General features: G+C 53.2%; 37 protein-coding genes and 2 pseudogenes (2 of these 39 running past the window's edge). 29 read left to right on the top strand and 10 right to left on the bottom strand.

Annotated features, from left to right (window positions below; all coding sequences use genetic code 11):
• From ACTRXD_RS22320 to ACTRXD_RS22305, 4 genes are all read left to right on the top strand, one after another.
• Window positions 1–1,159 carry the 3' portion of a GmrSD restriction endonuclease domain-containing protein gene (locus ACTRXD_RS22320; protein WP_442433972.1) on the top strand. Its footprint begins 971 nt before the window's first position, so only the last 1,159 of its 2,130 coding nucleotides appear in the window; the start codon falls outside the window, past its left edge; it ends in the stop codon at window positions 1,157–1,159.
• Window positions 1,160–1,302: 143 nt separating this feature from the next.
• The gene (rhuM, locus tag ACTRXD_RS22315) at window positions 1,303–2,307 is read left to right on the top strand and encodes a RhuM family protein (protein ID WP_442433971.1); all 1,005 of its coding nucleotides are present in this window, start codon (window positions 1,303–1,305) and stop codon (window positions 2,305–2,307) included.
• Entirely contained in the window at window positions 2,304–5,507 is a 3,204-nt protein-coding gene (locus ACTRXD_RS22310; RefSeq protein WP_442433970.1) for a type I restriction endonuclease subunit R, read from the top strand. Before rhuM ends, ACTRXD_RS22310 begins: the two co-directional genes overlap by 4 nt.
• Before the next feature lie 95 nt (window positions 5,508–5,602).
• Window positions 5,603–6,052 (top strand): HNH endonuclease, encoded by a 450-nt coding sequence (locus ACTRXD_RS22305; protein ID WP_442433969.1) that lies wholly within the window; start codon window positions 5,603–5,605, stop codon window positions 6,050–6,052.
• Window positions 6,053–6,090: 38 nt separating this feature from the next.
• On the opposite strand, the gene ACTRXD_RS22300 is transcribed toward ACTRXD_RS22305, so the two are convergent.
• From ACTRXD_RS22300 to ACTRXD_RS22285, 4 genes are all read right to left on the bottom strand, one after another.
• Complete coding sequence (locus tag ACTRXD_RS22300) at window positions 6,091–6,840, bottom strand: TSUP family transporter (protein ID WP_442433968.1); 750 nt, start codon at window positions 6,838–6,840, stop codon at window positions 6,091–6,093.
• Window positions 6,841–7,980: 1,140 nt separating this feature from the next.
• Window positions 7,981–8,154 carry a hypothetical protein gene (locus tag ACTRXD_RS22295; RefSeq protein ID WP_442433967.1) on the bottom strand — a complete coding sequence of 58 codons (174 nt, stop codon included), beginning with the start codon at window positions 8,152–8,154 and terminating at the stop codon, window positions 7,981–7,983.
• A 102-nt stretch (window positions 8,155–8,256) separates the two neighbouring features.
• Window positions 8,257–8,889 (bottom strand): DUF3015 family protein, encoded by a 633-nt coding sequence (locus ACTRXD_RS22290; protein WP_442433966.1) that lies wholly within the window; start codon window positions 8,887–8,889, stop codon window positions 8,257–8,259.
• A 528-nt stretch (window positions 8,890–9,417) separates the two neighbouring features.
• Window positions 9,418–9,870 carry a DUF1499 domain-containing protein gene (locus ACTRXD_RS22285; protein ID WP_442433965.1) on the bottom strand — a complete coding sequence of 151 codons (453 nt, stop codon included), beginning with the start codon at window positions 9,868–9,870 and terminating at the stop codon, window positions 9,418–9,420.
• A gap of 585 nt (window positions 9,871–10,455) precedes the next feature.
• Between ACTRXD_RS22285 and ACTRXD_RS22280 the strand changes: the two genes are divergently transcribed.
• The 8 genes and pseudogenes from ACTRXD_RS22280 (at window position 10,456) to zwf (ending at window position 24,877) form a co-directional block, all read left to right on the top strand.
• Entirely contained in the window at window positions 10,456–11,004 is a 549-nt protein-coding gene (locus tag ACTRXD_RS22280; protein WP_442433964.1) for a DUF4398 domain-containing protein, read from the top strand.
• A gap of 272 nt (window positions 11,005–11,276) precedes the next feature.
• A complete protein-coding gene (locus tag ACTRXD_RS22275; RefSeq protein ID WP_442433963.1) occupies window positions 11,277–12,140 on the top strand; it encodes a mechanosensitive ion channel domain-containing protein in 864 nt (287 codons plus the stop codon).
• Between the two features lie 184 nt (window positions 12,141–12,324).
• Window positions 12,325–15,657, top strand: a complete 3,333-nt coding sequence (gene treS, locus ACTRXD_RS22270) for a maltose alpha-D-glucosyltransferase (protein ID WP_442433962.1) — start codon at window positions 12,325–12,327, stop codon at window positions 15,655–15,657.
• Between the two features lie 138 nt (window positions 15,658–15,795).
• Window positions 15,796–17,784: an alpha-1,4-glucan--maltose-1-phosphate maltosyltransferase gene (locus ACTRXD_RS22265; RefSeq protein ID WP_442433961.1), complete on the top strand. Its 1,989-nt coding sequence runs from the start codon at window positions 15,796–15,798 to the stop codon at window positions 17,782–17,784.
• Window positions 17,785–18,169: 385 nt separating this feature from the next.
• A complete protein-coding gene (locus tag ACTRXD_RS22260) occupies window positions 18,170–19,468 on the top strand; it encodes a TrkH family potassium uptake protein (protein ID WP_442433960.1) in 1,299 nt (432 codons plus the stop codon).
• Window positions 19,469–20,692: 1,224 nt separating this feature from the next.
• A complete protein-coding gene (tkt, locus tag ACTRXD_RS22255; RefSeq protein ID WP_442433959.1) occupies window positions 20,693–22,774 on the top strand; it encodes a transketolase in 2,082 nt (693 codons plus the stop codon).
• 51 nt (window positions 22,775–22,825) lie between these two features.
• Window positions 22,826–23,469 (top strand): annotated as a pseudogene (locus ACTRXD_RS22250) (phosphogluconate dehydrogenase (NAD(+)-dependent, decarboxylating)); the annotation flags it as partial.
• A gap of 1 nt (window position 23,470) precedes the next feature.
• The gene (gene zwf / locus ACTRXD_RS22245; protein WP_442433958.1) at window positions 23,471–24,877 is read left to right on the top strand and encodes a glucose-6-phosphate dehydrogenase; all 1,407 of its coding nucleotides are present in this window, start codon (window positions 23,471–23,473) and stop codon (window positions 24,875–24,877) included.
• 84 nt (window positions 24,878–24,961) lie between these two features.
• Here the strand turns inward: zwf and modA are convergent, their stop codons facing one another.
• On the bottom strand, window positions 24,962–25,765 hold the full coding sequence (gene modA, locus ACTRXD_RS22240) for a molybdate ABC transporter substrate-binding protein (protein WP_442433957.1): 804 nt from the start codon (window positions 25,763–25,765) through the stop codon (window positions 24,962–24,964).
• An 804-nt stretch (window positions 25,766–26,569) separates the two neighbouring features.
• Here modA and ACTRXD_RS22235 point away from each other — a divergent pair.
• The 6 genes and pseudogenes from ACTRXD_RS22235 (at window position 26,570) to ACTRXD_RS22210 (ending at window position 40,021) form a co-directional block, all read left to right on the top strand.
• Window positions 26,570–29,765, top strand: a pseudogene (locus tag ACTRXD_RS22235) (efflux RND transporter permease subunit).
• Window positions 29,758–31,014 (top strand): efflux RND transporter periplasmic adaptor subunit, encoded by a 1,257-nt coding sequence (locus ACTRXD_RS22230; RefSeq protein WP_442433956.1) that lies wholly within the window; start codon window positions 29,758–29,760, stop codon window positions 31,012–31,014. The pseudogene ACTRXD_RS22235 and the gene ACTRXD_RS22230 overlap by 8 nt, the downstream one beginning before the upstream one ends.
• Before the next feature lie 14 nt (window positions 31,015–31,028).
• Window positions 31,029–32,645 carry an efflux transporter outer membrane subunit gene (locus ACTRXD_RS22225; RefSeq protein WP_442433955.1) on the top strand — a complete coding sequence of 539 codons (1,617 nt, stop codon included), beginning with the start codon at window positions 31,029–31,031 and terminating at the stop codon, window positions 32,643–32,645.
• Window positions 32,646–33,962: 1,317 nt separating this feature from the next.
• Window positions 33,963–37,142, top strand: a complete 3,180-nt coding sequence (locus ACTRXD_RS22220; protein ID WP_442433954.1) for an efflux RND transporter permease subunit — start codon at window positions 33,963–33,965, stop codon at window positions 37,140–37,142.
• A 1-nt stretch (window position 37,143) separates the two neighbouring features.
• Window positions 37,144–38,397: an efflux RND transporter periplasmic adaptor subunit gene (locus tag ACTRXD_RS22215; protein WP_442433953.1), complete on the top strand. Its 1,254-nt coding sequence runs from the start codon at window positions 37,144–37,146 to the stop codon at window positions 38,395–38,397.
• Window positions 38,398–38,452: 55 nt separating this feature from the next.
• Window positions 38,453–40,021: an efflux transporter outer membrane subunit gene (locus tag ACTRXD_RS22210; protein WP_442433952.1), complete on the top strand. Its 1,569-nt coding sequence runs from the start codon at window positions 38,453–38,455 to the stop codon at window positions 40,019–40,021.
• Window positions 40,022–40,028: 7 nt separating this feature from the next.
• Here ACTRXD_RS22210 and ACTRXD_RS22205 read toward each other — a convergent pair whose 3' ends face one another.
• Window positions 40,029–40,235, bottom strand: coding sequence for a hypothetical protein (locus ACTRXD_RS22205; RefSeq protein WP_442433951.1), 207 nt, complete (start codon window positions 40,233–40,235; stop codon window positions 40,029–40,031).
• 288 nt (window positions 40,236–40,523) lie between these two features.
• On the opposite strand from ACTRXD_RS22205, the gene ACTRXD_RS22200 reads away from it, so the two are divergent.
• The 8 genes from ACTRXD_RS22200 (at window position 40,524) to ACTRXD_RS22165 (ending at window position 50,384) form a co-directional block, all read left to right on the top strand.
• Window positions 40,524–41,057, top strand: coding sequence for a hypothetical protein (locus ACTRXD_RS22200; protein WP_442433950.1), 534 nt, complete (start codon window positions 40,524–40,526; stop codon window positions 41,055–41,057).
• 282 nt (window positions 41,058–41,339) lie between these two features.
• Window positions 41,340–42,746 carry a Si-specific NAD(P)(+) transhydrogenase gene (gene sthA, locus ACTRXD_RS22195; protein ID WP_442433949.1) on the top strand — a complete coding sequence of 469 codons (1,407 nt, stop codon included), beginning with the start codon at window positions 41,340–41,342 and terminating at the stop codon, window positions 42,744–42,746.
• Between the two features lie 406 nt (window positions 42,747–43,152).
• Window positions 43,153–44,496 carry a cytochrome ubiquinol oxidase subunit I gene (locus ACTRXD_RS22190; RefSeq protein ID WP_442433948.1) on the top strand — a complete coding sequence of 448 codons (1,344 nt, stop codon included), beginning with the start codon at window positions 43,153–43,155 and terminating at the stop codon, window positions 44,494–44,496.
• Window positions 44,497–44,507: 11 nt separating this feature from the next.
• The gene (gene cydB / locus ACTRXD_RS22185) at window positions 44,508–45,542 is read left to right on the top strand and encodes a cytochrome d ubiquinol oxidase subunit II (protein WP_442433947.1); all 1,035 of its coding nucleotides are present in this window, start codon (window positions 44,508–44,510) and stop codon (window positions 45,540–45,542) included.
• A gap of 142 nt (window positions 45,543–45,684) precedes the next feature.
• Window positions 45,685–46,368 (top strand): HAD family hydrolase, encoded by a 684-nt coding sequence (locus ACTRXD_RS22180; RefSeq protein WP_442433946.1) that lies wholly within the window; start codon window positions 45,685–45,687, stop codon window positions 46,366–46,368.
• Window positions 46,369–46,743: 375 nt separating this feature from the next.
• A complete protein-coding gene (locus ACTRXD_RS22175; RefSeq protein ID WP_442433945.1) occupies window positions 46,744–46,881 on the top strand; it encodes a hypothetical protein in 138 nt (45 codons plus the stop codon).
• Window positions 46,878–48,542 carry a glucose-6-phosphate isomerase gene (gene pgi, locus ACTRXD_RS22170; RefSeq protein ID WP_442433944.1) on the top strand — a complete coding sequence of 555 codons (1,665 nt, stop codon included), beginning with the start codon at window positions 46,878–46,880 and terminating at the stop codon, window positions 48,540–48,542. The genes ACTRXD_RS22175 and pgi overlap by 4 nt, the downstream gene beginning before the upstream one ends.
• A 198-nt stretch (window positions 48,543–48,740) precedes the next feature.
• A complete protein-coding gene (locus tag ACTRXD_RS22165) occupies window positions 48,741–50,384 on the top strand; it encodes an acetolactate synthase large subunit (RefSeq protein ID WP_442433943.1) in 1,644 nt (547 codons plus the stop codon).
• A 398-nt stretch (window positions 50,385–50,782) separates the two neighbouring features.
• On the opposite strand, the gene ACTRXD_RS22160 is transcribed toward ACTRXD_RS22165, so the two are convergent.
• Complete coding sequence (locus ACTRXD_RS22160; RefSeq protein ID WP_442433942.1) at window positions 50,783–52,330, bottom strand: DegQ family serine endoprotease; 1,548 nt, start codon at window positions 52,328–52,330, stop codon at window positions 50,783–50,785.
• Between the two features lie 604 nt (window positions 52,331–52,934).
• Between ACTRXD_RS22160 and ACTRXD_RS22155 the strand changes: the two genes are divergently transcribed.
• From ACTRXD_RS22155 to ACTRXD_RS22145, 3 genes are all read left to right on the top strand, one after another.
• Window positions 52,935–53,258, top strand: a complete 324-nt coding sequence (locus ACTRXD_RS22155) for a hypothetical protein (protein ID WP_442433941.1) — start codon at window positions 52,935–52,937, stop codon at window positions 53,256–53,258.
• Window positions 53,255–53,695: a hypothetical protein gene (locus ACTRXD_RS22150; protein WP_442433940.1), complete on the top strand. Its 441-nt coding sequence runs from the start codon at window positions 53,255–53,257 to the stop codon at window positions 53,693–53,695. Before ACTRXD_RS22155 ends, ACTRXD_RS22150 begins: the two co-directional genes overlap by 4 nt.
• 120 nt (window positions 53,696–53,815) lie before the next feature.
• A complete protein-coding gene (locus tag ACTRXD_RS22145; RefSeq protein WP_442433939.1) occupies window positions 53,816–54,415 on the top strand; it encodes a hypothetical protein in 600 nt (199 codons plus the stop codon).
• Window positions 54,416–54,567: 152 nt separating this feature from the next.
• Here ACTRXD_RS22145 and ACTRXD_RS22140 read toward each other — a convergent pair whose 3' ends face one another.
• From ACTRXD_RS22140 to mgtE, 3 genes are all read right to left on the bottom strand, one after another.
• Complete coding sequence (locus ACTRXD_RS22140) at window positions 54,568–56,037, bottom strand: Do family serine endopeptidase (RefSeq protein ID WP_442433938.1); 1,470 nt, start codon at window positions 56,035–56,037, stop codon at window positions 54,568–54,570.
• 307 nt (window positions 56,038–56,344) lie between these two features.
• The gene (locus ACTRXD_RS22135; protein ID WP_442433937.1) at window positions 56,345–57,112 is read right to left on the bottom strand and encodes a CBS domain-containing protein; all 768 of its coding nucleotides are present in this window, start codon (window positions 57,110–57,112) and stop codon (window positions 56,345–56,347) included.
• 173 nt (window positions 57,113–57,285) lie between these two features.
• On the bottom strand, window positions 57,286–57,671 hold the final stretch of the coding sequence (mgtE, locus tag ACTRXD_RS22130; protein WP_442433936.1) for a magnesium transporter. Its footprint extends 922 nt past the window's final position; 386 of the gene's 1,308 nt are visible here — the last part of the coding sequence; the start codon falls outside the window, past its right edge; its stop codon occupies window positions 57,286–57,288.

Raw genomic sequence — 57,671 nt, 5'->3', positions numbered from 1 at the left:
GGGCAAGTCCCTGACCGACACAGAAATTCGGAAAATGGTCAAGTGGTTTTACTACTCGCAGATTCGGGCTCGTTATGTCAGTCAGCTTCCGCAGAAACTGGATTTCGACCTTCGAATCATTGCTGAGTCGGCCCAACCATTTGATGAGCTCTTAAATGTGATCAAGGAAGAACGCCGACTGGAGATTACCCCTGAGGAATTTGAAGGGCGATCAATCTCCCATCCCTTGTTTGGGCTGATGCGCTGGTTCCTCAAAAGTCGTGGCGCCATTTGTTTAACCACAGGGGTTGGGCTTCGCATGAATATGGGGGAAAAGTATCAACTAGAAAAAGATCACATTTTCCCCTACTCGCGCCTCAAGGAAGTGGGATATGGCAAAGGCAACCGGCTTAAATACGCATTGGCTCAGGAACTAACGAATCGTGCCATTCTTACCCAGGTTGCTAACCGGTCGAAATCTGCCACGACGGCAGCCGACTACCTTGCGGAGGTTAAACAGCGCTTTCCCAAAGCTTTAGCTTTGCAATGCATTCCTGAAAATGAAGACCTGTGGCAGAGAGACCGGTTTGAGGATTTTTTGAAGGAGCGACGACAATTACTCGCGGAAGCCCTGAACAAATTCATTGAAGGCATTACCGTTACCCTGGAAGTGGCCGCGCCCGCGCAGATTGAAGAGGTCATTTCCGAAGGCGAGAGCGATGGGTTGGAGTTCAAATCCTCCCTCCGCTGGGATTATCAACAGGGCTGCGTCAACAAGAAGCTGGAAGATGTCATTATGAAATCCGTGGCAGCCTTTGCGAATGCTGATGGCGGCACGTTGCTGATAGGCGTTGATGATTCTGGAGCAGTACTTGGTCTAGAGAACGATTATGCCTCCCTGAATGCTGATAAAGATAAATTTGAGTTACATTTGCGCAATCTCCTCAATCAGCAGCTGGGGGTCGCATTCGTGGCCAAGAAACTCGCCATCACTTTTCCTGCCTTGGAGGGTAAAGATATTTGCCAGATTGAAATCAACCAAGCCAGTGAGCCGGTGATCATTAAGCTGAAGGATAATACCGGTCAAACCGTTGAGAAATTCTTCGTACGTAGCGGGAATTCGTCACAAGAAATCCCCTTGAGCCAAATAAAGAGTTATTTGCAGGAGCGCTTCAAATAAAGGAAATCCGATAGTGCGCTTCACTGAATCCGTCGTTGAGGATGCCGCCCTGGCCTGGCTGGAAGCGTTGGGCTACGCCGTCCTGAAAGTTCTGTTGCGAGAAGCCATTGGCCCCCTTTACCAGATCTAACGGAGTACGTCCGATGCCGTCCAACGAGCCATCTGCTTCTACTCCACCCGGCGGTGAGGTTCTCCTTTACGAAGCCCCCGATGGCCAGGTGCGGGTAGACGTGCGGCTCGAACGGGAGACGGTCTGGCTGTCACTGACCCAGATGGCCGAGCTGTTCGGACGCGATAAGTCCGTGATTTCGCGGCATTTACGGACTGTGTTCGCTTCTGGGGAACTGGAGCGGGAGGCAGTTGTTGCAAAAAATGCAACAACTGCGGCAGACGGTAAGACCTACCAAGTCGAGTTCTTCAACCTCGACGCCATCCTGTCGGTCGGCTATCGGGTGAATTCCAAGCGCGGTACCCAGTTTCGCATTTGGGCCACCCGGACCCTGCGGGACCACTTGGTTCGGGGGTACACGTTTAACGAGCATCGGTTGGCCGAACGGGGCCTGTTAGAAGCCCGCCAGACTCTGGACCTTCTGGCCCGCACCCTACAAAACCAGTCGCTCGTGGACGAAACCGGTCGCGCGGTGCTGGACCTGATCGTCAGCTACGCGGACACCTGGCGGCTTCTTTTGGAATATGACGAAGATCGCCTTCCCCTGCCTCCTGGGGTTCGCCCCTCTTCTGGGGTGCTGGGTTACGACCAGGCCAGCCGTGCGATTGCTGATTTTAAAAGGGAATTGTTGGTTCGGAATGAAGCCACGCCGTTATTCGGGAACCCGCGCGGAGAAGCCTTGGATGGCATCCTCGCCAGTCTTGAGCAGACGATGTTCGGCGATGCGTTGTACCGCTCACGCGAAGAGAAGGCGGCCCATCTGCTCTACTTTATCGTCAAAGATCATCCCTTCACCGATGGCAACAAACGCATCGGCTCTTTTTTATTTCTGCTCTACCTCCGGCAAGAAGGGGTGACGCACCGGCTTACCCCAGAAGGTTTAACGGCACTCACCCTGCTTCTCGCGGAAAGCGCGTCATCAAACAAAGATTTGATGATCCGGCTGATTATCAATCTGCTGGTGGAACCAGCAACATGAAATCCTTCACCGAATCGGTTGTCGAAGACGCCGCCCTGGCCTGGCTGGAAGCGTTGGGCTATACCATCCTGCACGGCCCTGATATTGCCGCCGGAGAGCCTGCCGCCGAACGTAGCGATCCGAATTATCGCGACGTTGTTCTAGAAGACCGACTGCGGCAAGCGCTTTTGCGTTTGAATCCCGACCTGCCACACGAGGGAATTGAGGATGCCTTTCGCAAGTTGACCCGGACTGATGCTCCATCGCTGGTTGAACGCAACCGTGCCGTGCATCACATACTCGTAAACGGCGTCACGGTGGAATACCGTCGACCGGATGGATCGATTGCCGGCGCACAAGCGCAAGTCCTGGACTTTTCGGACCACCAAAACAATGACTGGCTGGCGGTGAATCAGTTCACGGTCGGCGAAGGTCAATATGTACGTCGGCCCGATGTGGTTTTGTTTGTAAATGGGCTTCCCCTCGCCGTAATCGAACTTAAAAACTCGGCTGATGAGAACGCCACCGTGTGGAAAGCATATCACCAACTTCAGACGTATCAGGCTCAGATTCCCTCGCTCTTTGCCACAAACGCAGTCCTTATTGCCTCCGACGGGATGGAGGCCCGCATTGGTTCACTGGGGGCAGGGAAGGAATGGTTTAAACCCTGGCGCACGATTTCGGGTCGGGAAGATGCCCCAGGGACATTGACACAGCTTGAGGTGCTCCTGAAGGGGGTATTCGATAAGCGCCGATTTCTCAATCTGGTGCGGCACTTTATCGTGTTCGAGGACGGGGGCGGCGGAAAACTCATCAAAAAGATGGCGGGGTACCACCAATTCCACGCAGTGAACGTGGCTGTGGAAGAAACCTTGCGGGCAGCCCGCCGCGCGGCGGCTACCAAGGAGCAGTCGGAAGAGTCCATGGGACATTATGCGGCGGGGCATCAAGCAGGCGGAGCACCGGGGGACCAACGGGTTGGTGTGGTGTGGCATACACAAGGCTCAGGCAAGAGTTTGACCATGGCGTTTTATGCGGGTCGGGTTATTCTCCACCCGGCGATGGCCAACCCGACCATTGTGGTCCTCACCGATCGCAACGACCTGGACGACCAGCTTTTCGGTACCTTCGCCCGCTGCCATGCGTTATTACGGCAGCCACCAGTGCAAGCAGAAGATCGTGCGGACCTGCGGGAGAAGCTGAAGGTCGCATCCGGGGGTGTGGTCTTTACCACCATTCAGAAGTTCTTTCCCGAAGAAAAGGGCGACCGGCATCCCGTTCTTTCAGACCGCCGCAATATCGTGGTGATTGCGGACGAGGCGCACCGCAGTCAGTATGATTTTATCGACGGCTTCGCCCGGCACATGCGCGATGCGCTGCCGAATGCCTCGTTTATTGGCTTCACCGGAACACCTATTGAGCAGACCGACGCCAACACCAGGGCCGTCTTCGGCGACTACATCAGCATCTACGACATTCAACGGGCGGTCATCGACGGCGCCACCGTCCCCATCTACTACGAGAGCCGGCTTGCTAAGTTGGTCCTCAAAGACTCCGAGCGCCCTAAGATTGACTCTGAATTCGAAGAAGCCACCGAAGGGGAAGAAGTCGACCGCAAGGAAAAACTCAAGACGAAGTGGGCGCAGCTCGAAGCCGTGGTGGGATCGGAAAACCGGATTAAGTTGATTGCGCGAGATCTCGTAGAGCATTTTGAGACACGGCTTGAGGCCATGGCGGGGAAGGCCATGGTGGTCTGCATGAGCCGCCGGATCTGTGTTGAGCTATACCGCGAAATTTCCGCATTACGCCCTTCGTGGCATGGGGACGATGCAGGAGGAAGTGCAGGTGTCGCGGGAGGCACGATGCCGGGAGCGATCGCCGATGAAAAGGGAATCATGAAAGTCATTATGACCGGGTCGGCCTCCGATCCGCTGGAATGGCAAGGCCATATCCGCAATAAAAAACGCCGCGAGGACATGGCGCTCCGGTTTCGAAATCCGAAGGACCCTTTTCAAATTGTGATCGTGCGGGATATGTGGCTAACGGGCTTCGATGCGCCCAGTCTGCACACGATGTTCGTGGACAAGCCCATGCGCGGCCACGGACTGATGCAGGCTATCGCGCGGGTCAACCGCGTGTTCAAAGAAAAGCCCGGTGGGCTCGTGGTGGATTACCTCGGCCTGGCCGATGAGCTAAAAAAGGCCCTTGCGACGTACACGGAAAGCGGCGGCACCGGAAAAACGGCTCTGGATCAAACCGAGGCTGTAGCGGCGTTGGTCAAGCACTATGAGATTTGTTGTGGTCTCTTCCACGGCTTCGACTGGTCGGCCTGGACCAACGGGAAACCACAGGCTCGCCTGTCCGTGTTGCCTCAGGCGCAGGAGCATATTCTGGCCCAGGATGACGGGAAGGCCAGGCTCCTTCGGGTGGTGACAGACCTCTCTCAAGCCTTCGCGCTCGCCGTCCCGCACGAGGAGGCCCTGCGTCTTCGCGACGACGTGAGTTTCTTTCAGACCGTGCGCGCAGTATTGGCCAAGAACACCCCTAGCGAACACAAGACGGATGAAGATCTTGACCACGCCATCCGGCAAATTATTTCGAAGTCCGTGATGTCCGATGAAGTCATCGACATTTTTTCTGCGGCCGGACTCAAGAAACCTGACATATCGATTCTTTCCGACGAGTTCCTGGCTGAGATGCGTGGGATGCCGCAGCGGAATCTGGCGGTCGAATTACTCCAGAAACTCCTAAAGGGAGAGATTAAGACCCGCTCGCGTCGCAACGTCGTTCAGGCCCGCTCGTTCGCCGAACTGCTGGAGCAGTCGGTACGGAAATATCAGAACCGGGCGATTGCGACGGCGCAGGTGATTGAAGAACTCATCGCGCTAGCAAAAAAAATCCGCGCCGCCAGTGCGCGTGGGGAAAAGCTCGGGCTTTCCGAGGATGAGGTAGCTTTTTACGATGCGCTGGGAACCAACGATAGCGCCGTCCAGGTTCTGGGCGATGACACGCTTCGCATGATTGCCCGCGAGTTGGTCGCCACGGTGAAGAAAAACGTCACGATCGACTGGACCCTTCGCGAAAATGTCCAGGCACAACTGCGCGTGCTGGTGAAACGTATTCTACGCAAATACGGCTACCCTCCCGATAAGCAGGAGCAAGCCACAAAAACGGTACTCGAACAAGCCGAGGTGTTATGCCCGGAGTGGGCGACGGCATAACGGCTGCTATGCCTTCTGTAGAGATTCCCAAAAGTAAAAAGAAAAAATTTTCACTAAACCATTTTTTATGTGAAAGGACGTGAAAGGGGAACTGAATGCCTGCGAGCCATGCCTTGTTTCAAAGTGCAAAAGAGTTTGCGACCCATCTCCACCTCCTACGACAAGAGCGCCGCAAACGAAAGTTTGAACTCCGCGCTCAGGGCTTGAAGCGAAGAGCTTTAACTCCGAAAGAACGCCAAATAGTATTGAGTAAAACAGGGGGCCGATGTCACATCTGTGGTGGCCATATTGTTGATAATTGGGCTACCGACCATGTCTTTGCCCATTCACAGGGCGGAGAACATTCCGTCGACAACTATCTCCCGGCCCACGGTATCTGTAATAACTATAGATGGTTTTACAGCACAGAGGAATTTCAGTGGATTCTCAAGCTCGGGGTGTGGTTCAGGACAAAGATCGAAAATGAGCACCCGTTGGCCGTACGGTTGGCTGAAAAATTTGTGCGATATGAGGCGCAGCGGGATTCCCGGCGACGTCAGCCTTAGGGCTCAGAAAGAACGGGGTCACCCATGAGCAGGCTGTCTTAGGCCGGATTGTTCATTAATCCCAATCCGCTGATGAGAACGAGCATTCCTCCTATGACCTGCTTGAACCACTGATCGTTTTTCAAAATCGCATCATGAAATTTGAGTCCGATCACATGGCCGATGGCTGCAATGGGGAGGAGCGTAAGGGCGGTGAGCAGATGCAGCTCGACTCCGAGTATCACGAAGGTACTCATTTTAATCGTGACGATGGTAAACCAGAGAACGTACAACGTGTTACGAAGTTGATGGGTCGCGACATTTTTCATGGTGACCGCAACCATCAGTGGTCCACCGGTCAGTGACGTTCCCGCCACATATCCACCAAGCGCAAGCAACAGCACGTCGCTCCAGCTCTTGTTGCTATTGATGGCAAGGTTCAAAAGCCACATCACTCCATACGCGAGGGAGATGGAATAAATAAAGATGAGCAGCCACTCAGTCGGCAACGTAATCAGGCCGAACACACCAATCAAGGTCGTGGGGATGACAAACAGCGTGGCGTGCCGCAAATAGGGCCAATCGACATCGTGAATACCGGTACGTAAGGTCAGCGCCGAAAAAAACAGGAGATGCGATCCGATGACCGGCAACCAAAAGAGTGGTTGGTCATAGAGAAACAGCATGAGTGGGAGTCCGAGCGCAGCACCACCGAACCCAAGCCCGCTGCGTACAAACCCTGTCCAGATAAACAGGACTCCCACGAGGAGTAGCTGAGTGATCGGGAAGTCAAAAAGGATGTTCGTCATGGATCGGGTCAGTTCTTCTGTACACTTAACCTAATACATGCGTCGTTCGAATGTGTTGTGGATACGGGTCTAGTCTGTTGTTGTCAGTTTTATCATGCAACACATCACGAATTTTCGCAGCAAAACTTCTTAAGGTACCATTTCCCTCAAAGTCACGTCTGTTTTAAAGAATTATCTATCCTCTACTGGCGAAAATGGTCACATGTTTTTCAAATTTTATAGGTCTGAGGCTGGGGACAGGTCTTGCATTCACACATTCTCCCAGGTCCTTTTCACCTACCGAATGCCTTCCTTTTCTCTGTGGGTTTTTGTGGCACTTGTCTTTTAGAGGCCGGGGATTCGCCCCCGAACGACGAGGTCCTTTTGTTTCGGCAAAAGGACCCAAAACCATTGACGCCCCGTCTGGCCTTATTGAAGAGGAGGGACGCGAACATTTTGAAGAGCGGACCAACTCGCAGGGCTCACACAAGGCCCGCTAGATGCGAAGAGCGTCCCTCCCTGGAGCCAGCCGGCAGGCGTCGGACTACAGACGAAACGTTCATGCTTGAGGTCCGGCCTTTTATTCACACATACTCCCGGCCACCTTCCCACATTCCGACTTGTTTAGAATGATTCACTGTTATCTGCGGGTTCTTGTGGAGATTCACAGAAAAGATGGGTCCCCGATGACTTCCGCCGGGATGACGAAGTGGGAGAAGGAATCAGAATGAGGAGTCCGGGGCAGGTTGAGGGGGCCATCGCTTGGCGAGATCCTTCGTTCCACTCAGGATGACAACGTGGAGAGATGGATGCGAGATGAAAAATGGCGGGCATGACGGAGTAAGAGGAGGAACCAGGGTAAAGAGTCTGGGGCTGGATTGAGGATGTCACGCCCTGGCTAGATCCTTCGCCACTTGCTCAGGATGACAACTTCTTTCAGGACGTGCTCCATGTAATCCCCTGCGGGATCCATAGGGCATCACAAAAAAATGATGGAGGTCTGGTCTGGGTAGCCGCCATGACGGAGCAGAGGAATATTATTTTTCCCGCTTCTTAAATAATTTTTTTCTTTGCATGGTACGCTATGATGGGCATACGCAGTCTCCCCTCGCCCTTCCCGGAAGGGCTTCAGCGAGGTGACATTGGAACCGTCGTGCCGGTTCACCAAGGGGCAAAGGTTACGAGGTAGAATTTACGACCCTGGATAGCGAGATCGTTGCGGTCGTCGCGCTGTAGGTTTTTTAAGTCCACCAGACTCACAAGCATGAGATCCTCCATGCGCAAATCCTGGCAGGTTCGATACCCTAATTTTGTTCCCCCCTTCCCTTTTGTCATGGGTTTTTGAACAGTCCATCACGGGTTCATCGTGCTTTCACACGATCGCCAATCCACATTAAATACCTTTGAAAACGGTCGTCTGATGAGACCCTTTCTTCCCTACGAGTAGGATGACGTCACGCGTAACGTTTTGATCAGGCGTCTAAACGATTCCGGACGGGATTGGCTCTCATCAAAAATATAGGCATGTTGGCGTTGCGCGGATTGTAAGAAACTGTCGCGCGAATTTGGTGGGACACCCATGAGCTTAGAAAGAGAAACCAGATATTCTCCGGATCCTCTGGCGATATCCTCTTGCAAATTGTCAAAGTTCACGACTACAAACGCGATCTTTTTATGGTCAGGATTGAGCATGCCATCCGCATTGAACCACGCTCCAGGTGTCGTGCTGGAAAGGAATTCTCTGGTGGGCTCGGTGAGATCGGTTGTCGCTTGACTGGTTCCATCGGTCAGTCTGGTGATTGATTCTGTCGAGGCGTCGGTCAACTCGGTGGAGGCATCAAACGGGGCTTTGGTTAAATCAACCGTGGCATCGGTAATACATCCCGTTAAAAACCCGCCCATGAGCATGGCGATACACAGGCCCTGGAATGCCTGGAAGGGATGCTGCTGCTTCCGGCTTTCACTGAAGTCCCCTTCTGCAACGGTGACGGGCAAGAGATAGTGGCCGAATGCCGGTGCGATCCACAGCCTTATAAGGAAACGATAGAGGTGACCAAAATAGTTACTCATGCCCTATTCCCCCTTGATTAGGAAAATGAATGAATAGATGAATTATGAAAAAGTATAACCAATCACCCTGCTCCCATTCCCTCCCCAAGTTCACCTTGGAAGGACGATATTTTGTATTCTTGACTCGCTCATTGATCATGGTTTGCCGGCACACCTCTCATAGAATGGATTGAACCTAAAAACGGCAGTTACAGGGCCGCGAGCCCGTTCATGCTTCGAGAGCCTCAGCACGAACGGAGTGTCGAAGTGGTCACCGGTTGGGTGAGAGTCCGTTCGCCCTGAGCGCCGCGCCTTCCGCGGCAGTCGAAGGGTTCCGAGATGGCCAACTTCCGTTTTTAGGTTGAAAGGGACTCAACCACAGACACCTGAGGTCATAGGGGCGCCTGCATGTTTAGCTCCACTGAATCGAAGAGAGGGTTGGGAAGCAGATAGGGAAAACCCGGTCGTGGAGAACGTCAAGAAAAGATGATTTCGTGTCTCTTCAAACCATGTCCTGTTACCACCCCAGATCTCGCCATAAGATGGTACCTAGAGTTTCCCCTGCACCATCTTTCGGACTTCCTCCATCCGGCTCCGATTCACTCCGAAATCGGAATATCCCACTCGTGATGCGGAACGGAAGTGGATGGTTTTTGAGCCGTCATCAAACAGAATTTCGACATCATCAACAAAGCGGAACAGGAGACTGCGGAATTCATAATGAAGATACCCCTCCTCTTCTTGAACCAACTCGCTGCGACTCATTTCGCCGATGATCTGTTTCAATACCCCTTTGGCCTCAGCCATCGTCTTGTTATAACGAAACGGATCGATCGAATGGGTTTCCGAATCACTAAGAGTGGATACGCAATTGGGACTGCTGGGGCACGGGGCCAGTCGATGATCCTGCACCCCCAATTCCCCTCCTGTTGCGCCATGGGAGAAGATGGCTAGGAAGAGGAGCGACATAAGCACTGTTTTCTGAATAATCGTTTTCGTCATAAGTGCATACCACTTATTTCCAACAATTCCTGAATTGGTCCGATATCGGCAAACCGGGAAACACATTCTGGCAAAAGGATCTGCGGAAATCTAATCGAAATTCCCCAAGGTAGGGAAATGCTCACAAGTTCCCTCGGAGTCGACTAGCTCGGCTCCAACGAAACAACGCCTCCCGGGTCATCCCCGAAGTATAACCACTATACCCTGTGTTCCTTCTCCCTCAAAAACCGGACCGGGACAAAGGGTCCAACCACAAGCCAAACTGTCCCGCCCACCGGGACCCTTTCATAAAAAACAATTGAAAAATCCCCCCTTATTTATCATTCCGTATTGGCGTAGGATTTGCTTTATCAGCCAGTGATTACAAGGAAAATCACTCCCGGCCTTCCCCCAGGAAACGTTCAGGAGCAAGGTCCCATTTTGCGAGAAAAGGTCTGTTGAAAAAAGCCGCCAGCGGCGTTCTCGCCTTTTTCCGTGCTCACGTACTCAGCGTACGCTAGACGCGTAAAAACGGCTGCGGCCTTCCTGGGCGGACCCTTCGGGAAGACTCAGGGCATGCTTTTTTGAACCGACCCGGAGCCTTTGATGAGTAATCGAATTCTAGGCAAATCTGCCCTTGAAAATCTTTATTATTCAACACTGCCAGAAGAGACACTCCCCATCTGGAAAGTCGTTGTCAGGACTCAGAGGCGTCCCCCTGCAGGAATATATCTGGCCCTGTTCTGCTTGAGTGTCCTGTTGACCGGCTGTCAGGACCCGCCGATTCACGAATTACAGAAAGCCCGTCAAGCGGTGGAACATGCAAGGAGGGAAGGAGCCTTGACCTTCGCACCTGATCTCTACAGTTTAGCGGAAAGTGAGCTGATGATCGGAGAAGAAGAATTTCATGAACAATCCAGAAAAATGTTCTGGGCTCGAGATTATTCTATGGCCACCCGATTAATCATGTTGGCAAAAACGGATGCCCAGCAAGCCCTCTCTCTGGCCCAGGAAGAAAAACAGAAATCTTCTAGGTCGAACAGAGATTCTCCACTCCTTCTTTCAGTCCACCGCCACCTCGAGGAGCTTCGGCTGACCAACGGGGGCCTCTTCTTCCAGGGCCGCGAAAGGAGAAATGGTCCTGAAGTTCCGTGAATCCTGCCAACCCCTTTGATTAGGAGAACAAATACAGTATGATTTGAGAAGGTTGGTTGTCATTTCTAAACTAATCTGTCTATTGACGATTCGTGCTCATTCGTTTTTACCCTGAACCGTGGGATTGTGATCCTCTTTCTCCTTTATCTGCCAATTCCTGGCCATACGCCTTTTTCTCAATCGGTCAGATTCCGGATGATGGCTGAGACTCTCATGCTTCCCCCGTTGATATCAACGCATCTCATTTACACAAAGGTCAGAGGGAAATACACGTGGAACCAATTGTAGGTACGACCGGCGACATGGTCATCCGGTACGGCCTGAGTACGTTCTTTCTCTTTTTAATCATTTTCATCGTCAGGATGGGGATCCACCACAGTCTCTTCCGGTCAACCGAGCTTTCCGTGGAAACACAGAGACGGTGGGCAGTCAACCTCAGAAATGGCCTGCTCTTTCTCTTTATCCTCGGGATGATTTTCATTTGGGCGCCGCAACTCCAGACTTTCGCTGTCTCCGTGTTTGCCGTCGCTGTCGCCTTTGTCCTGGCCACCAAGGAAATCATTGACTGCTTGAGCGGATCAGGACTGCGGGTGCTGACCAAAGCCTATTCGTTGGGGGATCGCATCGAAATCGGGGGCATTCGGGGAAATGTGGTCGACCACAACGCCCTGACCACCACGGTTTTGGAAATCGGACCAGGCCAGACCTCTCACCAATATACCGGCCGAGCCATGGTCATTCCCAACAGCTTTATTTTCGATCACCCCTTAACCAATGAAACCTATACAAAAAAATACCGCCTCCATATTGTGACCGTCCCCTTAAGTACCGATGATGATTGGAAAACTGCCGAACGTCTCCTGCTGCAAGCCGGAGAAGAAGAGGCCGCCCCGTTTATCAACGAGGCGAGGACCTATCTCAAAAAACTCGAAGGCAAGCTGTGGTTGGATGCCCCCTCCGTTGAACCACGGGTCACCATTCAGTTGCCTGAGCCAGGCCGCATTAATTTATTACTCCGCGTGCCCTGTCCGACTCAATATCCCTCACGCCTGGAACAAGCGATCCTTCGAAGATTTCTTGCTGAATTTTCCTTTGCTCCCCGCCTGGTTACACAGGAATCTCATTCCTCCCATTAGCAGTGAATTGGCCTTTCCACCGGTTTGTATGGTAAACCCTTGATACTCGTTTTCATCGTTCAGCCTCCTCGCTGAACAGCCATCAATCCAGACATTGCCGAGTTCACGATTCACATCGAGGGCCTACTCACCGGGTAGGGCCGAGGACAAGAACTGAATATCCCGATTCAGGAAAGGCACATCCATGATTGTCGACATACTCGAGAATGATCCACTCTGGTACAAAGACGCCATTATTTATGAACTCCATGTTCGGGCGTTTTGCGATAGTAACGCCGATGGCATAGGCGATTTCAAAGGACTTACCCAAAAACTCGATTATCTCCAGGATCTGGGTGTGACCGCGATCTGGCTGCTGCCCTTTTGTTCGTCTCCCCTCCGGGACGATGGCTATGACATTTCCGACTACACCAATATTCATCCGCATTATGGAACCAGGCGGGACTTTCAGGCATTTGTCCGGGAGGCCCATCGTCGCGGATTACGCGTGATTACCGAATTAGTGGTGAATCACACCTCGGATCAACATCCCTGGTTTCAGCGCGCGCGGAAAGCCCCACCCGACAGCAAATGGCGGAATTGGTACGTGTGGAGTGAGAACCCCGATCTCTATTCCGACACCCGCATTATTTTTAAAGATACCGAACACTCGAATTGGGCCTGGGACCCCGTGGCCAAGGCGTATTTCTGGCATCGTTTTTTTTCTCATCAGCCGGACCTGAATTACGACAACCCTGCGGTGCAAAAGGCGATCTTTGAGGTCCTGGATTTTTGGCTGGAACTGGGTGTGGACGGCTTGCGACTGGATGCCGTGCCCTATCTCTTCGAGCGGGAAGGGACCAATTGTGAAAACCTCCCGGAAACACATGCGTTTCTCAAAACACTGCGAACGCACGTCGATAAAAAATTCAAAAATCGGTTCTTTCTCGCGGAAGCCAATCAATGGCCGGAAGACGCTGCGGCCTATTTCGGGAAGGGCGATGAATGTCACATGAACTTTCATTTTCCCTTGATGCCCCGCCTGTTCATGTCGATGCAAATGGAAGATCGCTTTCCGATTATCGATATTTTGGAACAGACGCCCGCGATCCCGGAGGCCTGCCAATGGGGACTCTTTTTACGTAATCACGATGAACTGACCCTTGAAATGGTCACGGATGAAGAACGGGATTACATGTACCGCGTCTTTGCCCATGATAAGCAGGCCAGGATCAATCTGGGAATCCGGCGGCGATTGACTCCGCTCCTTGGGAATGACCGGAAAAAGATTGAACTGATGTACAGCCTGTTATTCTCGATGCCGGGCACACCGGTCATCTATTACGGGGAAGAGATCGGGATGGGGGATAATTTTTATTTAGGGGACCGGAACGGGGTCCGGACTCCCATGCAATGGAGTGCCGACCGCAATGCCGGATTTTCCTATGGCAATCCGCAGAAACTGTATCTGCCCATTATCATTGACCCGGAATATCATTACGAAGCCGTCAACGTCGAACTGCAACAAAATAACGCACAGTCTCCCCTCTGGTGGATGAAGCGCATCGTCTCCTTGCGTAAACGCTATAAGGTCTTTGGACGAGGATCGATTGAATTCCTGCATCCGTCCAATCGGAAAGTCCTGGTCTTCCTCCGGCGGTATCAGGACGAAACCATTCTTGTGGCCGTAAACTTATCCCGCCATGCCCAATGGGTCGAACTTGATCTCGCTGAATTCAAAGGACGACGTCCCATGACCTTGTTCGGACGGAGTAAATTTCCAGCCATTGGCGATTTGCCTTATCTGCTCACGCTGAGCGGACACGCCTTTTACTGGTTTGCCTTGGACCCGGTTGAATCGGGAAAACCCGAGGCTGCGGGGAAGGCGGAACAAGGGTTACCCACCATCACCATCGCGAAGGATTGGGATCACCTCATCCAAAAACGGGAAAAGGCCAAACTGGAAAATATATTACCGCAATACCTGCAAAGCCGACGATGGTTTGGCGGCAAGGCCCGCACCATGCAATTCGTGGAAATCACGGAAACGATCCCCCTTCCGCAGGAAGATCCTTTGGCCGTCCTCGCGCTCATCCGCGTGGAATACACCGAGGGAGAACCGGAGATGTACCTCTTACCCTTACAGTATCTTCCGGCCGATCGCATGGCCCCACTCGTGGACTCTCCGGCAGCCATTGCACGCGTGCGGGTCAAAATGAAAGACGGTGAGCAGGAAGGCCTGCTTATCGATGCTATGTGGGATCGGGAGTTTCAAAAAATGCTGGCGGAGAGTATTTCCCGAAACCGCCGGTTTACTGGTCCGGCGGGCGATTTGGCCACTCAAGCCACGAAAATCTTTCGGCGGCAGCTTCAGAAAGAGGTCCCGACCCTTGAACCAAGCCTGTTAAAGGGTGAACAAAGCAACTCCTCGGTCTTGTTTGGACATGACTTCATTTTAAAACTCTACCGCAGGGCCGAAGTCGGCGTGAATCCTGACTTTGAAATCGGACGGTTTTTAACCAATAAAGGGTTTCCGCACATCGCCCCCCTGGCAGGATCCATTGAATATCAACGGGACAATGGCGACCTCCTGACTTTTGGTATCTTACAGAAATTTATTCAAAACGAAGGAGACGCCTGGAAATACACGTTGGATGAACTGAGTCGATATCTGGAAGAAGCGCTCACCCATCCCACAGCCATCACCACCTCGTCCATTCCCCAGAAATCGCTGATGGCCTTAGTCGACGAGGAGATTCCGTCCGGCGCCCGCGAATGGATTGGCCCGTATCTGGAAGAAGCCCGGTTGTTGGGCCTTCGAACAGGGGAACTGCACGCCGCCCTCGCCTCCGATTCCGAAGATCCGGAGTTTAAACCAGAACCGTTTACCGATTTTTACCGGCGGGGTCTGTATCAGAGCATGCTGGGAACGGTCAACATGAACTTCCCGCTTCTTCGCACTCAGGTTAAAGGGCTCCAGGACCCCGTGCACACCCTGGCGAAACACGTGTTGGAAGGAGAAGGCCGCTTACGCAAACGGCTCTTAACCATACGGGACCGGAAACTCACCTGCACCCGCATCCGGTGCCATGGCGACTACCATCTCGGCCAGGTGCTCTATACCGGAAAAGATTTCATCATCATCGACTTTGAAGGCGAACCGGCCAGGCCCTTGAATGTCAGACGTCTGAAGGAATCCCCCCTGCGCGACGTGGCGGGCATGCTGCGATCCTTTCATTACGCGGCGCATGCCTCCTCTATTGGATTGGTCGAGGGCGTTCGACCGGAAGACTTTTCTTTGCTTGAACCTTGGGCTCGCTATTGGCAAATATGGGTCAGCGTCAGCTACCTCAAGGCGTACCTATCCATCAAAGAAGTCCGAGACATTCTGCCCCCGTCATCGGACGACATCCAAATTTTGCTAAATGGATATTTACTTCAAAAAGCGATCTATGAACTCGGCTATGAACTTAATAACCGGCCCCATTGGGTGCGTATCCCCCTGGATGGCATTCTCCAAATTTTAGAAGTGGACTGATGTGTCGGAAACCGGGTCTTGAACCGGAAGTCCGGCGGACTCATGGCCGTCCAGAAATATCAGGCCTTCTTGACGGGGAACAATTGCCAATCGTCATTTACCGGAATATCCGAAGAGTCACCCACGAAGGAGTGCGTCATGCCTACTATTCCCAAAACGTTACAAACCCTGATCATTGAACATGTCGAGCCGGAACTGGATGGAGGACGCTATCCGGTCAAACGGATCGTCGGGGAGAACCTGGACGTCACAGCCGACGTGTTTAAGGAAGGACACGACACCATCGGGGCCGTACTTCGTTACAAAGTGCTGGGGCAGAAGGAATGGTCGGAAACCCCTATGCATCACGTCGATAATGACCGGTGGGCCGGCTCATTTCTCCTTGCAGAAAATACCCGGTATCTATATTCCGTGGGAGCCTATGTCAGGAGTTTTGAAACCTGGAGAATTGAACTGACCAAGAAACATGGGGTGCTTCCGGATCTTTCCAGTGAATTATTGGAGGGGGAAGCCCAAGTCAAAGAGGCGATGACCAGGGCGAAAGGTCCCGATAAGTCGGAGCTGAAACTCTGGTTGGAAAAATGGAAGTCGTCTTCCGACCAGGAAGCCCGGATCGCCATCGCCCTGGATCCGATTGTGGCAACACTCGTCGACCGACACGAACAGCGGGCTGCCTGGTCCACCTATGAGAAGGAATTGGAAGTGATTGTCGACCGTGAGCGTGCCCGGTATGGCGCCTGGTATGAAATCTTCCCTCGGTCAGAAGGAACCGTGCCGGGAAAAGGGGGAACATTTAAAGACTGTGAACAACGCCTTCCGGCCATCAGGGATATGGGATTCGATGTCCTCTATCTCACCCCTATTCATCCCATCGGAGAGACCAACCGCAAGGGCCGCAACAACAGCTTAAAGGCCAAGCCGGGCGATCCGGGCAGTCCATGGGCCATCGGAAGTCGACATGGAGGACATGATGCGGTCGAACCGGCTCTCGGCACGATGAACGATTTTGACCATTTTCAACAAGCCGTCAGAAACCACGGAATGGAAGTCGCCATAGATTTCGCCATCAATGCCACCCCGGATCATCCCTACGTGACACAGCATCCTGACTGGTTCAAGCAACGTCCGGACGGGACGATCAAATACGCCGAGAACCCTCCCAAAAAATATGAGGACATTTATGGATTTGATTTCTATACCGAAGCCTGGCAGGACATCTGGCAGGAAATGAAGCGGGTCCTCCTCTTTTGGGTTGAGCATGGAGTCAAAATTTTTCGAGTGGATAATCCCCACACCAAACCCGTGATCTTTTGGGAATGGCTCATTCGGGAAATTCAGTTGGAGCATCCTGATGTGTTGTTTCTAGCAGAAGCCTTCACCCGTCCAAAAATGATGCGGGTCCTGGCCAAAGCCGGCTATACCCAATCGTACACGTATTTTACGTGGCGAAATTCAAAAGGAGAAATGACCGAATACCTGACCGAATTAACCCGGACACAAATGCAAGAGTATTTCCGTCCGAACTTTTTCGCCAATACACCGGACATCCTGCCGGAAATTCTCCAACAGGGAGGTCGGCCGGCCTTTAAATTCCGGCTCGTGCTGGCCGCCACGCTCTCCCCGACCTACGGGATCTACAATAGCTATGAACTATGTGAAAATAAGGCGATTCCCGGAACCGAGGAATATCAGGATTCGGAAAAATATGAAATCCGGCACTGGGATTGGGATCGTCCCGGAAACATCCGGGACTATATCACCCTCATCAACCGCATCCGACGGGATCACCCTTCCCTTCATACCTTCACCAATCTGCAATTTTTCCAATCCGACAACGACCACATTCTTTTCTATGGAAAAATGAATGCCGACAAGACAGACATTCTTCTGTTCGCGATCAATATGGACCCCTATACCATCCATGAGGCTCGTCTGCGAATTCCGATTGAAGCATGCGGCATTGGTGAACAGGACACCTATCAATTGCATGAACTCATTCAGGATTATCGCCATCAAGTCGTGGGAGGTGACTACACCATTCGATTAGATCCCAACGACGAACCGGCCGCGATTTTCGCACTCCGCCGCCGGACTCGTCGTGAAAGCGACTTTGACTATTTCATGTAACAGTGAATGATCAGTAGGTTTTTTTACCCCATAATGAAAAATCGACCCCTGCCAATTCCTGGCAGGGGTCTGAACTTCACAACGACTTCATGGCCGCAATGTTCAACTAGCACCTCATCTCCCCCATAACCAACGAATTTAGGCACGCACTCGTATTAACCGCACTTCAGGTCGATCCCCGCGACTAATCCGCTGAGCGACTTTGAATTTTTATTGTTTCTCGGACCTGCTCCTGTGAGAAGGTAGGAGCATTCGTTTCTCAGCCTGCATGCTGCCTTCAATACCACTTTCTACTCGTCCATGCCCGTGGTACCCAACCACCACGATCGGTAGATTTTCTCCCCACGGCCCACTGTCAGCCGGTCAGCTCGTCACACTAGGCGGCATGGCCTTGATTACTATCGGAACGACCCTACTCAAGACCCCATGGGCCACCACACCTGGTAAGTCTTTAAGTTTTCTCAACGCCCTCTTTACGGCAACTTCGGCCGTGACGGTCACCGGCCTGATTGTGGCAGACACGGAAAAAGATTTCACCTTATTCGGACAAATCGTTATTCTGACACTCATTCAATTGGCCGGATTAGGGTATGCCATGCTGGCAACCGTTCTTCTCATCGCCATGGGACAGCGCATCGGACTGCGAAACCGCATGATGGTGGCTGAGGCGCTCAGTTCATTGGATTTGGCGGGATCGATTCGTTTTGTCAAAACCATTTTGATCATCACCTTTACCTTTGAAAGCGTGGGCGCTTTGATACTCGCCGCCCGGTTTTCCCGGGATATGCCCTGGGTTGAGGCATGCGGACATGGTATATTTCACGCCGTTTCCGCCTTTAACAATGCGGGATTTTCGACGTTTTCTCAAAATCTGATCCCCTATCGTGACGATGTCCTGGTCAATGGTTCCACTAGTCTCCTTTTCATTCTCGGCGGCATCGGATTCATTGTCTTCCGCGACCTGCTGAGTTATTACCAGAAAAAACGGTATCGAATTCAAACCCATACGAGACTGGCCCTACTCGTTTCGGTAAGCTTATGGGTGCTTGGAACGATAGGATTTTATCTGTTGGAAATGCATAGTCTGGCCACGCTTGGCTCGCAAACTTCCGCAGAGGGAGCCATGGTCGCCGCCTTTCATTCAGGAGCCGCCCGGACCGCAGGGTTCAATACGCTGGACCTGAGCCTCCTCCGCCCCAGCACGTTGTATATGTTGATTTTGCTGATGATCATCGGGGGATCACCAGGAGGAACTGCTGGAGGAATTAAAACCACCACGTTCGGCATTGTGTGTCTATCAGTCTGGGCCGTCTTCCGAAAACGACTGGATGTGGAGTTTCACTACCGACGGATGCCTCTCCATCTCGTCTTGCAAGCTCTGGCCATCATGTTCCTGGCCATTGGAGCCGTCACCACGTTAACTTTTTTTCTCGCCTTAATTGAAAATAAGCCTTTTTTGGCTCTCATGTTTGAAGTGGCCTCCGCATTGGGAACGGTTGGGTTTTCCATCGGAAACGGTGGCGTGCTCAGTCTCTCCGCGATGCTCACGGATTTTGGAAAGGTCATTATTCTATGCAGTATGTTTCTCGGGAGATTCGGACCCCTCCTGGTTGGTCTCGTCTCCCTCACTCCACCCGTCCGCATGCTCTATCGTTTTCCTCAAGCCAAAGTTGCGATAGGTTAAGATGAGACGTATGGCATGGCAAGACCTGACCAATTGGCCAGGTAAATGTCATGAGGGACATACACCACCCTACCTCAGGGTCTTCAGCCTGATTTCGGGTGAAAAGCATCACACTTTTCCTCTCCGGTTCATCTCAAGAACTCCGATGCATGATGGGATAGTTCTCGAAGACATGGGTACTCTTCGAGAACTTCCGTGCACGGTGAAAGACCGATCCTTTTAAGACAAATTACTGCTGAAGTCTCACTCGCCATCGCAATGGTCTCTCACGCCCCACAATGGGCCACTCATCGCATTTTTCTGTTGTACGATCAGGCCTCAAGTAACCGGTCCCATTCAAGCCAGTTTGCATCAAATTCGCACACCCCCATGAAGTCTAATCAGGCTTCCCGGCGGGCTTTTTTCCGATCAAATGTCCTTACGCCGGGAAGAGTTTAATGGTTTCCTCATTGAATAAAATATGAAAGAACACTGCGTTCTCCATTGAATTCATTAACATTAATTTTCCATGACGATTACGCCATGAAGGACGTTAAAAGACCTTTTGCCTGTGCATAACCAGCCACCTTTCCTTTCGTCGCTTTTCAGAAGATGTCCGCAAAATAGTGCATAAGTAGTGAAATTAGTAAAAAGTGTTCAGCTCGACTGAATTCGTTCGTTTCTTGTGAATCCTCCGGGGAGGTTGGTTGATCCCAAACAGGATTTGACTTTTCAGAGAGGCGAAGGCCTTTTCCACATTGGCCATTGGAGCTGCGCTCACAGATCCTCAGGCTTCAACAGGCCGACAGGCATTGGGCCAACGACTCGTGGAATGGAATATGAACATTTCCGAAAAAATGACTGACAGGACAATCGCGGCACGACCGGTTACGAATTTGATCTTCTGTTGGATCATCGGTTAAATAGGACAATGGTTGAAGGACGAGGATTTTCAATATGAGCAGGGCATCCTAACAAGTGGAAAGATTAAAACAGCTGAGTTGTCGGGGATCGCCTGACGCAATCCCCCTTGTCATGGAAGGACCGCAAGGAGGAAGCCACTTGTCAGAATTTTTTAGAGATGTCCTGGGAGTACTTCAACGTCGAGGTATCCGGTAGCAATCGGTAAAGAAGACACTGAAGAAAAAGACCTCAAAATAATCTCTTACCTTACTGGATGGCCTTGCCCCCCACGAATTCTTCGAGGGGGGGGCCACCAAAGGAAGCCTGCAAGGAAAACGTACGATGAATACCACAGAAGCAACTCTCAGTCCGGCACAATTGGAGCAATTATCGATCAATACGATTCGTTTTTTGTCGGTGGATGCGGTGCAAAAGGCCAACAGTGGTCACCCTGGACTCCCGCTGGGCGCGGCCCCGATGGCCTATGCCCTATGGACACGATTTCTTCAACATAACCCCTCCAATCCTCACTGGTTCAATCGAGACCGATTCGTTCTGTCGGCCGGCCATGGATCGATGCTGTTGTACAGCTTGCTCTATCTCACCGGCTATGATTTGCCGCTCGATCAGATCAAACAGTTTCGCCAATGGGGCAGCCTCACGCCGGGTCATCCCGAGCGAGGGGTAACTCCCGGCGTGGAAACCACCACAGGCCCGCTCGGTCAGGGATTCGGCAATGGAGTGGGCATGGCTATCGCCGAAGCGTACCTCGCCGGCCGTTACAATCGGCCCGGGTTCGAGATCATCCATCATTACACCTACGGGCTGGTCAGCGACGGTGACCTGATGGAAGGCGTTGCGGCCGAAACCGCGTCTCTTGCGGGTCATTTGAAGCTGGGCAAGCTGATCTATCTGTACGACGATAATCGGGTCACGCTCGCCGCGTCCACCCAGCTCACGTTCACCGAAGACCGCGCCCAACGGTTTGCGGCGTATGGCTGGCACACACAAACGATCGACGACGGCAACGACGCGAACGCCATCGATCGCGCCATCCATGCCGCGCGTCAGGACACAGACCGGCCCTCACTGATCCTTGTGCGGACGCATATTGGTTATGGTTCCCCCCACAAACAAGACACCTTTGCCGCGCATGGCTCCCCACTCGGCGAGGAGGAAGTGAAACTGACGAAACAGAAGCTTGGCTGGCCTATTGACCCGCTATTTCTTGTACCGGAGGAAGTTAAGCAGCATTGTCGCCAGGCCATTGACCAGGGTCGCCAAACGGAAGCGGAATGGCATGCGACGTTTGCGGCATATGAAAAAGAATATCCGGACCTTGCCCGTGAACTTCGCTCACTCATCAAGGGCGAATTACCACCAGGCTGGGACACGCACATTCCGCAATTTCCCGTCGATGGCAAAGGCTTGGCCACCCGCATTGCCTCGGGAAAAATCATGGACGCAATCAGCAAGACACTCCCCGGCCTGATCGGGGGCTCGGCTGACTTGAATCCGTCCACGTTCACGGAACTGAGCGAAGCCGGTAACTTTGGGAATTCCTCCATGGCAATCGGTGATCTGCAAGGATCGGCGGGCGGCGGATGGAGTTATGCCGGGCGTAATCTCCAGTTCGGGGTTCGCGAGCATGGGATGGGTGCGATCATGAACGGCATGGCCACGCACGGCGGTACCATTCCATTCGGGGCAACGTTTCTGACCTTCTCCGATTACATGCGGCCGCCGATTCGCTTGGCGGCACTGATGGGGTTACAGGTGGTGTATGTGTTCACGCATGACAGCCTCGCCCTGGGGGAGGACGGCCCAACCCATCAATCCGTTGAGCAGGTCGCCAGTCTTCGAGCAATTCCCAAACTAATCGTGATCCGTCCCGGCGACGCCAACGAGACGGCGGTGGCTTGGCGCGTTGCCATCGAAACGCGGGACCGCCCGGTGGCCTTGATCCTGACACGGCAATCGGTGCCAACGCTCGACCGCACAGAGTTTTCCGCTGCAGAGGGCCTTCAGCGCGGTGGATATATCCTGGCCGAGGCCCCGAATGGGGATCCTGATGTCATTCTGATCGCCAGCGGGTCGGAAGTTCCGCTGATTGTGGAAGCGCGACAGAAACTGCTGGAACAAAAAATCCAGGTGCGCCTCGTCTCGATGCCGAGCTGGGAACTATTCGAAGCCCAGTCCCAGGAATACCGTAACACGGTGTTGCCGACGTCAGTCAGTGCAAGACTTGCCGTCGAAGCGGGAGTGTCTCAGGGTTGGGCTCGCTATGTCGGCAACCAGGGTGACGTGCTCGCCGTGGATCATTTTGGTGCATCGGCCCCCGGCGAAATTGTCATGCGAGAGTATGGCTTCACTGTCGCCAATGTATGCAGAAGGGCTCTGGCTCTCCTGGAAACGCCACGTTGAAGATCGGAAGACACGAATACCCATTTTAGGAGGGAGAGACACGATGTAACTGTTGAGCCCGCCTACTGTCTGATGATCGGCGGAGAGGATGTCGTCAAGCACTTGGAACCCATCTTCAAGACCATCACGCCGGGAATCAAGTCGGCGCCACGCACTCAGGGCAGAAGCGGCGCCTCCACTCCGGCCGAACAGGATATTTGAACTACGGCCCGAGCGGTGCAGGACATTTCGTGAAAATGGTCCACAACGGAATAGAGTATGTCATCATGGCCGCCTATGCCGAATGCCTCAACATCCTCAAACATGCCGACGTCGGGCTACACCCCAGGGAACAGGATGCCGAAATGACTCCGCTGCGTGACCCGGAGGCCTATCAGTACCAGATCGACGTGGGCCAGGTCGCCGAGGTATGGCGTCGGGGCAGTGTGGTGTCCTCCTGGCTCCTCGGTTTGACCGCGGCCGCGCTGGTTGATGATTCGGAGCTGACCGGGTTTTCGGGGAAGGTCTCGGATTCCGGCGAAGGGCGCTGGACGGCGCTGGCCGCAATTAACGAGGACATGCCGGCGCCGGTGAGCCACGTAGCGCTCTTCGGGCGATTTGAATCCAGAGGGGAGACCGACTATGCCAATCAACACCTCTCTGCCATGCAGAAGCAGTTCGGCGGACATGATGAGAAGAAGGAAAGAGGAAGGTGAAATGAGCAGAACCAAAGGCAATGAGACGCGGTCCGATGCCCTGGTATTCTTCGGAATATCGGGCGATCTGGCGCATAAAAAGATTTTTCCTGCGCTCTATGCAATGGCGAAACACAAGGCACTGACGGTGCCACTGATCGGCGTCGCGGCCCCACACTGGAGCCTGGCGCAATTACGTAAACACGCGAGGGAGAGCATAAAGCAGGCCGTAAAGATCGATGACCATGCCGCCCTCAGTCACTTGCTTTCTCACATGCAGTACGTGGGGGGCGATTACAATGACCCGGCGACCTTCAACGCGCTCAAACAGGCACTAGGCAGTGCCCGACGCCCGGCGCATTACCTCGCCATTCCACCAGCCTTATTCGCAACCGTAATCAAAGAGCTCAATGCCGCAGGTCTGGCCGATCAGGCGCGGATCATCGTTGAAAAGCCGTTCGGGCGCGACCTGGCCTCGGCGCGCAGCCTCAACCGCATCGCACGATCTGCATTCCCCGAGGACTCGATTTTCCGTATCGACCACTTCCTTGGAAAAGAAGAGATCATGAATATCCTCTATTTTCGCTTCGCCAATTCGTTTCTTGAACCGATCTGGAACCGTAACTGTGTCGCCAGCGTCCAGATCACGATGTCCGAGGAATTCGGCGTGGAGGATCGTGGTGCGTTTTACGAAACCGCCGGCTGTCTGCGGGACGTCGTCCAGAATCACCTCTTCCAAATCGTCTCACTGCTGGCCATGGAGCCTCCGGCCTATCAGGGCTATGGTGCCGTCCATAACGAAAAAGCCAAAGTGTTCCAGGCTATGCGACCCCTACGGCCCAACGATGTCGTACGTGGCCAGTATACGGGCTACCGGAAAGAGCGCGGTGTGTCCAAGGACTCGGACGTGGAGACCTTTTGCGCTCTGCGGTTATTCATCAACTCGTGGCGCTGGCAGGGCGTGCCGTGGTACCTGAGATCGGGAAAATGCCTGCCGACGACAGCGGCGGAGGTCCTGGTGGAATTAAAGCCGCCACCGCAACGCCTGTTCGACGATTCCCAACCGGCGGTCGGACGAGCCAATTATCTCCGGTTTCGGCTCTCCCCAAACTCCGCTGTCGCGCTCGCCGCGCGCGTCAAGCGTGCCGGAAAAGAGTTCATTGGCGATCAGCAAGAGCTATATCTGCTCGAAGAGCAATCGGGGAAGGAAGGGCCCTACGAGCGGCTGTTAGCTGACGCCATGGCGGGCAACGGCGCACTCTTTACCCGTGAAGATGCGGTTGAGGCAGCCTGGACCGTGGTCGACTCAGTCCTGAAAACGCACCACGCGGTCCGTCCCTACAAGCGCGGCAGCTGGGGGCCGAAAGAAGCGAACGCGCTCATCGAAACTGACGGAGGTTGGCATAATCCCGTCATGTCGCAAGCCTAACGAGTCTGCCTTCATCCCTCGTGGAACGTCGGGCTCACTTGAGCCTGCTCCGAAAATTTCTTGGATGAGTCCTGGCCCTCGGCGTCACCCATTCGATGACACGGAATCGAAACTATGATCAAAGCCATATTTGAGTAGGAGCTTTTGTACGCGAGGACTCATGATGTAATCAAAAAATTCTTTTGCCACATTCAAGGATGCTTTCCGACAAGTCCACACCACCGCTTCCCCTAAGCGGACCGGTATAGGCGTGCTGCCCGGATTTTCATCAATGATGCGCACGTCCGGATTGTTGATCGCATCTACCCGATAGACGATGCCCAGGTCTGCCCTCCCCGTGTGAATCAAGTTCATGATATCCCCAGCGTGGTCTGCTTGTAGAAGCTTGAACCGACTCTTATACGCAGGATCGAATTTAGTGAGTGCCCGGACCGTGATTTCCCCCAACGACGAAGTTTTTGGATTTCCCAAGACCATGCGGGTGGCTCCATCGGGCTGAGCCTCGTGAAAGGCGACCGGCATGACGCGTGAGGTCGCCGACATGACAAGTACGAGACTAGTCTGTGCATAGATCCGAGGCCCTCCGTTGAGAGTCAGCCCCTTGTGTTGGAGTTTTTTAACCTCCTCTACCGCCGCAGGGAGGAACAGATCGATCGCCGCTCCCTGTTCAATTTGTTTGCGCATTGTTTGCGACGGACCGTACACGACCTTTACGGCCGCACCATATTCTTTCTCAAACATCGGCACTATTTCCTGTAATGCCGACCTCAAGCTTGGAGCAGCCCCAATCGTCAGAGCTTCAGCCTGAACAGGCTCGCCGGGTGCCACGACACCTAGGATGCCACCCACCAGCGCTATCGCCATACCAAAATTCCGAATTCCCATCATGATACTCAGCTTTCCGACCTCCATCGTTAGAGGATCTAAATTGTAAAATGAATAAATGAGGCTGAATCTATCCTCGATCAGAGTTTTAGTGAGATGATTTCTGCTGATGCGTCTGCATGGCCGCAAAGCCTCCTCCCCTAATTTTCGCCACACAGCTGGCAATCGGTTCGTTGCCTGTCCACCATTAACTTCGTCGCTGCACCACCCGCCTTCCTGCCGTCATGCGCCTAGGAAATATTTGGTTACAAATCAAATCGCCCCATTGAGGTCCAAGGATTAATCATTTGTGTCCCAGGAGAAAACTTTCAACCCGTTACCATGCCCATCAAATTCTTCTTCCTGAGATAACAAATAAAAAACATGGGAACTCAATTGGGAGTATTAGCAAAATAAATGCCCACGGCGGATCCATAAAACGGAATGAGAAAAACCCGTTCAATTCGAATCTTTTTGAGCCATTCTCTGCATTTTCTTCTCTAACGGCCTGACCCTCCAATCTTTCGGAATTGTGAAATTTCGCACGATGCGCTCAGTGCATAATCCCAATTTCCATTCCTTAAACTTTGCTGTTCAACACGTTCGACGTAGACCTGTTGCCGACGACACCGCGCCAATAACCTGCTCGCATCCTGCCTTGGCTTCCTGAAATGTAGAGGTCATTTAGCTTGGTAAGGATTTTGCTAATCGCTAGGGAAACCGTTTTGATCAGTGGCTGAAACCGGAATCACAGAAACCAAAGAGGTCGTTTAGCTAAATGATGTTTAACATGACAGAAACTCAACCTGTTTTTGGGAGGCTTCGTGCATGAATCAGATCGTCCTCATTGCTCTGCGACGCCCGTACACCTTCGTGGTTATGACCATCCTCATCGTGCTCTTGGGGGTTATGACGGTGCGCCACATGCCCACCGACATCTTTCCGGATATCACGATTCCCGTCACCTCTGTGGTCTGGATCTATTCCGGCATGCTTCCGCAGCAGGTAGAAGGGCGCATCACGTATCTGTTCGAACGCTTCCTGACTTCGACGGTGGAAGGCATCAAGTATATCCATAGCCATTCTTACTTCGGCAGCAGCATCACGAATATTTTCCTCCAGGATGGAGTCGACGTGGGCAGGGCTGAAGCGGATATCGTGGGGATCGCACAGAACGTCGTCAATGCGCTCCCACCCGATATTTCGCCGCCCATGGTCATGCGTCTTGCCCCCTCCTCTATTCCGGTGGCCATGCTCCAAATCAGCTCCGATCACCTGACACCGGCGGAACTCTATAATCTCGTCTACATGCGAATCCGCCCCCTGCTCGTGACGGTACCGGGGATTGTCCTGCCACACCCATACGGCGGCCAGGATATGCAGGTTATGGTCAACCTCGATCAGCAGAAATTGCTCGCCCGTCAACTCACTCCGGCGGACATTCACAAAGCGCTCATGCAGCAATACCTCGTGCTACCGTCCGGCGACATCAAGATCAAGGAGACCGACTGGATCGTCATGACAAACGCCTCACCGTTGAAGATTGAGGATTTCGCCGATTTCCCGATCAAGCGTGAAGGCAACGCATTCGTCTACCTGCGCGACGTGGCCACGGTACGCCTCATGGGTCGTGTCCAACAAAACGCGGTACTGGTGAAAGGCAAACAGACCGTCATCCTCGTCGCGATGAAGAGCACCGAAGCCTCGACCCTTGACGTCGTCGATGGGATCAAGAAGATGATCCCGCGCGCCGAGCAGATTTCTCCGGAGGGGGTTGAGATCAAGCTCATCGACGATGCCTCGACTTTCGTGAAAGATTCGATTTCGGATGTTTTGCATGAAATGCTCATGGCCGGTGGGCTGGTCGGCATCATCGTGCTGTTGCTGCTTGGTTCATGGCGGGCCACGGTCATCGTCTGGACCTCGATCCCGCTGTCTATTCTGACCGCCATCATCGGGCTGCATCTGCTCGAAGAGACGATCAATGTCATGACCTTGGGCGGGTTGGCGCTGGCCGTCGGCATTCTGGTCGACGATGCGACCGTGATGATCGAGAATATCGATCGCCATATCGAAATGGGCAAACCCCTCGAACAAGCCATCATCGACGCCGCCAACGAGATCGTCGTTCCGACCCTCGTCGCCACCCTCTGCATCGCAATCGTCTGGCTCCCGCTCTTCGAGCTTAGCGGTGTCGCCGGCTACCTGTTCAAACCCATGGCGGAGGCGGTCATCATTGCAATGCTGGCGTCCTTTATCCTGTCACGAACACTCGTGCCGACCATGGCGAAATATATGCTGAAGGATCACCATGTCGCAGCCGCATGAACCCCACAAGGAGTCCGGCGCGGAATCATCGGCCAACGTCTTCGTCCGCTTTCAAAACGGGTTCGAACGCGGCTTCAACCGGTTCCGGGGGCGCTATAGCGCGCTACTCGAACAGGTGATCGCCAACCGGCGGGCCTTCGTCGCCACCTCCCTGGCCATCGCCGTGGCTTCCATGTCCCTCTTTTTCTTCCTCGGACGGGATTACTTTCCCGAGATCAGGTCGAGCGTCATGACGATGCATATGCGAGCGCCGCTCGGGACACGCATTGAGGTGTCAGGACGGATTGCCACTCTTGTCTCCAACACCATCCAGGAGTTATTGCCCGGTAAGGTTGAAAACATCGTCAGTAATTGCGGCCTGCCGGTCGGACCGCATAATCTCGCCTTCATTCCGACGCCAACGATCGGCTCCCAGGATTGTGACTTGACGATCCTCCTGAATGATGAAAAATCCCCCGTCTGGGACTATCGGCAAATTCTCCGCAAGGGCTTGAAGGAGCGCTATCCTGGAACCGAATTCACCTTCCAACCGTCCGATCTGACTGCAAAAATTCTTAATTTTGGGGCGCCTGCCCCGATCGATGTGCAAATCAACGGCCCGGACATGTACCCCAACTATGAGTTTGCCCGTAAATTGGTGGGCAAATTTCGTGAGATTCCCGGTGCCGCAGACGTGGTGATCCAGCAGACGATGCGCACACCAACCCTCATGGTCGAAGGCAATCGCACGTTCGGACTCGGGGTCAACAGGTCCCTCAAGGAAATGGCGGACAACCTGCTCATGACGACCGCCGGGAGCCAACAAACCGATCAGATCTATTGGCTCGATCCCAGTACCGGCATGTCGTACCTGATTAATGTCTATACGCCGCAGCCACAGATCAACAGTGTCAATAGTCTCAAGACCATCCCGGTTGAGGCCGCGAGCAATTCTGCGAAGGATAAACAAGGGCAGGAAGTGCAGCTCCTCGGAAATTTGGCCGACATTACGGCGACGGGCACGCCGGGCGTGATCACGCACGGGAACATTATGCCGCTGTTCAACATCTATATATCCGCCGAAGGACGAGACCTCGGCGGCGTGTTGGCGGATGTCCAGAAGGTCGCCAAAAGCATGGAAGACGAGAAGCCACGCACCGCTGAGCTTGAAATCCACGGCCAGGCCTCGTTGATGCACGATGCGTATTTCGAACTGATCTTCGGACTTCTCGCGGCGGTCGTGCTCATCTATCTGCTGATTGTCGTCAACTTCCAATCCTGGCTGGATCCTTTCATCATTATTACAGCTCTCCCCGGCGCGCTGGCGGGCATTGCGTGGGCATTGTTCCTGACCCATACGCGGCTTTCGGAGCCCGCCCTCACGGGCGCCATTATGACCATGGGCACGGCAACCGCCAATTCAATCCTTGTCGTATCCTATGCGCGCGACAGGCTCAAAGAGCATGGCGATGCATTGCAGGCCGCGATGGAGGCCGGAGTAACCCGCTTCCGACCCGTGCTCATGACGGCCTCGGCCATGATTTTCGGGATGGTCCCTATGGCGACAGGGTATTCCACGAATGCGCCTCTGGGACGCGCCGTCATCGGTGGCTTACTTGTTGCCACCGTTTTTACCCTGCTGTTTGTGCCCTGCGTTTACGCGATGATTTATAACAGGCGAGCGGCTCGCCGGAAGGACCATGCATACAATGCGTAAGATTATTCGTGGAAGATTCATGGTCATCTCGGTTGCCTTCCTGTGTATCTTCTACCTCGGCTATCGGGTTTATGAGAGCAAAAGCGACGCCTCTCTGCTGCGCAAGGAGACACACGAAAACGCCGTCTCCACCGTGGCGGTCATCCATGCAAAGCCGGTACCGCCGACCGAGACCATTACGCTCCCCGGTACTGTTGAGGCTTGGTTTCAGGCTCCGATCTACGCGCAGGTCTCCGGCTATGTGAAGATGTGGTACAAGGACTACGGCGCGTTAGTGAAAAAAGGCGATATCCTCGCCGAAATCAATGCGCCCGCTCTCGACGCCCAATATCACCAAGCCAAAGCGGATCTGGAGTCGGTGCGCGCCATCTATTCCCTCGCCGAAATCACAGCCAAGCGCTGGCTTGCGCTACGCAAAAACCATGCGGTCTCCGAGCAGTCGATTTCGGTGAAGGTAGCGGAAGCGAAAGCTGAATTGGCAAAGGTCAGGGCAGCGGAGCAGAACGTCAGGAACTTTGAGGCCCTCATTCGGTTCAAAACCATTGTCGCACCCTATGACGGGGTGGTAACCGTCCGGAACATCAATGTCGGCGACTATGTCAATAAGGAAGGGACGATCAGTTCCCCCGGCTCGGTCAGCAATCTCTTTACGGTGGCCGACGTGAGTCTGCTGCGCCTCTTTGTCTCGGTGCCGGAGTCGTTCGGACCCTTCCTCCAGCCAGGACTGACGGCCGACGTGACAGTGCCACAATTGCCCGATCGTCATTTCACCGCCAAATTCCTGACCGTGGCACGTGGATTCGACGTCAGCACACGTACCGCAATTACCGTATTCACGATCGAAAACGAGGACAGGGCTCTCTGGCCGGGCTCCTACGCCCAGGTTCACCTCACGGCCCCGGTGGACCGGAAAGTGTTCACGATTCCATCCACCTCGTTAGTATTTCAGGAACACGGCACGCAAGTGGCAGTGGTGGCAGAGGACCACCGTGTGCACTTCAACCCCATTACCGTGAGCAAACTTCTCGACAACGCCGTCGAAGTAGCCGAGGGAATTTCCACCACCGACCGCATCGTGAACAACCCCAGCGCCGCGTTGCTGGAAGGGGACACAGTGCGCATCGTGACGCCTGCCCCCGGTTATGACCTTACCAATACCGACGACCCCGCACCGACTGACCCGCCCGCACCAACAGCCGCGCCGGCGCCGAACGAGCCACCGACATCAAAGGAACACATTTCACCATGAGAGTCGCTATACCCATGATTAGCGAAATTTTATCCCCAAGACTTGAAGTATGGCGTATCTTTCTACCCCGTGCGTGGCGCTACGGCTTGATCCTGCTGACACTCAACTTACCGGCTTGCAATTGGTTCCCGGCTGTCGATTTGGCGCCTAGCTATGAACCGCCGCAATATGTCGTTCCGGCCTCATGGAAAGGGGCAAGTCCCTTCGTCGAGGCGAAGCCGTCGGATGATGAATTACGCCCGGATTGGTGGAAACTTTTTAACGATCCAATTCTGAATAGTCTTGAAGAACAGGCCATGGCAACCAATCCGGATCTACAGGCCGCCGCAGAACGATTCGTTCAGGCTCGCGATATAATGATGAGGGCCCGATCACAGTATCTTCCTCACGCCGGTCTGGGATTCGGCGCCTCAAACAATAGGCAATCCAACAATAGTTTGTTTCGCGGGCTCGGCGAAGACAACCGGGAAGTGTCCATTTCTACCGGGGGTCTCGCGTCCTGGGAGCCCGATTTTTGGTCCGCACTTCGCAATGCCACGCGGGCCGAACTCTACCGCGCCGAGGAGCGAGCCGCGGATTATGGCCTGGCGCGACTCAGCCTGCAGGCGGAAATTGGGGCGAACTATTTCACACTCCGCGGTTACGACGCGCAGACGGCGATCTATACCCAATCGATCGACCTCTATCGAAACGTGCTCAACCTCGTCAATGCACAATTCGCCGGCGCGATCGCATCGGCGCTCGACGTCGCCCGCGTCGAATCTCTGCTGTTCAGTACGGAGACGAAATTAGCCCAGATTCAAGGCCAACGCCAAGTGACGGAACAGGCAATCGCCATTCTCGTCAACATGACGCCGAGCAGCTTCACGATCGAGCCGGTGGATGACCTTCGGGTAGAGAGTTTCTCCATTCCCAGAACCATCCCTTCCACCTTGCTGGAGCGGCGGCCCGACATAGCCGGGATGGAGCGTCAGATGGCACAAGCGAACCGCGTCATCGGCATCGCCCGCGCCGCTTTTTTCCCCGATGTGCGGTTCTCGGCCGGCGGCGGGTTCGAAGATACCGGTTTCAGTTTGATCAAGCTCGCCAGTAGTTTTTGGTCCTATGGGTCCACTGTTTCGTTGCCGCTCTTCCAGGGTGGATATCGCCGCGCCCAATTACAGCAGGCCTGGTCGGCCTATCGCGAAACGGAAGATCGCTACCGTGCCACCGTGCTGAACGCCTTTCGCGAAGTCGAAAACAATTTGAGCCTGACCAACCGGCTGACCCTGGCGGCCAATCGGCAGGGCGCCGCAGTCGGCGCCACGCTCAAGACGCAAAATCTGACTACGGAGCTTTATCGCGGCGGGTTGGCCTCCAGCCTTGAACTCATCTATGCGCAGGTCGCCACACTCGAGGCGCGTATCGACTTGGTGGCTATCAAGGCTGAACTGCTGAGGGCTTCGGTTGCGCTCGTCCGCGCGCTCGGCGGAGGCTGGAACCGCAACCAATTGCCCGCCGACGAAGAGATCCAACCATTCGATACGTTCCAATATGTCGATCTCGACAAACCACCACCTGCCGGAGGCATCGATGTGAATGCGGTCAATAATGGAGTGAATAATGATTTGACCAAACCACCCACTCCTTGAAGAATGCTTGACCGTGCAATAATAATCAAAAATGAGCCCCTTTAATCTGCGCAGATAAATATCGGGAAATCGAGCGCAATTTCAATCCTCAACTCTGTAAACAGGTGGAATCCTGCTCATCGAGATACTCATTGGAGCCTTTACTCCCCCTATTCATAGGAAATGATCAGTCAAAGGCTCTAAAGAATGTTGATTTTACCATGATTTTCATGGCACCCGTCTGACCCTCCTTTCCTAATTTCAGCCTCCGTGTTCGAATTGTTTGCACATTGGAACTTGTCTGGGCTCGATGTTTTTGGCACGGACGGGTGAAGCGTTCGACAATCGGAGACCATGGTTATGCAGATCCTCCTCATGAATCGATTCTTATACACCACTCTGATCATTCCCGAGGACGATGTATTCTATGCTGTTATCCAATCTATCAACGGATTCAGCAAGGACCTTGGAATAGAATCATCGCTGTCCGTTCTTCTTCTCATATTCAGCGGATTAATCTAGAGGCGAAAGGCCAGGGATTGGAAATAATCCCACCTATGACCAATATTTTGAACTCCAAGCGGTCACCTCGTGTTGACAGGGGGTCAAAGGCACATTTGAGCAGGAGTTGCTGGTGCGATTGCCCAGCATGAAATAAACAATTCTTTCCCATTACTAAAAGTCCGACTCTGAAAGCTCCAGACCATGGCTTGTCCAATCTGGATCGACGTATGTTTCCTGAGGAGCGGTTATTCAAATAATAGGCAGACGCAGAACGGCTGCCAGGACGAAGATCTGTCGCTCTTCCTTGAGAGGCTGTCGCTTCATTTGTGATCTCCCAACTTCCTCAAACATTCAGAAAAACCACATCAACCTACCCTTTTTTCTTGACAAAACAGGGTCCATGTCAATTGGAGAATATATACATGTGACCCTATAAAGAAAAACTGCTTCAATCCCACATTTCTGACAATTTCTCCATGATTTTTTGTCGAATCGCCCAACTTTGGGGATTTTGCGGAAGTAGAAGATTCCGCCTGATGCACGCCTTGCTAAAAATGCACTCAACATTTGCCAAGCTTTGCTGTATAAAAGATTCCAGTTGAACAGATGAAAAGGATACTGGTGAGCACCTGTTGCTCTTACTGACCCGGATATCGAGAGAATCCAAATTGGGTATTGTTTTGCTATTCGGTAATCCAATTTGGTAATTGTTCTGCTGTTCTCCAGAAAAGATGCATGAGTCAGGGGATGTATCTTATACGATTCATGGGGTACGCAGTGTCTCAATGACAAAAACCTCAACCCGCCTTTAGCCGCATTTAGCAGAGATTGCGCATGAATCAGCTTGTCCTCATTGCTTTGCGAAGGCCTTTAACCTTCGTTGTTCTTGCCATTCTCATCGTGATATTCGGGACGAAGTCGGTGCTCCAAACCCCAACCGATGTCTTTCCGAATATCAGGATTCCCGTCATCTCCGTGGTTTGGTCCTACGCAGGCTTGCTACCGAGTGATGTGTCCGGGCGTATCACGTTTTACTTCGAACGCGCCTTGACCTCAACGGTGGAAGGCATCAAGAAGATCGATAGCAAATCCTATTTCGGCATCAGTATTATCAATATCTTTCTTCAGGAGGGAGTCAACCTTGCCGGTGCCGAAGCCGAGGTTGCGGCGATTTCGCAGACCGTTGTCAAAGCCCTGCCGCCCGATATTTCACCGCCTATGATCATGCGTCTCGAGGCATCATCCGTGCCGGTGGCCATGCTGCAAGTCACCTCCGACACGCTAACGCCCGCGGAGCTCTATAACCTTGCCTTTACCCAAATCCGTCCCCTGCTCGTGACGATTCCCGGAGCGATCCTGCCGCACCCATACGGAGGACAACCGAAACAGCTCCTGGTCTCGCTCGATCAGCAAAAACTTCTTGCCCGTGGCCTCACTCCAGCAGATATTTTCCATGCCTTCGATAGGCAGAATAAGGTGTTGCCCGCAGGCGACCAAAAGATTAAGGCCACTGATTGGATGGTCCAGACAAACGCGATGCCGTTGCAGGTGGAGGATTTCAACGATATTCCGATCAAGCGAGACGGAAACGCCTTCATTTATATGCGTGATGTCGCCAATGTGACCCTCGCCGGCCCGCCACAAACGAATGCCGTGCTGGTGGAAGGCAAACAGGCCGTCACCCTCGTCGTCATGAAGAGCGGGGAGGCTTCGACCCTGGAAGTGGTTGACGGGGTCAAGAAGGCAATTCCGCGTATTGAAAAGATTGTGCCCAAGGGCGTGGAGGTTAAAATTCTCAACGACGCCTCACTTTTCGTGAAGGAATCGATCGCGGACGTGGTGAAAGAAATGGCAACGGCTTCCACACTGGTTGCCCTGATCGTCTTGTTGTTGCTCGGCTCATGGCGGCCAACCGTTATCATCGCCACCTCAATCCCGCTCTCCATCCTGTCCGCACTCATCGGCTTAAACTTATCCGGAGAGTCACTGAATCTCATGACGTTGGGCGGATTGGCATTGGCCGTCGGCATACTCGTCGACGACGCGACGGTCATGATTGAGAATATCGACACCCATCTCGCCATGGGCAAACCCCTCGATGAGGCGATCGTCGACGCCGCCAATCAGATCATCGTCCCCACGTTGGTCGCCACGTTAAGCATCGCCATCGTCTGGCTCCCGCTCTTCGAGCTCAGCGGCGTATCCGGCTGGCTATTTGCACCAATGGCGAAGGCGATCATTTTCGCCATGCTCTCATCGTTCATCCTTTCCCGGACGCTTGTGCCAACCATGGCAAAATATATCCTCGCGGATCACCACGGGCCACCGGCATCTGAAGACGGCAGTGGGGGCCAACCGGAAAAATCCCAAAACTTCTTCGTCCGCTTCCAGCAGGGTTTCGAACGCGGTTTCGACCGGTTCCGTGAGCGTTATAATGCCCGCCTCGAACAAGCAATTGCCCATCGCCGCACCTTCGTTGTCATCTCCCTCTCGCTCGCACTTGCCTCCCTCAGCCTGTTCTATTTCAACGGACGAGACTTCTTCCCCGAAGTCAAGTCGGGGACGATGCAGATGCATATGAGAGCGCCGCTCGGCACACGTATTGAGGTCTCAAGCCGTCTCAGCTCTCTCGTTTCGAAAGACATCGCGCAGATGCTTCCCGGGCAGGTTGAAGGGGTCGTCAGCAATTGCGGCCTGCCGGTCGGACCGCATAACCTCGCTTTTATACCGACGCCGACGATCGGGTCGCAGGATTGCGACCTGACGATCGACCTGAAAAATGAAAAGTCACCGGTTTGGGACTATCGGCGTATTCTCCGCAAAGGTCTGCGGGAGCGGTATCCAGGCACCGAATTCACGTTCCAGCCGGCTGATCTGACCGCCAAAATTCTCAACTTTGGCTCGCCGGCACCGATCGATGTGCAAATTAATGGGATGGAAATGTACGCCAACTACGAGTTTGCACGGAAATTGGCCGGAGAGCTCCGCAAGATTCCCGGCGCCAGTGACGTGACGATACAGCAGACGATGCGCACGCCGACTCTTTTCGTTGAAGGCCAACGCACGTTCGGTCTCGGCACAAACCTGAGCGAGGGGGAAATCGCCGACAATCTCCTGCTGTCCACTTCTGGTAGTCAACAGATCGATCAGCAATATTGGCTTAATCACAAAACCGGCATCTCCTATCAGATCAACATTTATACGCCACAGCCCCAGCTCACGAGTATTAAAAATCTCATGACGGTCCCAGTCGATCAGAACAATCTCGACTCGTCGCAAGATAACGTACAGCTACTCGGCAATGTGACTACACATTCAATGATCGGGACGCCTGGCCTGATTTCGCACGCGAACATTATGCCGCTGTTCAATATCTATGTGTCTGCCGAAGGGCGCGACCTCGGAGGCGTTCTGGCGGATGTGGAGAAGGCTGCCAAGGGTCTGGAGGACGAGTTGCCACGCAGTGCAGCGCTTGAAATTCATGGGCAAGCCGAAACCATGTACGAGGCGTATGTTGAGTTGATTGTCGGCCTCATCTTTGCCGTCGTGCTGGTGTATCTCCTGATCGTCGTCAACTTTCAATCCTGGCTGGATCCCTTTATCATTATTACAGCATTGCCCGGGGCTTTGGCGGGTATTGCCTGGGCATTGTTCCTGACACACACGAATATTTCCGTACCGGCGCTGACGGGGGCCATCATGACGATGGGCACCGCAACCGCCAATTCGATTCTTATCGTATCTTACGCCCGTGAACGGCTCGAAATACATGGAGACGCGATTATGGCTGCCGTCGAAGCCGGAAAAGCCCGCATCCGTCCTGTGCTCATGACGGCATCGGCCATGATCATCGGCATGCTGCCGATGTCAATGGGCAACTCCCCCAACGCGCCGTTGGGTCGGGCTGTCATCGGCGGCCTGATGGTCGCGACCGTATTCACTCTGTTTTTTGTGCCCTGCGTGTATGCCATCATCTACAACCGTCGAGGGTCTGGCCAAAAGGCCAGTGGATAATATGAAGATCCTGCGTGGGAAAGGTTTTGTGATCCTCGCCATCCTGCTTGGCATTCTATACATGGGCTATCGGATCTATGCACACAACAGCGGCGCCGCTGCGCTACGCGAGGAGACCCTTGCAGACGCGGTCCCAATCGTAGCCATCATCAATCCCAAACCGTTACCGTCAACACAGACCATTACCCTCCCAGGCAATATTCGTGGCTGGTATGAGGCACCGATCTACGCACAGGTCGCGGGTTATGTGAAAATGTGGTACACGGATTACGGCGCGAAGGTGAAGAAGGGCGATGTCCTGGCTAAAATCAACGCGCCGGCTCTTGACGCTCAATATCGGCAGGCCAAGGCGGATCTGGCATCTGAACGCGCCCTATATGGTCTCGCCAAATTGACCGCAAAACGTTATCTGGCGCTCCGCGACAAACATTCCGTCTCCGAGCAGTCGATTTCAGTAAAGGTGGCAGAAGCGAATGCCCAGGCGGCAAGGGTCAATGCCGCAGAGCAGCATGTCAGAAATTTCGAGGCGCTGATTCGGTTCAAAACAATCGTGGCGCCCTTTGATGGTGTAGTGATTGATCGCAACATCAATGTCGGTGACTATGTCAACAAAGAAGGCACGATCAGTTCTCCCACTGCGATCAGCAACCTCTTTACGGTGGCCGACGTCAGCAAGGTGCGCCTCTTTATCTCTGTGCCGGAGTCTTTCGGAGCATTCCTCAAGCCAGGCCTGACGGCTGAGGTAACTGTGCCGCAATTGCCCAGTCGTCGCTTTACAGCAAAATTCCTTACTGTCGCAGGCGGATTTCATGTGAGCACCCGCACCGCCGTTACCGAATTCGTGCTGGACAACGAGGACAGAGCCCTCTGGCCTGGCTCATACGCCAAGGTAACTCTCACGACGCCCGTTGATTCTGATTTCCTCACGATTCCAACCAGCGCGATGGTGTTCCAGGAGAACGGCACGGAAGTTGCCGTGTTGACGGATGATGATCGCATTCATTTCAAATCAATCACCGTGGGCAAAATCCTCGACGCCACGGTTGAGGTCACAGAGGGGATTTCCTCCACCGATCGCATTGTGAATAATCCCAGCGCGGCATTGCTCGAAAACGAAAAAGTGCGCATTGTCACGCCAGCATCTGGTTATGACCGTCTCAAATCCGATTCACCTCCTTCAAAAAACCAAACAGACATAGCCGCGTCAAAGGCCCAAACAGAAGCACCTATGACAAAAGACCAATCATCAAAATGACGGTCGTCGACACATGGTAAGCAAAGCCTTGCGAACACGACCAGAAATGCCATGTATGTTGTTGACTTGGGTATGGCGTAGCAGCGTATTTATGATTGCCCTTCATCTATCGGCATGCTTGCCACACGTGGATCTCGCGCCGGACTATCAACCAGCCGAATTCGTCGTCCCCGTTTCATGGCACGGTTCCAGTCCCTTCGTCGAAGCGAAGCCCTCGGATGGAGAATTACGACAGGATTGGTGGATGCTATATCACGATCCGGTGTTGAATACCCTTGAAGAGGAGGCCATGGCGGCAAATCCTGATCTGCAGGCGGCCGCTGAGCGTTTTGTCCAGGCCCGCGATATGATGATGAAAGCCCGTTCACGGCGTATCCCACATGCCGGTCTGGGGTTCGGCACCTCCCGCAATAGGCAATCCGAAAATCATCTGTTTCGCGATCCTGATATTTCGGATACTGCCTCGACGGTTTCCGTCGGGGGGATTGCATCCTGGGAGCCAGATTTCTGGTCGGCGATCCGCAACGCCACGCGCATTGAGATGTACCGGGCCGAAGAACGTGCGGCTGAATATGGGCTTGCGCGCCTCAGTTTGCAGGCGGAAATTGCGGCGAACTATTTCACCCTTCGTGGCCTCGACGCCCAACTTGCGATTTATACACAATCAATCGATCTCTATAAGGGCTCCCTGGAACTGATCAAGAACCAGTTCACCGTCGGGATCGCGTCACAACTTGACATTGCCCGTGTCGAATCCCTGCTGTTCAGCACTGAGACGAAAGAAGCCGAGGTTCGAGGCCAACGGCAGGTGACGGAACAGGCGATTGCCATCCTCCTCAATAGAGCGCCGGCCAGTTTCACCATCGAACCGGTCGCCGACCTCCGTGTGGAAAATTTCGAGGTGCCCCAGACAATTCCATCAACCTTATTGGAGCGTCGCCCCGACATCGCGGCGATGGAACGCCGGATGGCCCAGGCCAACCGTGCCATCGGCATCGCTCGCGCGGCCTTTTATCCTAAAGTAACGTTCCTGGCCGGCGGGGGATTCGAAGATTCCGGCTTCGATCTGATCAAGCTTGCCAATAGTTTCTGGTCCTACGGGTCCGCCATTGAGCTCCCGCTCTTCCAGGGTGGATTTCGCCGCGCCCAATTGCAGCAGTCCTGGTCGGTTTATCGCGAGACGGAAGACCGATACCGTTCGACGGTGCTCAACGCCTTTCGCGAAGTCGAGAACAATTTGAGTCTGACCAACCAGCTCACCACAGCGGCCAAACGGCAGGACGCCGCCGTCGGGGCCTATCTCAAAACGCAAGACCTGACCTCCAGCCTCTATTTTGGCGGACTGGCCTCCAGTCTTGAGCTCATTTACGCCGAGGTCAACACGCTAGCGGCGCGTATCGACTCCGTAGCAATTAAGGCTAATCTGCTGAAATCTTCCGTGGCCCTCATTCGTGCGCTGGGCGGGGGCTGGAACCGCAACCAATTGCCCGCCGATGAACAGATCCAGCCCTTCGATACGTTCCAATATGTCGATCTTGATAAACCACCATCAGCCGGGGGAATCGATGTCAACGCGGACAATAAGGGGGTGAATAATGATTTGACCAAACCACCCAATCCTTGACCCACCCTCACCCCTGGTCAACTGGAAATGGCCTATGCGGCAAGGAGACAAAGGTACTTTTGGTGGTTTTGGCGTCAATCATCACGGGAATGGGAACCGGGCGGCACTCGCAGATGTTCAGCCTATACGATCCATCCTCAGTGCTCTGGAAGAACGCATTGGTGAATTGACCATCAACCTGAATGGCATCAAAAAACGGATAGATTTTTTCCATAAACTCCCTGTACAAATCCCACTGTCATTCATGATTTGCGAGTACTTGATCTTCAAGGGTGAACCCGGCACATGGAACAAGGGAATCCTCAACTTGAACATTTACGATATGCGGAGGCCAAGTTATGACAAGTTCAGGAACCTCCCTGCGGGCACCATGAGTTAAAGCCTGCATGGCGCAGGTATGAAAACCAATGTCGGATACGCCTTAAAGGATATCCCCGACAACGGAATACCATTGAAGAGGTCACCTGATGACAGAAAGCCACATACTTGAGCGGTACCTTCCATGAGTCAACGCCATGCCATCAAGAAATCACCTACGGGGTTGGACATGGTTTTTATGGGGTTCCTCGGTTTCGGAATATTCATGGCCGGGTGTACGTCCGTCAACACACTTCTCCTCACCTCTCAGACCTTTCCGGCCAAATCTTCATGGCAGAGCGTTAGAATTTTAGACCGGGAGCCTTTCTGTTCACACATCAGCATTGCTCAATTGAGCATGGAAGGTAGTGAGTCAGATAGTTATGCCACCTGGCAGATCGACATTCTTAAAAAGGCAGCTTCATTAGGCAGTGATGCCGTAGTGTTTACCAAGCCTGAAAAGCATGTGGAGCATAGCATCAGGTACCAAAGCCCCATGGTGATGGGTGGACCCTGGGGAATGGGAGCCTATGGCTACCCCGGTTGGGGATATGGGGGGCCCTACGGCCCATGGGGCATGGGGTATGTTGGAGGCGTAGCCCTTCCCTACGATTATACCGTCACGTCATTAACCGGTATCGCCATACGATATACGAACAAGGGGCATCCTCAATGCTAATGATTTAAGGGGACAATTATAGAGATGGCATTTTCCAGGCCGTGATGGGGACAAATACCGGCATGAGCCAAAGGAGGATGGACAGCATCCCCAACCGGGCGATAGGCGTACAACCGTAATCAGCGTGTCGTGAGGGATCAGTCCTTTCGCATTGAGGGGAATGGCAGAGTAAAAAGGCTTGAGACTCTTCCCCATTCTGTGTTTACATCCAGGATGCCCCGTAATATCCGGATATCATCCTTGCACACGGCATCAAATATATTTTGATTTATTTCTTTTCAAATGAGTGACCAATTCGAATTTGATCTCTTATGTATCGGCAGCGGCCCGGCAGGCCAACGAGCGGCGATTCAAGCCGCCAAGTTCAGGAAGCGAGTGGGAGTGGTTGAACGTCAGCAGTGCGCGGGCGGCGTGTGTATAGAACTCGGGACCATTCCCAGCAAAACTCTACGCGAGGCCGTGTTATCCTTCATGGCCACCAACCATCCGTTTGTCCAACAGACAAGAAACCGGGAACGGCACCGTCCCACAGCGGAACAATTATTTTCTCGTGTACAACTCGTTAGAAACCGCGAAGTCGACATCGTGGAGGACCAGCTCTGGAGGAATGATATCGAACTTATTTCCGGCGAAGCCTCCTTCACCGACGCCCATACCCTTGTGATTCACACAGAACACGAGACGAAAACCGTCACGGCTGAGAATATTCTGCTTGCAGTCGGAACCGTAGCCGCCCCACCACCTGGTACCGGCGTGGATGGTGAAATCATTTTCACTAGTGACGAGATTGTCCACCTCACATCCTTGCCCAAAAAATTAGTGGTGGTCGGCGGGGGCGTGATCGGGATGGAGTATGCGTCAATGTTTGCCGCACTCGAAATCGACGTGACCGTGGTGGACAAACGGGAGCGTTTGCTGGAATTTCTGGACAACGAAATCGTTGAGGAACTCATTCATCAAATGAGAAACCGGGATGTGACCTTCCGATTGGGAGAAACCGTGGAAAAATTGACCATTGCTGAAGGTCCTCCCAAACAAGCTGTGATACAACTGGAGTCAGGGAAGCGCCTTGTGTCCGACATGGTCCTGTATTCTGCCGGGAGAATCGGCGCAACCGATCGATTAAATCTAGCTGCTGCGGGCCTGACGGCGGATAATCGTGGACGCATTGCGGTCGATCAAGCTTTTCGAACGCAGATCCCCCATATCTTCGCCGCCGGAGACGTGATCGGGTTCCCCAGTCTCGCCTCCACCTCCGCCGCGCAAGGTCGACGGGCTGCCTGCCATGCCTTCGGGGTCAGTGCCGGCCCCATGGACACACACTTTCCCTTCGGCATCTACGCCATTCCTGAGATTTCCATGATCGGCGCACATGAACATGAGCTGACCGAAAAAAAAATTCCTTATGAAACCGGGGTTGCCCACTATAAGGAAATCGCTCGCGGGCAAATTATGGGAGATGACAGCGGCTTGCTCAAAATGCTGTTTCATCGTGAGACCCGAAAGCTCCTCGGCGTCCATGTGATTGGTACTGGTGCCACGGAGCTCATCCATATCGGGCAAGCAGTCCTGGAATTAGGGGGAGGTCTGGATTATTTTCTTGACCGTATCTTCAATTATCCGACTCTTGCGGAATGTTACAAGGTAGCCGCCTTAAATGCTTTTAATAAACTTTCACAAATAGGATAGCACCCTAAGACGACGTTGATGGATCGCTAACAAATACGGCTCTTTATTTATTTCATATTGGAAGGTTGTTGTATGAACCCTTCCCAGCCATCAAACAATTTTCCACCCACCACAATGAACAGGGACCTTCACCCCTATAAATCAGACGGACATTCTTTGAATCGCTCAACATGGATTCATGTGGGTAAATTTTTCAGATAATAAGACAGACAGGATCTGAATTCGGAGATACTCTCCTTATCTTGGCAAACTGTTTGTGTATGGAGTGGACTGGGTCACCCCACTCTACCTGTTGGATGTGTTACGACGCCAACAGGGTTGAGGGAGAGACTTGCTTGTTAGAAGACGTTCTTTAGCCGGACGATTTTCGTTTCGGGGCGTCACGGTTCAGTTCGAAGGAATTTTTATGGCCAGCGCGCTACTCTACGACCGCCTGCAATTTGCCTTCACTGTCACATTTCATTATCTCTTTCCACAATTGACGATAGGGCTAGCCTTACTGCTGCTTTACCTGCGAAGCCGTGCGCTCGTTTCCGGGGACGACCACTACAATCAGGTTGCCCGGTTCTGGACAAAAATCTTTGCCTTGAGTTTTGCCTTTGGTGTTGTGACCGGCATTCCCTTGGAATTCCAGTTCGGCACTAATTGGGCGAAATTTTCGAATTTCGCCGGCGGGGTGATCGGCCAGACACTGGCCATGGAAGGCCTGTTTGCGTTTTTTCTGGAATCCTCGTTTCTCGGCATTCTGTTATTCGGCGAGGGGCGATTCAGCCAGCGGGTGCAATGGGCCGCATCGCTGATGCTGTTTCTCGGATCCTGGCTTTCCGGCTATTTCATTCTGGCGACAAACGCCTGGATGCAACATCCGGTCGCCTATACGGTGGCCCCGGACGGACGGTTGTTCGTCGACAGTCTTTCCGGTCTGCTCACGAATCCTTATCTGGTCTGGCAATTCGCTCATAACATGACGGCCGCCGTCGTGACCGCCTCATTCGTGATGGCGGCAATCGGTTCGTTCTATCTTCTGTCCGGTCTGCACGTGAAGTCTGCAAAGACCTTCCTTCGCACCGGCGTGGTGGCGGGCGCCATCGCCACGGCGCTGATGATCTTCCCGACCGGCCACGAGAACGCCAGACAGGTTTTTGAACACCAACCGGTCAAAGGCGCCGCATTCGAAGGGCTCTTCAAGACCGAGCGTGGCGCGGGTATGGTGCTTATCGGGCAACCGAACATTGAAACCATGACAATCGACAATCCGCTCGTCGTGCCGGATGCTTTGAGTCTTGTACTCTTTGACGAACTCTACGCCACGGTAAAAGGGCTCGACGCATTTCCACGCACAGAGTGGCCCGATAACATCGCGCTGCTCTACTATGCCTACCATGTGATGACCATGCTCGGAACCATGCTTGTATCAGTCATGGGCCTGTCGTTGCTCTGGCTCTGGCGGGGACGTTTGTTTACCACGAACTGGCTGCTCTGGCTGCTCATGCTTTCCGCCCCTTTCCCCTATATCGCCACAACGGCCGGATGGATGACCGCCGAACTCGGCCGCCAACCCTGGCTGGTGTATGGCTTGCTTCGTACGGCTGATGGTGTCTCACCGCTGGTCCATTCGGGAAACGCCCTGTTTACGTTGCTCGGGTATCTCGGCATCTATCTTGGGTTGGGACTGCTTTTCTTATTCCTGATGGCTGAAACAATACGACATGGCCCGGCCAGCTCGCTCCCCGAATCTGCGAAGCCCTAGGAACCGGTACGATGGAAACTTTCTGGTATGTTGCCGTCACGTTGATGCTGGCTGTCTTTGTTGTCCTTGACGGCTTCGACTTCGGCCTGGGCATCGTCTATGCCTTTGTCGCGAAAAATGAAACGGACCGGCGTGCGGCGTTGGCTGCCATCGGCCCCATCTGGAACGGCAACGAAGTGTGGCTGATCGCTGCAGGGGGTCTGTTATTCTTTGCCTTTCCCAAAGCCTATTCGGCAGGGTTCAGCGGTTTTTATCTGGCCTTACATCTGGTCTTGTGGTTGCTGATTGCCCGTGGACTCGCACTCGAACTTCGTTCGCACGTGGATCACGCACTGTGGCGGCAGTTTTGGGACGTGGCATTTGCCGGAGCGAGCCTCTTACTTGCTGTCGTGTTCGGCGTGGCCTTGGGCAACCTCATTCGCGGCGTGCCCTTGAATCCCGAAGGCTATTTCTTCGTGGCCCTCTGGACAAATTTCATGACCGGACCGGAGCCGGGCATACTGGATTGGTTTACCGTTCTCATCGGAGCCACAAGCGCAGCAATCCTCGCCATGCACGGCGCCAATTTTCTGGCCATGAAAACGGAGGGCCAGTTGCGGAACCGGGCACGACGTGTGGCCTGGCTAACTGGATCGGCCGTGGTTATTCTGGTCGGGCTGGCCCTGACCTCCGTTCCCTTTGTCCAACCCTTATTCTTCCTCAACTATGCCGCCCATCCCATGGGATATGTCTTCCCCGTTCTCAGTATAGCGACGCTGTTATCGGCTCTCATGATACGAAAGCGCAATTGGGATGCGGGAGCATTTTCCGCAACGAGCCTCTTGATTCTGACAATGCTGGCCAGCACTGCCTGGGGGTCATACCCGAATATCCTAATTGCGACAAACGATCCGGCCAATAGCCTGACCGTAACCAACGCTACCGCCGGCGTCTATGGCCTGCAAACCGGACTCTGGTGGTTTTTGATCGGATTCATTCTGCTCATTGCCTATCAAGCCTGCGCACATCATGCGTTTCGGGGGAAGGTCAAGGTTGGGGCACACTAAGTGCTCCGAGAGTTGGACAGACCCCACAGAGGAATTGTACGATCTTGTTGACGAAGGTAGAAACTGTAAGAGGCAGATTCGCTCATCGAAAAAGACGGAGATTGGCATCATCCATGCCGGACGTGCCGGAGAGGATAAGAACATGACCGTCCCGGAAGAAGTGGTCTTTTTATTGGATGTAGATAATACGCTATTGGATAACGACCACATCGGCACCGACCTCAGCTATCATCTTTCGCAAGAGTTTGGCGAGAAAAACCGGGATCGATATTGGGACATTTTTGAGGCATTGAGAAAGGATCTCGGTTATGCGGACTATCTGGGAGCTTTGCAACGCTACCGTGTCGAAACCATGAATGACCCGCGGTTGCTGATGATGTCTTCATTTCTGGTTGACTATCCGTTTGCAGAACGCCTCTATCCTGGGGCGCTCGACCTTCTCGCTCATCTTGATCATTGGGGCCGAACGGTCATCCTTTCGGATGGTGATGTGGTCTTTCAGCCCCGCAAGATCCAACGCTCGGGATTATGGGACGCCGTCGAGGGTCGGGTGCTCATTTACGTGCACAAGGAACACATGCTCGCGGATGTTGAGCGGCGTTATCCCGCTCGACGTTACATCATGATAGACGACAAGCTTCGCATTCTTGGAGCCATGAAACAGGTCTGGGGCGATCGTCTGAGAACGATCTTTCCCCGCCAGGGCCATTACGCCCTGGATCAAAATACCGTCAAGGCCTACCCCCCGGCCGACCTTACCGTTGAGCGCATTGGCGACCTGGTCAAATATGACCTTCCCGCCTTGATGGGCCGCCATACGGAATAGGAGACGCCATGAAGGGAAGATCATGTGTGGAATTTCGTTACATCCCAAATTAAAGCGTTGGTTTCAAATGTAGACAATCGGGTTTCATCCATGGGAATCTATTCATCTACTCACCCTTTCGATAAGTCAGAATTCCCCCGCAGGTAACATGGAAATGAACCCCGTTCCCATTCCTGTTTTGAATCATGATCCCTCGGGGATGAACCGTCAGAAGGCTACACAATTTTTCTTGGCACACCCTATGCCTCTCATAAGCCATATCTCCAAACTTAAAAAAATGGCAGTATCGGCTCCTTTTCTTGTGAACGATCCCTTTTCAGAGACTTTGTTTCCTGGTACGCTCGACATCCACGATGTTAGGACCAATGAGTGATCATGTCGGAAGATGAAAATGAGACACCTGCACGAAACCTCCAACGTGAAGGGACGGCAGCCTTTGCCAAATCCTGGCATGATCTGATGGACAAGATTCACGCCAAAATCACCACGATGATACAGGTCGCATCAGTATGAGCCGCATGAAACCGACCACTCACAGGGCTCGCGCGGTGTTGACCAAGCGGCCCGCGTGGAAAGCGTTGGCCACGCATTATAAGACGATCCATAGTCTGCATTTGCGCCAGCTCTTTGCCGACGATCCCGACCGGGGCGAGCGCCTGACTGCCGAAGCCGCCGGCATTTACCTTGACTATTCGAAAAATCGTATCACAGACGAAACTTTAGGCCTTCTGCTTCAGCTTGCCGAAGACTGCGGTCTGCGTGAGCGCATCGCGGCCATGTTCTGTGGTGAGGAGATCAACGTGACAGAAAGACGCGCCGTTCTGCACACGGCTCTGCGCGTGCCTGAGACCAAACAAATTCTCGTTAATGGTGTCAATATCGTCCCTGAGGTGCATCGGGTCCTCGACCGCATGGCGGAATTCTCACACCAGGTCCGCAAAGGTCTGTGGCGCGGACACACCGGCAAGCGGATACGCCACGTGGTCAATATCGGCATCGGCGGCTCTGACCTCGGTCCGGTGATGGCCTATGAAGCCCTGCGTCATTACAGCCAGCGCGACATGACCTTCCACTTCATCTCGAACGTAGACGGCACCGACTTTGCCGAAACCACACGCAACCTCAACCCGGAAGAAACGCTCTTCATCATCTGTTCGAAGACCTTCACGACGCTGGAAACCCTGACGAACGCCCATACCGCGCGCGCGCGGAGTGTGCGACAGATCGGACACGAGCAAGCGGTGCGCAAGCATTTTGTGGCCGTGTCGACCAATGCCGAAGAAGTATCAAAGTTTGGAATCGACACGGCAAACATGTTCGAGTTCTGGGACTGGGTCGGCGGGAGGTATTCGATGGATTCCGCCATCGGCCTTTCTACCATGCTCGCCGTCGGCCCCGATCACTTTCGAGCAATGCTGGACGGTTTTTACGCGATGGATGAACATTTCCGCACGGCTCCCTTCGACCGCAATCTGCCCGTGCTCATGGGGCTCCTCACCATCTGGTATAACAATTTCTTCAAGACAGAGACGGTCGCGGTCTTACCCTACGACCACTACCTCAAGCGCTTCCCGGCCTATCTCCAGCAGTTGACCATGGAGAGCAATGGCAAGCATGTCACACTCGGAGGGGCAGGCGTCAGGTATCAGACAGCTCCGATTTATTGGGGCGAACCCGGCACCAACGGCCAACACTCCTTCTACCAGCTGATCCACCAGGGAACAAAGTTAATCCCCTGCGATTGTATCGGTTTTTCACAAACCTTGAATTCAATCGGCCATCAGCATGACATGCTGATGGCAAATCTATTTGCACAGACTGAGGCGTTGGCCTTCGGTAAGACCGCCGAGGAAGTCAAAGCCGACGGCATACCAAGCTGGCTGGTGCCGCACCGCGTGTTTGACGGCAATCGCCCGACCAACACCATTCTTGCCGAGCGTCTGACGCCGGAAACGCTCGGGGCGTTGATCGCGCTCTACGAACACAGCGTCTTCACACAAGGGACAATCTGGGATATCGATTCTTTCGATCAATGGGGCGTTGAACTGGGCAAGGTGCTGGCAAAACGGACGCTTGCAGAACTGGAAAGCCCGGGTGACCCGCAGCTCAAGCATGACAGTTCGACCAACGCGCTCATCCGTCGCTACCGCCGCTCCAAGAAAAGTCCTCCCTGAATGGATCACATCCGGCAACTGGCCGGATCGATCGACGGGCATGTCTACCGCGGGCAGTGTCTGCGGCTCGCCCGGCAACGGACTAGACGGGCCGCGTGATTCCGCACTGCGACGGGATCGCGATTCCCCTGAAAAAAGCTCACATTCTCTGGCAGCGTTAATCAAATTTTTCAAGAATATTGAATCCTGAAAGCACGCATGAAAGCCGCCACACTCATCGTACAATGCCTGGAGAACGAAGGCGTAAAATATGTCTTTGGTGTGCCGGGCGAGGAGAATATGGATCTTCTCGATGCGATGATCGGTTCTTCTATCTGCTTTGTCATGACCCGCCATGAGCAGGGCGCGGCCTTCATGGCCGACGTTTACGGCCGGTTGACCGGCAAAGCAGGCGTGTGTCTCGCCACGCTGGGGCCAGGCGCAACGAATCTTATCAGCGGGGTGGCCGATGCCACCATGGATCGTGCGCCACTCGTCGCCCTGACGGGCCAAGCCGACCAGGACCGGCTGCACAAGGAATCCCATCAGCACCTTGACATCGTTTCCCTGTTTCGTCCTGTGACCAAGTGGAATGCCACCTTGCCCATTCCCGACATCATTCCTGAAGTCTTTCGGAAAGCCTTTAAGCTGGCTCAGGCCGAAAAACCCGGCGCCACACACATCGAAATTCCCGAAGACATCGCTTCTATGCAAACCGAGGGCCACCCCCTGCTCGTGCAATCGGTTCACCCCGGGGGGGCTGCACCCGAACAACTCGACAGGGCCCGACGTATTATTGGGGAGGCCAGGCATCCGATCGTGCTCGCGGGCAATGGCGTCATTCGCGGACATGCCTCCGAAGCGCTGGTGTGCTTTGCTGAAAAGCTGAACATTCCGGTTGCCACAACCTTTATGGCCAAAGGCACCATTCCCGATACCCACCCGCTCTCGCTGGGTGCCATTGGACTGGAGACCATGGACTATGTGAACTGCGAATTTCTGGACGCGGACGTCGTGATCGCGATTGGATATGACATCGTGGAATATGCGCCCCATGCCTGGAACCCCAACCACGACAAGAAAATTGTGCACGTGGACATGTCGCCCGCCGAAGTTGACGCGTCATACATCGTTGAGGTCGGGGTCGTGGGTACGATCACTTCCTCACTTGAAGCGCTCACGAATCGCGGCCACGCGGCCGCTACGACGCGTGCCTCACGATTTCGCCCAATGCTTCACGAGGAATTGGCACAAGGCGGTCAGAACGCATCATTTCCTCTTAAGCCGCAAAGAATCCTCGCGGATCTGCGTGACTCGCTGGCCCACGAAGATATCGTGATCTCGGACGTGGGCGCGCACAAAGTCTGGCTTGGGCGCCTCTTCCCATGCTTTCTTCCCAACACCTGCATCATCTCAAACGGATTCGCCGCCATGGGCATTGCCTTGCCCGGCGCGGTGGCGGCCAAATTGGCACACCCGGACCGCCGTGTTGTGGCGGTCACCGGGGACGGAGGGTTCCTGATGAACTCCCAGGAATTGGAGACCGCCGTACGCATGGCTACTCCCTTTGTGGTGCTTATTTTCAACGATGGCGGCCTCGGCCTGATTCGCTGGAAACAAATACAGCAATTTGGCAGGTCGACATGTGTGGAATTTCAAAATATGGATATCGTGAAATACGCGGAAAGCTTTGGTGCGAAAGGGTATCGCATCGCTTCCGCAAAGGAACTGGCACCCGTGCTGCGAAAAGCGTTGTGCTCCAATACCCTTTCAATCATCGACTGCCCGGTCGATGCTTCTGAGAATTTACTCCTTACCCAACGACTCGGGACTCTTCCCTCCATGCCTCAGGGGCAACGATGAATACACCGGCGGGTTCCCGGCAAGTCCTTTCCCAAAGCGATGCGCCCCACCCCTTCCCTCTCTGCCGATCGGACAAATCTCCTTCCGGAACAATGCGATAACCTTTTAAAAAGCGGCGTTCTGAGCGTCCGCAGGTCATGAGGAGTGTTTGAAGAATTTTTAGGACCAGGTGCCCGGCTCCCAGAAGGATGACGACGTGAATCCCATCATGTTATTCGCGCGATTCGTTCATCATTGTGCAAGGTTCCTAACCCCCACCTGCTTCATGTCCAATTGAATCACTTATCTCGGCTCATGATGTAACCCACTCCTGAACGAAAACGGGATACCACACCGCTCCTTTTTGGTTCAGGAAGTATGGTATCCCGCTACGACTTACCGTTTATTTTTTCGGTCTATTACACTTTTACAGTCAGATACAAGGCTCCTTGACCCCTATGGATAAAGATCAAGGCGGAGGACTTGTCCTTCAAGCTGGACGTCACTTTTCTGAAATCCTCCTCCGAGCGAACCGGGTTACGGTTGATTTCGCTGATCACATCGCCCTGAGCCAGTCCTGCCCGTGCGGCATAACTTCCCGGCGCGACATCCATAACCACCACCCCGTTCACATTTTCTTCCACCCCTAATTGCTCGGCCATACCAGGGTTAAGATTCTGAACAGCCACCCCGGCAAGCGGTCCTTCCGTCGTGCCCATCTGGCCTGCTTGTGCCACTTGGACAGGCTTATCTTGTTCACGAATCTCCGCCTTTAGAGTATGCTTCTGACCATCCCGGACCACCACCATCTTCACTTCCGTTCCGATAGTAGTCCTGATGACATGATGCTGAAGACTACGCGGATCCAATACGGGTTTGCCCTGATATTCGACAATCACATCACCCCGTTTGAGGCCTGCCTTGTCCGCAGGACTTCCGGGAACAACATTCGTGACCAGCGCACCTTTGGATTGATCCAATTTGAAGGAGTCTGCGAGATCCGTCGTGACGGCTTGTATACCGACGCCCAAAAATCCTCGCACAACTTTTCCGGTACTGACCAAACTGTCATACACCGGTTTGGCAAGATTGGTGGGAACCGCAAATCCCACGCCTTGGTACCCGCCGGATTGGGAAAAGATTGCGGTGTTAATTCCGACCAGTTGGCCTCGCGTATTCACCAACGCGCCACCGGAATTCCCCGGATTGATCGCAGCATCGGTCTGGATGAAATCTTCATACTGAGTAATACCCATGCCTCCACGACCTAATGCGCTGACAATCCCCAGCGTGACGGTGGAATTCAGTCCAAAAGGATTGCCGACCGCCAACACATATTCTCCGACTCGAAGCTCGCCGGAATTTCCCCATGGAACATACGGTAGATCCTTACCGTCAATTTTAATGACGGCTAAATCAGTCTGAGGATCAAGACCGATCACTGTCCCCGTGAATTCCCGATTATCCGGGAGGGTCACCATGATTTCCTTGGCCCCATCGACCACATGATCATTGGTCAACACATATCCATCACTAGAGATAATGACACCTGAACCGGCTCCCTGCCCTTCCGGAGCAGGAGGCCCATTGGGCCTGTTCGGCATTCCTGGGATCTCCGGCATTCCTGGCAGACCGAAAAACTCTCTCATCGGATCAGACGGCATCCCCGACATGGGGACCGGCGCTTCTTTTCGAACCGTAATATTGACCACTGCGGGGGTCACCGCCTGGGCAATGTCAGCAAATCCTCCTTTATCCATATTGGCGGGGGATCCAACGGATGCAGGATCTGCCGGATGGGAAATTGCTGCTTGCGAATGAAATGGCATATTCCATGACCCGAGCAGTAGGATTCCAGCCAGGAAACCGATGCCGGCCAGTCCCGCCTTTCCGGTATTCATCCTGGTAAAGGACAAAGGCCATTGAAACCGCCAACCACGAGAAGAACCACGATTGTTTGTACCCATTGACATTCCTCCTTGATAGTAAGATTGCCGGCGCTGAGCTATTTCGTATCGACATCCTATCTATTCAGTATAAGCTGAGGATTAATTGACTATTAATTTTGATTAATTTTCCCACGATCCTTTGATGAGTCCGTCAATATGTTCGCAGCCTCAAGGAGTTCCCCCTATTAGATATGGACAATACGCACATCAACACAACAGGTGATCCTGACGCATTTCTCCACCAAGAAATCACCTGCCGGCAAGAACCCGATCGCAAACCAAAAGAAAGGCGCCTGCGCCTTATGTCATCCGGAGGCCGAGGACACCCATTTTTCCCAATTGAGCAAACAGGGCATGCCATCAGATTCGACCTTGAACACATCCATGAGAAAGGTCAATATCGATTTTTCAAGGTGTCCGCGTACAGACAAAAACCTGTTCACGGTAGATTCCCAATGAATGTCGTGTCAAAATAATGTAAGGAGGACGGACAGACTGGCATCCAGAAGGAGAAGAGGACGGTCATTACAGCATAGGTGCCTCAATCTGAAATTGGTACTTACAAGACCGCCAACGCTTTTCACATTTCAAAAGGACGGCTTGACCGGAACAGGAGGACATCATGGAAATCTTGGCCCTAGTGATCGCTATCGTCGCCTTAGTGATTGCGATCATGGCATTTCAACGAACCGGCGGGGGAATGCGCGATCTCCGTCGACAAATAGAAGATCTCACCGAAAAATCCGAACATGCGACCAAGGGGGCCCGCGACATGACCGCTGATGCCCTCAGTCGCCTGGAAACGTTTATCCGTGGCCAGCAGAAACCTGCTCCATCGCAGCAGGTACCACTGGAAGACAAACTTCCAACCACACAGCAGACCTTTCCTTCAACAGAATCGGAAAAACCAATAGACGAACCTCCAAACACGGAACAGAAATCATGAGACCATGGGTCATACCGGTGACGGTATTTTTTCTAGGATTAGGCCTTGGCTTAAGTAGCCCGATGTTAGCTTCACGGTATTTGGATTCCTATCTTCCCGCATTTTTGAAGGACGCCATGCATCCACTTGAGGGGTCGGTGGCACACAAACAACGCCAAGAAGATCGTTTACTGGTCACCATTACGACTCAAGACGGGAGCATTTTAGCCACCTTTCAACAACAGGTGCCGGAGATCGACCTCCTTATTGAGGAACGAGATCTGGTGACATTAGACGTGCAGAAATACAAACCTTTTATTCACGACCCCACATTGCTTCGGGTCTCCAAACACAAGGAGATGAACCCTGCCCTTGCGGCACCTCCGAATCCGTCCATTCCATCTGCCCCGACAAAGGAATCCGGCTCAATGATTGATTCCCCAGGATCTGCTCCCTAAACTAAAGAGGCAGTATCGAACACCTGTTCTCCTTGAAGTTGACTCACGTATTTCCCTGGTCCTATCAAAAAAGAGGTGAAATTGATGTGGGTAACCGAAGCACGTCAGTTGAATAGGTCCATGCTATGGATTCTATCAGTTCTCCTCTTAGTGGGAGTACTGACCGGCTGCGGTGCCATGAATGCCATACCCCTTCCCGAATCGCCGACTGCAGTCCAACAACTTCTCATGGCTCAAGCTGTGGAGCGAAGTCTGCATGGAGAGAACACCCTGCCCATCCTCTTAACCTCTGGAGAGACAGTAAGTCTCGATATCTCTGGATTGCACGTTGAAGATGGATTGCCCGTTGCCCAAGGTTTTTTTAAGGGTGCAATTGGGGGTTGGCTGGGAGAAAGCGGACTGAAAATCGTTACGGATCCAGCTAAAGCCAAATACCGGATCCACATCCTTATTCAGGGTCTAGGAGTCGAGCAACGGTCCTCCTTGTTCGGGTTACCACCAATACAGAGTGCACTCCTCCCAATTGCCCTGCCCGAGATTGCGATATACGCATCCCAAAAATTGTCAGGATATACCCGATTCCGCCTGGATATTTACGAAACGGCGACGGGACAATTTGTTCGCTCCACTCCCTGGTTCCAAGGGTCAACCTACTTCAACGAATATACTATCTTATTTTTTTTCGACTTCGAGTTTACCGATTTGATCGCTCCATTTTAATCTAGTGCTCTTATTGTCAATCAAGAACCTTCAGACACCCCCGGCCCCTTGGGACAAAACAAGTAAGCATTGCTCAAAAAATTTAAATGGCAGACAAAAGCTCCTCTGATAAATCCGTGAATTACCGGAAACCCTTCTCAACCTGACTCTTTTCAGGAAGATTTCACCACCACATACAAATGACGCGAGGAACGGACAAGCACCACCAGTACCGCTTGTTCCTTCTTAAGCCGTTTAAACCATGAGGAATACTCCCTGACGGATTCCACGGGATGCTTATTCAATTCAATAATGACATCTCCTTCTATGATCCCCGCTAATTCAGCGGCACATCCTTCCTCAAGGAATGCGACCACTGCTCCTTTGGTGACAGGATTTAGCCCATATTCTTGAATGGCCGCCTCATCGACATCGGCCACTTCCACCCCGGCAAGAGGATGTTCCACGCGAGGCGTTCGAGTACGCCGGGCATGAGGAATCGGTGGTTGCTCACGGATGACCGCTCTTACCTTACGTTCTTTTCCATTTTCGATCGTACCCAGTTCAATCTGTTCTCCAATAGGGGCACGTGTCACTTGTTCCAACAACATTTGTCCATCTTTCACGGTTTTCCCTTGGTATTCAAGAATCACCTCTCCCCGGTGTATCCCGGCTTTATCGGCAGGCCCACCAGGAACCACATCGGTCACTAGGGCCCCTTCCCCGCTCTTCAGGCCAAACCACGGAGCCAGTTCCGTCGTCATTTCCTGTACCCCCAGCCCTAAATATCCCCTGACAATCTTGCCATGTTTGATCAATTCCTCTAACACAGGCCTTGCCAATGAAGAAGGCACAGCGAACCCCACTCCTTGATACCCCCCACTTTGAGAGGCTATTGCTGTATTGATGCCAACTAATTCTCCTTGTGTGTTCACTAACGCCCCACCTGAATTTCCTGGATTAATTGCCGCATCGGTCTGAATGAAATCTTCAAAGCGGGCTAACCCCATCCCTCCTCGATCCAGAGCGCTGACGATACCGAGCGTCACCGTTGAATTCAGACCAAACGGGTTACCAATAGCCAAAACATATTGGCCAACGGCTAACGAGGATGAATTTCCCCAAGGAATCACAGGCAGTTTGTCTGCCTGAATTTTGATAACCGCCAAATCCGTCTCGGGATCCGCCCCAACAATCTTGGCTGGAAATTCACGTGCATCAGGAAGAATGACAAGGAGATCACGGCTTTGGGCAATCACATGATTATTGGTCATAATATATCCGTCCGAAGACAGAATGACGCCTGACCCTGAACCCTTTTGACGTTTGGGAATACCCGGTGGCGGTTGGCCTTCACCAAAACCTCTAAACGGAAGTGGAACGCCTCCTCCCCGGGATTCGACAATATCAACGGTTGCCGTGATATTCACAACAGCCGGGGTCACGGCCTGAGCCACGTCCGCAAATCCTCCTTGCTTGAATGTCATTTCCTGCGTTGGTTCCAGAGAGAACCCTGAGGCCTCACCTGCCCATCCGGCATTCCGGTCCATTCCGATACTCAGCGCAACCACACCGCCACAACCGATCCACATCGCCAGGACAGAACTCAAGATCGCCCTGAGCCTGGGAAAGTGACACGTCATCTGACATTTCTTATTACCCATTTTTATCCCCATGATCGGTTCTTGATGTATGGTCTGCCATCTCGGAATAGAATATGCAATTGACTCAAAACACGAATGTCCCCAGAGGTCCAGCAGGCAGATTTTTCTCAGCTTACGTTGGTTACCTTCGAAAGCTTCATTCAATGGCGGATCAAATATATAAGGGAAAAATGTGGAACCTTCCTCGAGAAACACGAGCACGAAAAAACTTGCGTGTGTTCCCGAGGAAGAGAGCCTGATAGCCCGATGCTAGAAGGCGAGTGATAATCTCTCAGAAGACTAATCTTTACACAACTCCAGAATAATACCGGATTATATCTGAAACGGAGACCACACCGACGATCCTGTTACTTTCTGTGACCGCAAGGTGTCTGGTGCCTTTTTCTTTCATGAGACGCACGGCTTCGACAATTGGATCACTCGTCTCAACCGTGACTAACGGTTCGCGCATGCAGGTCTTCACCGTGGTGGTAACGGGGTCTGTTCCGGACGCGACGACCTCTCGAGTCAATTCCGTTTCCGTGATATATCCCAAATACTCATCTCCACTTTGAATTAACACCGACCCAATTTTCCATTTTTGAAGGCATTGTCCGACTTCCTGCAAGGTAGCCTCAAGCGACACGGATCGCACAGTTTTTGCCATATAGTCGGAAACGGTTGGCCCGGACGCTTTCTGTTTCTTGGATACCTGCGAGAGGGAGGCTCTCCTGGCCTCAAGGTCCGCAATCGCGCTTTCCAGCACTCGCTGCCGTTGCCGGATCGTTTCCCGTTGTGAGTGATGGGTGGTGCCTTCCGGTGCCTCTTCAGAAAGATTCATCAGCCCCGCTGCCTCTCCAAGTTGGGCATAATCATAGGTATCTAAGAGCGGAGAGGAACTGCCAAACGCATCCTCAAGAATCTCTTCTGTAGCGGAATCAAATTCGTTTAAAGCAACCATGGAAGGCTCATCTATCAGAAATTTTTTTAAGTTTTCTAACTGTTGGCGTATCCGGGAAATATCCTGATCCAACGTCCCCACCCGATCCGTTTTAGACGTCTTCGGTGATCCCATAGAGCCTCCTTTCCTCAATGACATACGATAAAAATGAGAGCAGAAACGATACTAACCTACCATTAATTAGTAGGCAATTAGAAATTTTGTTGGAAGGAAAATGGGGCCACGAGGGGTATGGGAGCAGGAAAGAACGGACATAAAGAGGATCCTGTCCACAAATCGATCAATGATCAGGTTTCCAATAAACTTGAAAGCAAGGTGGCAAGCCCCAAGAAACTGAAAAACCCGACCACATCGGTCACCGTGGTTAACACAATGGAGGAGGATTGAGCCGGATCCTGTTTGAGTGCCTTCAAGGCGATGGGAATGATCGCACCGGATAACCCTGCAATGACCATCGAAATAATCATGGACAAACCGATAATGAAGACCAATCCCAACGACCGGCTCCACAATCCCACGGCGAGACAGGCTGTCGCAGAAACAGCCAGGCCATTTAAAAATGCGACATAGACTTCCTTCCCGCTAACCCTGAGCCATTGGGATGGTCGAATATCCCTCAGAGCCAACCCGCGAATGACCACGGCGAGGGATTGGGCCCCGGTATTGCCTGACT

It is taken from the genome of Nitrospira sp. T9 (assembly GCF_052156535.1).
Lineage (GTDB): Bacteria > Nitrospirota > Nitrospiria > Nitrospirales > UBA8639 > Nitrospira_E.
This window is presented reverse-complemented; position numbering and strand designations above follow the sequence as displayed.

What these genes read in the sequence shown, in the direction of transcription:
- ACTRXD_RS22135 (WP_442433937.1), bottom strand. Translation starts at nt 57,112, where the DNA reads ATGGGATCACCGAAGACGTCTAAAACGGATCGGGTGGGGACGTTGGAT.
- zwf (WP_442433958.1), top strand. Translation starts at nt 23,471, where the DNA reads ATGAGCAGAACCAAAGGCAATGAGACGCGGTCCGATGCCCTGGTATTC.
- ACTRXD_RS22180 (WP_442433946.1), top strand. Translation starts at nt 45,685, where the DNA reads ATGACCGTCCCGGAAGAAGTGGTCTTTTTATTGGATGTAGATAATACG.
- ACTRXD_RS22290 (WP_442433966.1), bottom strand. Translation starts at nt 8,889, where the DNA reads ATGAGTAACTATTTTGGTCACCTCTATCGTTTCCTTATAAGGCTGTGG.
- ACTRXD_RS22155 (WP_442433941.1), top strand. Translation starts at nt 52,935, where the DNA reads ATGGAAATCTTGGCCCTAGTGATCGCTATCGTCGCCTTAGTGATTGCG.
- ACTRXD_RS22230 (WP_442433956.1), top strand. Translation starts at nt 29,758, where the DNA reads ATGCGTAAGATTATTCGTGGAAGATTCATGGTCATCTCGGTTGCCTTC.
- ACTRXD_RS22305 (WP_442433969.1), top strand. Translation starts at nt 5,603, where the DNA reads ATGCCTGCGAGCCATGCCTTGTTTCAAAGTGCAAAAGAGTTTGCGACC.
- sthA (WP_442433949.1), top strand. Translation starts at nt 41,340, where the DNA reads ATGAGTGACCAATTCGAATTTGATCTCTTATGTATCGGCAGCGGCCCG.
- ACTRXD_RS22205 (WP_442433951.1), bottom strand. Translation starts at nt 40,235, where the DNA reads ATGGAAAAAATCTATCCGTTTTTTGATGCCATTCAGGTTGATGGTCAA.
- ACTRXD_RS22210 (WP_442433952.1), top strand. Translation starts at nt 38,453, where the DNA reads ATGTTGTTGACTTGGGTATGGCGTAGCAGCGTATTTATGATTGCCCTT.
- modA (WP_442433957.1), bottom strand. Translation starts at nt 25,765, where the DNA reads ATGATGGGAATTCGGAATTTTGGTATGGCGATAGCGCTGGTGGGTGGC.
- tkt (WP_442433959.1), top strand. Translation starts at nt 20,693, where the DNA reads ATGAATACCACAGAAGCAACTCTCAGTCCGGCACAATTGGAGCAATTA.
- ACTRXD_RS22265 (WP_442433961.1), top strand. Translation starts at nt 15,796, where the DNA reads ATGCCTACTATTCCCAAAACGTTACAAACCCTGATCATTGAACATGTC.
- ACTRXD_RS22220 (WP_442433954.1), top strand. Translation starts at nt 33,963, where the DNA reads ATGAATCAGCTTGTCCTCATTGCTTTGCGAAGGCCTTTAACCTTCGTT.
- ACTRXD_RS22190 (WP_442433948.1), top strand. Translation starts at nt 43,153, where the DNA reads ATGGCCAGCGCGCTACTCTACGACCGCCTGCAATTTGCCTTCACTGTC.
- ACTRXD_RS22215 (WP_442433953.1), top strand. Translation starts at nt 37,144, where the DNA reads ATGAAGATCCTGCGTGGGAAAGGTTTTGTGATCCTCGCCATCCTGCTT.
- ACTRXD_RS22260 (WP_442433960.1), top strand. Translation starts at nt 18,170, where the DNA reads ATGGCCTTGATTACTATCGGAACGACCCTACTCAAGACCCCATGGGCC.
- ACTRXD_RS22145 (WP_442433939.1), top strand. Translation starts at nt 53,816, where the DNA reads ATGCTATGGATTCTATCAGTTCTCCTCTTAGTGGGAGTACTGACCGGC.
- ACTRXD_RS22200 (WP_442433950.1), top strand. Translation starts at nt 40,524, where the DNA reads ATGAGTCAACGCCATGCCATCAAGAAATCACCTACGGGGTTGGACATG.
- cydB (WP_442433947.1), top strand. Translation starts at nt 44,508, where the DNA reads ATGGAAACTTTCTGGTATGTTGCCGTCACGTTGATGCTGGCTGTCTTT.
- ACTRXD_RS22285 (WP_442433965.1), bottom strand. Translation starts at nt 9,870, where the DNA reads ATGACGAAAACGATTATTCAGAAAACAGTGCTTATGTCGCTCCTCTTC.
- ACTRXD_RS22140 (WP_442433938.1), bottom strand. Translation starts at nt 56,037, where the DNA reads ATGACGTGTCACTTTCCCAGGCTCAGGGCGATCTTGAGTTCTGTCCTG.
- ACTRXD_RS22175 (WP_442433945.1), top strand. Translation starts at nt 46,744, where the DNA reads ATGTCGGAAGATGAAAATGAGACACCTGCACGAAACCTCCAACGTGAA.
- ACTRXD_RS22160 (WP_442433942.1), bottom strand. Translation starts at nt 52,330, where the DNA reads ATGGGTACAAACAATCGTGGTTCTTCTCGTGGTTGGCGGTTTCAATGG.
- ACTRXD_RS22225 (WP_442433955.1), top strand. Translation starts at nt 31,029, where the DNA reads ATGATTAGCGAAATTTTATCCCCAAGACTTGAAGTATGGCGTATCTTT.
- ACTRXD_RS22300 (WP_442433968.1), bottom strand. Translation starts at nt 6,840, where the DNA reads ATGACGAACATCCTTTTTGACTTCCCGATCACTCAGCTACTCCTCGTG.
- ACTRXD_RS22310 (WP_442433970.1), top strand. Translation starts at nt 2,304, where the DNA reads ATGAAATCCTTCACCGAATCGGTTGTCGAAGACGCCGCCCTGGCCTGG.
- rhuM (WP_442433971.1), top strand. Translation starts at nt 1,303, where the DNA reads ATGCCGTCCAACGAGCCATCTGCTTCTACTCCACCCGGCGGTGAGGTT.
- treS (WP_442433962.1), top strand. Translation starts at nt 12,325, where the DNA reads ATGATTGTCGACATACTCGAGAATGATCCACTCTGGTACAAAGACGCC.
- ACTRXD_RS22280 (WP_442433964.1), top strand. Translation starts at nt 10,456, where the DNA reads ATGAGTAATCGAATTCTAGGCAAATCTGCCCTTGAAAATCTTTATTAT.
- ACTRXD_RS22150 (WP_442433940.1), top strand. Translation starts at nt 53,255, where the DNA reads ATGAGACCATGGGTCATACCGGTGACGGTATTTTTTCTAGGATTAGGC.
- pgi (WP_442433944.1), top strand. Translation starts at nt 46,878, where the DNA reads ATGAGCCGCATGAAACCGACCACTCACAGGGCTCGCGCGGTGTTGACC.
- ACTRXD_RS22295 (WP_442433967.1), bottom strand. Translation starts at nt 8,154, where the DNA reads ATGACAAAAGGGAAGGGGGGAACAAAATTAGGGTATCGAACCTGCCAG.
- ACTRXD_RS22165 (WP_442433943.1), top strand. Translation starts at nt 48,741, where the DNA reads ATGAAAGCCGCCACACTCATCGTACAATGCCTGGAGAACGAAGGCGTA.